Here is a 57479-nt window from a genome sequence, read left to right as displayed (position 1 = left end):
ACTGGCAATTGGAACTGCTTAAAGGTTTCCAACAACGCTAAATTATTTTTTCGCGTTGGGGTTAATAAAACGATGTCTTGGTAACGAATCGGTCGAACTTCTTTTGTTTCTTTGTCTAAAATCGGAAACTCCGTAGCGATTAGTTCTTGAATCTTTTTGGCTACTAAAGCCAGTTCACCGTCCGTTTTATCTTCAAAATGCGGATTATTGTCATCTGCGGTCAAATTAGCAGCTGATTTTTTTTCGTAAATTAAAATTTCGGGGGTGCAATTGGCTGACGGTGTGAAGCTTTTGTTCCCTTGGATTAAAAGGGCATCGCCATCGTAGTCCAGTTGACCGACTTTTTCATTCATTAATTGGCTAAAAATCAAATTGGTAAAGTCAATGACTTCCTTTCGTGAACGGAAATTTTCCTGCAATAAGATGCGAAGCCCATCGGCATTAGGACCTTGATAGTGTTGATACTTATCTAAAAACAAACTGGGTTCAGCCAGACGGAAACCATAAATCGATTGTTTCACATCCCCCACCATAAATAAATTATCGCCGCAAGCCACCGTCTTTAAGAGGGCATCTTGCAGTTGGTTAATATCTTGGTACTCGTCCACCATGACTTCTGCAAAACGTTCTTGATAAAACTGTTGGGCGATTAACTCCTGCGTGGCCGCGTCTGGCGTGTGTAAAATATCATAGGCAAAGTGTTCTAAATCGCCGAAATCTAGCACGCCTAATTGTCTTTTCTTAGCGGCAAAACTTGCCATAAACTCTTGGGTAATGGCCGTTAGTTCTGTGACCAACGATTGCGCTTTTGGCAATAAGTCCCACATCACTTGAGGTGCTTCAGGGAAAAGCATTTGCCACGTGCTTTCCATTTGTTTTCGGATTTCTTTGCGGGCGGCGGTAATTTCTTTACTGGTTTCTTTGAGTTCTGGTTCAGCCTTAGAAACGGCGGTCATCTTGCCAAAGGTAAAACTCGCCACTGCCGCGTATAAGCGGTCTAAGTCGCCACTTTTAGCTGTCGTTAAAACATTTTCAATTCCTTGGGCTTCCAAAAGTAAGGTTTGATGATTTTTTTGTAACCCTGGTGTATCCGTCAGCTGCAACCACTCTTGGTAGGCATGTAAACTGTTGGTCATGGTCTCGACAAATAACGGCAAGAGTTCTGCTTGCAATAAACTTGCGACGCGTTCTTTTTCATAATTCGCCGGTAAGCTAGCTAACCAAGAGAAAGGCTGAGGATGACTGGTGGAAAAATGGGCCAAGTTTAAGACTAATTCTTGTAAGCCATCATCATTGCGGTCGCTGGAAAAATTATTGGTCAATTGATCAAAAAGCGGCGTACCGTAATGAGACTCCCGCACCTCGGCAAAGACTTCTTCTTCCAGCAAAAGGCGCTCTGTTTCATCCGTCAACATGCGAAATTTGGGATCTAAGCCAATTAAATAAGCGTAGCGCTGAATCACCGTCAAACAAAAAGCGTGTAAGGTAGAAATATTAGCTAAAGGCAAAAGACTCAGCTGTTCTAATAAATAGCTCCGCTCCTCATCTTTGGCTAAAGCGAGACTCTCTTTTAAGGCAGCTTCAATCCGCGCTTTCATTTCACTAGCCGCCGCTTCGGTAAAGGTTACGATTAATAAACGATTCACTGGCGTACCGGCTTGGATTTTTTCAATTACCCTTTTGACTAAAACGGTGGTTTTCCCGGAACCGGCAGAAGCCGAAACTAAAATATTTTTTCCCGTTTGATAAATCGCTTGCCACTGGGCATCAGTGAAGCGACTATTGTTGGGCTTTTGTGGAATCGCCATGGTCTTTTTCCTCCTGAATCTGTTTTAATACGTCTTCTTTGGCTAGCTTTTTAATTTCGCGATAGTTATTTTCTGGTAGTAAAACATCAAAGCGACAAATGCTGCGGAATGGGCAATAGGTGCAGGCAATCCGCTCCTTATCGTGATAACTAGGATTCAACGCAATCTTACCGGAAACGATACTCTCGCCAGCCGCTGTCAAGTTTTCCTGATTTTTGGCTAAGAGTAAGGACAATTCATCAGGGGTCACACTTTGCGGGTTATCCACTTTTAATTCTTTGGCCGTTTGGCTAATGGGGTAAATCAAACTCTTGCCGGCAAGGTCTGGCGCTAGCTCCGTTAATAAGTCTGGTTCATTGACTAACAGGCCGCGATACTTATAGGCTTTCAAGCGTTCCAAGTCCACTTGCGGATTCGGCGCTTTAATTTCGGGATTTTTAACATGCAAGTACAAAGCGCCACCGGCTTTAAAGGGCTGAGGAATCTCAGCGTGCCCGGCTTTGACTAATTGTCGCTGTAAATAGCTTTGATTTTCTTCGGCTAAAACTACCCCTAAATAACTCAACATCTGCATCGCCAAGCCGTAATAAGCATCGGCAAAATTAAACTCATGGGCTGAGGATTTATAATCCACCACGGTGAGATAAGGAATTTGGTCCACATAGGTAACATCCACGCGGTCAATAATCCCCCGCAAGTACAAGGACTCACCATTACTCATAGGCAGCTGTAATCCTTTGAGACCATTTTTTTGTAGCGCATCAAAACGCCACTCGGTGGATAAACTACGGGCATGGGTTTGGCCTTGCTGTTGATTCATAGCCTGGACTAACTGGGTTAAAATCGCCACCAACTTGTCCTTAATAAAGAGCATCCGAGCACTACGGTTAAAAATTTGATAGTGCTTTTCTTGTAAAACTAAGTCTAGGGTTTCCCGTAAAAATTGTTGCAACTGGCTAGCTGTTAGTTCCGCGAGATTTTTTTCCTGTTGCCACAAAATTTTAAATAAAGTGTCTAAGGCTTCATGGAAAAATTCGCCAGTTACTTGGGGATTCAAGGCTAAGGTTTCCCGCTCTTTTAAACGCAAGCCATAATTTAAGAAATACTGATACTGACAATCGTAGAAACTTTCCATTTTGGAAACCGAAGCGACAATTTTTTCCCCATAGAGTTCCGTAGCTAGCGCTGGCGTTAAAGCTTGGGGAATATTTTTCCGTAGCAGTTGTTCTTCTAAACGGCTAAAGGTTAACGCTAAAGGACTATGACGCAAAAGTTGCGGCACTGTTTGCCAGAAAGGATGAAGAACTTGCTCTTGACTTAAGCGCCATAAAGCCGGGTACTCCCGTAATAATTGGCGATAGTTCCCTAAACGTCCCAAAGTCTGCTGGTCACTTTCCGCCCCCCTTACCCCTTGCCATAAACCGAGAGGCAATTTAAATAAATTTTGCAAACGCAAAATCAAAGGAGAGAAATGGGTGGTCCCTTTTTCTTGTTGTAAGGCAAAACTAGCGTATAAATAATCTGCCCCACTCAATAAAAACTGGTGGAAGCGAAAATTTTCCTTTTGATTTTCTTTACGACTATCAAAACGTAGAGGTCTACCTTCTTGTAACTCTTGTTTAATCGTCTGGCGCTCTTCATCGGTCAATAAGGTTTTATTGAGAATTTTTTGCGGCAAGTTATCTTCGCTTAATCCTAAGCCGAAGATAACTTTATTCGCATTAGGCAACACATTTTCAAAAATTTCAATTTGCACTTGATCTAAGGTTTGGGGAATTTGTTCGTAGGTAATCGTTTCTAAGCCCACAGCCATATTCTCTTGAAAAGAACTTAAAGAAACGTCGGCTTCACCATAAATCGTGACGTAATCTTCCAACAACTGACAAAAAGCCTGCCACGTTTGTTGATGGACCTTAGCTAAAGATAAGTCGCCGGCATCCAGGGCCTCTTTTCGGAATTGTTGCAGTTGATTTTTTACACCACTGGTTACTAAAAAATCCAGCAGCGCTAGCGCTTGTTCCCGTCCATTGCGCGCTTTTTTCAAGGCCTGTTGCAAGGGTTGGAGTTGACCTGCTAATGCTTCCCGCAACCCATTACTAAAGTCGGCTAAATCTTGTTCTTTTTGATAACGCGGATCAGCTAGTAAACCCGCCGAATCAGCTTGTGGCAAGCTCAGCAACTCCCATGGACCTTGAGTAAAGTCCCGGCCAGTAAAACCATTTTTCAATAAAATATTTTCAAAAATATCGACTTGTTGACGGAAAGATAGCTCATGAAAAGGCAATTCTTCTTTAATGGTTAACGGCAAAAGCTCCGTCTTTAATAAGCGCAAAACATCATGAGTCCGATAATTTCGTTGCAACACGGCAAATAAACTCTGCAAAAATTCCACGAAGGGATGATCTTTCATGGTGCGACTGAGGGCTAAGTTATAAGGAATTTCGTTCAAGGCAAAGACTCGCGGTAACAGTTCTTGATACTTTGCGGTATCTCTGACGTACACTGTAAAATCTTGGTAACGATATTTTTTTTGCCGAATTAAACGTTGGATGGTCTTGGCCACCCCCACAACTTCCTCATAAGGATTGGCTGCTTGATACAACTGGAAATATTCTTCCACGTTAGGATCCGCTTTGGGAGTTGGTGTCTGAGTAAACGTCTCCCGAAAAGTTGCCGCCAGTTTTTCACCTGGCGTGAAGGCTTGAGGCGTACCTAAAGATTGCACCGTATAAGGCACGTCATTTTGCTGACAAAACGCTAATAAGGAATCACGATCCATTTTCTGCCAGTCAAACATTTCCAAACTATCGCTAGGGTAAGGCGCATCCAATAAAATAGGGGCGTCACTTAATAAAATCTGGTGCAAGAGTTGTTGCTCCTCTAGATTAAATTGTTCAAAGCCATAAAAAACAAAACCCGTTTGTTGCGGCGGATTCTCCATAAAATATTGCGTCAAAGCTTGTAGGACACTGGTTTCCCGAAAAGAAAATTTAGCTAGCTCTTGGCAGTAGGCTTCATAAAGCAATTGAAATTCTTTTAACTTTTCAAAACTAGCGCCCGACAACTGCTGAAGTTGCCGCATTTGTTCGGCACTATTGGCACAGTAAACGCCTTGTTGAAACTCTTGGAATAATTGTTGTAGTTGTTCCACAAAGCCTCGACCTTGCGCTTGCGTTTTCAAAAGTACCAATTGCTCTAGATTGTCCTGCAAGACCTTTTGAATCAACAAAGGTTGGGCGGTTTCGCTAAAAACTTTAGCCCCGAAGTAGGCGGTATTTTTTAAAAAGTACCACGCCAAACGCGAAAAGCTAAAAGTCTGGAGCTGCGTTGTCGCTATCGTCTCCCTAGTCGTTAACTGACCCAACTCTTTTAAGATCGCTACTTCTTCAGAAAATTTAATATGGTTGGGAACCACCACGAAAATATTCGTTACTTTACCTTGCTGTTGCCACTTCTCAGCCAACTGCAAAAGTACTCGGCGATGATTTGTTTTTAAACCATCTGTCAGCACAGTAAGACTCATGAAGTACCCTCCTTAATAATGCTCATGTCTTAGCTTCTATTTTAGCATTTTTCCGCGAAAAAAACTTTTGTAAGCAAATAATTTTACTTACTTTTTGTCAGCAAGTATACTAGTTAAGTAATCAAAAAACAAAAGGTGGTAATTGCTCATGTCTGCACAAAAATTTTTAGAAAACTTACGCTTACGTCGTTCCATTTATGCTTTAGGTCGGGACGTTGAAATGCCTAAAGAAGAAATTATTGATTTAATCCAAGACGTTGTGAAAGAAAGTCCAACAGCCTTCAATTCTCAAACCCAACGTGTCGTAACATTGTTTGGTCCTGCTCACGAAAAATTATGGGACTTAACCGCCGAAGCTTTAAAACCTTTAACGCCAGCTGAAGCTTACCCGAATACTTTAAAGAAAATCCAAGGTTTTAAAAATAGTTTAGGAACTGTATTATTCTTCGAAGATCAAAGCGTAGTGAAAGGTTTGCAAGAACAATTCTCTTTGTATGCCGATAACTTCCCAGTGTGGAGTGAACAAGCTTCTGGTTTAACAACTGAAAATGTTTGGGTCGCTCTTTCCATCGCCGGCCTTGGCGCTAACTTACAACATTACAATCCAGTGATTGATGATGCCGTAGCTAAAGAATGGAATATTCCAGCTGATTGGAAGTTACGTAGCCAATTAGTCTTTGGTTCCGTTGAAAGCCCAGCACAAGCGAAAGAATATATCGACGATGCCGATCGTTTTAAAGTTTTCGGTGCCTAAGATCTTAAAAAATGTTGAAGAGTAAAACGACAAAACAGGGTGAGCAAGTTTTCTCCACTTGCTCACCCTGTTTTTGTTTTTTATTCCTCTTCAGAAATGAAATCGTCATAACGTACGACTACTTTGGCCGCCTTCTCTACTACCGAGACGTTATCCTCTTTGGAATGGCTTTTTACGTATAACACGCTACAGCGTTCCATCTTCGCGATAACTTCGCCAACGATTGAATCTTTCAGTCCAATTGCATTACATAGATAGCGTTTTCCTATTTCAATATTTTCCATTTTCATCGGCGGTACCTCCTTTGTCTTTTTGCAAAGTTATTATAACATGATTAGCAAAAAAATAATAGGTACCGTTTACATTATGTTTGTTTTTTATTTAAAATTTCATAATCACAAATAGTTCAACTTTTTCTTAAAAACCAGTACAATGAGAACAAGGAGGAATGACGATGGAAAACTTTATGAATCAACTACGGAAATATCAATGGTTACAAGCATTAGTCTACATGTTAGTGGGAATCTTTTTACTCATTCGTCCCATGGCCTTTTTTAAAGGGGTCACTTATCTGATTGGTGGCTACTTTATTGTAATGGGACTAATTGGCATCTTTCAGCGCCCACAAGATACCACAGCAGCTCGGCGCGTCAGTGCTAGTGAGGTCATCATGATTATCATTGGCTTGTGTATTATTCTTTTCACTGGCACGTTAATTTCATTGGTGAACGTCTTGTTTGGGATTTTTATTTTAGCCAATGGTATCAGTAAGCTCTTGAGTGGTCTAGATTTGCGCAAACAAGTCATCAATGCTGGTATGTCCCTCATTATCTATGGTGTCCTCTTGGTCATCGTCGGACTTGTCATTATCATTAATCCCTTCAGCACCTTGCTCTTCTTATTCCAAATGATTGGCTTGGTGTTACTGTTAATGGGAATTTTTGATTTAGTAGGCTACTTCGGTTTTAAAAAATATTTCTAAAAAAGTAAAAGAGGAGCACACCAATCACGGTGTGTTCCTCTTTTAGTTACGGATTAAAAATCTGGATACTCATCTTCAGGTTTATCTTGATAAAAAGATTTATTTTTAAAGAAGAAAGCAAAAATTCCTGTTTGGTGAGTCGTTGCTAAAGTCCCGGTAGGTAAAACGGTTAGGATAAAGAGGACTAAAGAATAGACAGCCGGCAGTGGATTAATGATTAAGTCGGCGCTAAAGTTACCGTTGGCCAGCATCGTCGTGGTCGTCGCATTGTTCACAAAAATATTGATGACCAAATAAATCAGGAACAAAGTTAATTGGGCGCGCCCTCGTAGACCAGCATCCCGCAAACGGCGAACCGTTAAGGCAATGTTGGGCACAATTAAGGCCAACGCTACCAAGCCAGCAATGATGATAGGCACAATCATACTAAAAACTAAACTACTCAATTGATCCGTTTGTGCGCTACTTAAGTTCGCACCATTTTGAATATCATCTAAAGGAATAATTTCTAGCACCTTTCTAAGGGTGTTTAATAAAAAAACAACGAAAAAAATAATTCCTAACACGCCGAGGATAAGTCGCATCCACCAGTAACCAGCTCGCGTGCTCCGACCTTTAAAATCAACATACCCCCTAAAAAAATCTTTGATAGCTTGTAAAAAACTTACTTGCCCTGGACGTTCTTCAATTTTTCCCATAAGATACCTTCTTTCATTTTTAAACTTGTACCCATTGTAAACTGTTTTTCATAAAAAAAATAGTAAAAACCTACAAATAATCCTTTAAAATTTGCGGATGTTCGTAAGTTTTTACTAATATTATTTAATTACTCTTGTTCTGAAATGACAGCTTGCGGATCATTCAATACGGTACGATCTAAGTCGTGCACGCGAACGCTCGTTAAGATGCCTGCTACCATACTCCCTGAAACGTTAGTAGCGGTCCGGGCCATATCAATCAATGGTTCAACAGAAATAACTAAACCAACGATCGCGATAGGCAAATTTAACGCTCCTAAAACGATTAAAGAAGCAAAGGTGGCTCCGCCACCGACGCCGGCAACTCCGAAAGAACTAATCGTGACAATAGCTAATAGCATCAAAATAAATTGTGGGGTAAAAATATCAATTCCAGCCGTTGGTGCAACGATTGTCGCTAACATGGCTGGATAAACGCCTGCACAGCCGTTTTGCCCGATAGATAAACCAAAACTTGCAGAGAAGTTGGCTGTTGCGTCATCTACACCCAATGCTTCCGTTTGCGTTTTAATATTTAAAGGCAGTGCGCCTGCTGAAGAACGAGAAGTAAAAGCAAAACTCAAAACAGGAAAAGCTTTTTTAAAGTATTTAATTGGCGAAACCCGTACGCTGATTAATAGCAAGGAATGCACCAATAAAACAACGATTAAAGCGGCATAAGAAGCGATCACAAACTTTCCAAGGTCGACGATAGCTTGGTAGTCACTGGTGGCTAACACGTTAGTCATCAAAGCGAAAACGCCAAAAGGAGTCAACCGTAACACTAAGGTAGTAATCCGCATCACGATTTTATAAAGACTATCCATTAAATCAGCAAAGAATTGTCCTTCTTTCGGTGATTTCCGTTTCACACCTAGATACGCTACACCAACGAAAGCGGCAAAAATGACTACCCCAATCGTACTAGTAGAACGCGTTCCAGCAAAGTCGGCAAAAACATTTTTCGGAATAAAAGATAAGAGCTGTTCAGGAATCGAAAAATTTTGCACGGATTCTTGTTTCGTCGCTAATTCAGCAATCCGCGCCGTTTCGGCGGTTCCTTTCGTGAAAGTAGCACCGTTTAACCCAAAAACTAAAGTGGATAGGTAACCAATAAATGCGGCTACGGCTGTTGTACCTAATAAAGAGATCAACACTGTCGAAGAAATTTTTCCAAGTTTTTCCGTCACCTTAAGCCGAGTAAACGCACTAACGATGGACACAAAAACTAGCGGAATAACTAACATTTGCAAGAAGTAAATATAACCGCTCCCCACAATGCCAATCCACGTCATACTGGTGGCAACATTCTCACTTGCAGCCCCCAAGGCTACGTGTAAGATTACCCCAAAAACAATCCCCGCTCCTAAACCGATAAAGACCCGTTTAGAAAACGAGACGTGACGCTTTTGTAAAAAACCAAGCCCCACGAGGCCAGCGACAAAAAACGCCAGCACAACTAATACAACCCATAAATCCATTTGCAAATCCTCCATTACTCATTTTTTAGTCATCAGAAGAGTAAAGGTCTCCCATGGTATTACTACTACCATCCTGCTTACCATAAAAATAACCAGTGATTCAGTTATTCTAACAAAACATCTGTAATAACGCGAGGGATATGCTTATTGGAAGAGCTTGATAAACGCGCTCAACTTATGAGTATTAAGATGGAACGACTGAAAATTTGCTTTTTAATTTTTATGTCGTTACGGATTAATACCGAATAAGTTAGTTTATCAAGCTCGACAACAAAAGAAGAACTTTTTCAACTTGGATAGAAGAGATGTAATATGCTATAAGGTGCGGAAGATTGCTCCACCATCAGCCCTTTTTATTTTCCAGCAGATAGCGCTCATTCATGACAAAGAAACGCAGCGCAAGGACAACAAGTAAAGCCGAAAGTACTACGTCCTCAATAGAAATATTGCTAACCTTAAGAACTGGCGCAATAAGTAACGTTAAACTACTCAAAAAATTCGTTCTTCCTTGCTTAATTTGCTATCATATGAAAAACTAAAAAAATTCATTTGTATTATGGCTTTTTGCTTCAGATAACACCATAAAATAATTGCAACCATCAACGCAACGATTACGACGATTATGGCTATTGAAAAATGATTCTTCAGTTGACGTAAAGAACAAGCCACCAGCAATAACAAACTATACAAGCCAATTAACCCATTCCGCCGTTGGTCTTTTTTATTTTTCATAAAGCACCCTCTCTCCATTTTTTTATACGTTTTCTTATATGATAAGCTTAATTTAAAAATAATTTTCTACAATATCAAATCGCTAAACATTAAAAATATTTTTCTATGAAAAACAAAAAAAGCCCTATCTCTCTTCAACGAAAGATAGGACTCTAGTTCGCTTATTAAGCTTCTTGCGCTACAGGGTAAACACTAACTTGTTTTTTGTCGCGGCCTTTACGTTCGAAACGAACAACGCCTTCAACTTTAGCAAATAAAGTGTCATCGCCACCGATACCGACATTAGCTCCAGGGAAGATTTTAGTTCCCCGTTGACGATAAAGGATAGATCCACCAGAAACAGTTTGACCATCGGCAGCTTTCGCACCTAAACGTTTAGATTGGGAATCACGACCGTTGGCTGTAGAACCGCCCCCTTTTTTGTGGGCGAAGAATTGTAGATTCATTTGTAACATCATGAGTTTGACCTCCTCTACTGATTGATTGTTTTAATTTCAAGATACTCTGCGTTTTCGGAAGCTACGGATTGTAGTCCCAAAAGCAAATTTTCTAGAAGGATTTGCGAAATCGTTAGCTGTTCGCCGTTCATGTCATCGGCTAGTGTCATGGCTAAGTGACCACCTTGATCATTATCCATCACAACAGCTGGTTCAAAACCGGCTAAGGCTTCAATCCCATTCACCGTAGAAATTGCTAAAGCAGAAACTGCGGCGCAAACAATGTCACTCCCGTATGGAGCACTATCGGCGTGGCCAGTGAGGACAAATTGACTAATATGGCCTTCTTCATCACGTTGAAAGGTTCCTCGGATCATTGTTAACCTTCTTTCTAATTGCAATTAAGCGTTGATGGCATCGATGACAACTTTAGTATAAGGTTGACGATGACCTTGCTTACGGTGAGAGTGTTTTTTAGGTTTGTATTGGAAAGTAACAACTTTCTTTTGTTTACCTTGTTTTTCAACAGTACCAGTGACAGTTGCTCCTTCAACGAATGGAGTCCCTACTTTAGTAGCTTCGCCACCGACTAAAATCACTTCATCAAAAGTAACTTTGTCTCCTGCTGCAGCATCTAATTTTTCAATGTAGATTGCTTGACCAGCTTCAACTTTTAATTGTTTACCACCTGTTTTAATAATCGCGTACATGTAACGCACCTCCTTTAATTGACTTAGACTCGCCTAGACAAGTGCCCAAAGGTCTTAAAACTTGTTTCGAGCGGTTGTAGCTTGTGCGCTTTACACAATCACAACAAGAGTATCATAACAAAAAAAGATAGTATCGTCAACTGGTATTGGAAGAGCTCGTTAAACCCGCTCGACAATCAGAAGAGCGCACTTCCCCGCACCGTCAAAAAATAAAACTGGTGGTAGTGCCTTCGATATGGGATTTACAAATCATCGTTTCAAAAACAGCAATCACCGCTTCTTGGTGATTTAATTGGCGCTGATAGTCGGTTAAGAATTCTGCGTCTTCTAGCGTATAAATGCGCAGGGAAAACTTCCCTTTAAAGAGCAAACTTTGATGCGTTGCTTCATTAAAACAGCAAACTGCCCCTTTAGCTTCCCGCAAAATATTTTCCACCGTTTCACCAGTTGCGTTTAAATAAAATTCCATCCGCTGAATTCCTCTTTTATTTAATGGCGTGGAAACGGCAATCGTGGTGGGAAAACCTCTTGTATCCATCGTGGAGATTAAAAAGACATCACTAGTGTCCATTAGGTGGTGAATTTGTTGATAAAGAGCCATATCTTCACCTACTTTGTTTTTTTCATTATAGGTTTTCTACAGCCATTAGTAAACTCCTTATTCTCAAGTCACAAAAAAATTCGCAAAACGTTACCAATTGGTAATAGTTTGCGAATTTTTGTCTTATTGAGTTAAGCCAGCAGCAATTTGTTCCAAGTTCCATTTCATCATGGCGTAGTAGCTATCCCCTTGCGCCCCTGCTTCGGCAACGGAATCGGTATAAAGTTTAGCAAAGATGGGAATGCCGGTGTCTTTGGCCACTGACTTCATGGGGCGATCGTCTACACTGCTTTCTACAAAAAGAGCGGGTACTTGAGTTGTCCGTAATTGCTGCACCAAATTTTTAATCTGGTCTGGCGTCCCTTCTTCCTCTGTATTAATTTCCCAAATATAAGCAGAAGGAATGTCGTAAGCCTTGGAAAAATATTTAAAGCACCCTTCCGACGTGACGATTAATTTTTTATTGCTGGGAATATTAGCAAATTTCTCCTTGGCTTCTGTATCTAGTTGGGCTAATTTAGCTGTGTAGTCAGCCAACTGTTCTTGGTAATAAGGCGCATTGGCGGGATCTTTAGCGCTAAGTTGTTTTTCAATATTTTGGGCGTAAAGAATCCCATTTTCTAAATTTAGCCATGCGTGGGGATCTTCTTTTCCCTCTTCTCCTTTGCCTTCTAGATAAATGACTTCAACCCCTGCACTCACTGGAAAAACTTCCTGTCCTTCTGTTTTTTTGGCATTGGCAATCAATTTCATAAACCAACTGGCGCCACCATTTTCTAAATTAATCCCGTTAAATAAAACTAAATCAGCACGAGAAACTTTTTTCACATCTACCGGCAGTGGTTCGTACTCGTGGGGATCTTTCCCTACCGGTACAATACTGTGCAGCTCAATCTTATCGCCGGCAATATTTTTTGTAATGTCGGCAATAATGGAATTCGTCGCCACCACTTGTAATTTATCGTTATCGTTTGAACTTTCTTTACTTTCGCTTATGCTACAGCCACTTAGCGTTAGTAAAAAGAATAAAACAAAGGGTACCCATAATTTTTTCATCTACTTCATCTTCTTCCAGAGATTTTGTTTTGGTGCAAAAAGAAAACTCACAGCAAAAATAGTTGCGGCCGTTAAGACGATACAAGAACCCACTGCAATATTAAAATGGTAACCAAGTACTAGCCCTAAAAAGGAGGCTAGTGCCCCAAGAAATCCCGACAAAATTACCATGGTTTTCAAACTTTTAGCATAAAGATACGCAGTTGCGGCTGGTGTAATCAAAAGGGCGACAATTAAAATCGTTCCCACACTTTGCATCGCCGTCACCGCCACTAACGTAATTAAAATCATCAAGAGGTAATGGTAAAAATTTACTTTCATCCCCAACGCTTTAGCCATCAAAGGATCAAAGGACGTCAGCAACAACTCTTTGAAAAATAAAAAGATGACTAAAAGTACGATGAAGGAAATGCCGATGGTTAACCATTTATCAAAATCTTGGACGGCTAAAATATTTCCAAATAAAATATGGAACAAATCGGTGGAACTATTGGCCACTCCGATTAAAATGACCCCTAGCGCCAGAAAAGAACTAAAGGTAATCCCAATGGCCGTATCACCTTTAATGACACTATTATTTTTGATAAAGGTGATAATCACCGAAGCTAACACGCCAAAAACAGTCGCTCCTAAAAAATAATTGAAACCGAAAATATAAGACAGCGCCACCCCTGGTAATACGGCATGGGAAATCGCGTCTCCCATTAAAGACATTCCCCGTAAGATAATGAAACAGCCGACAACGCCTGCCACCAATCCAATTACTAGGGCGGTAATTAACGCGTTTTGGAGAAAATGAAATTCTTTTAACCCGTCAATAAATTCCGTCAAGATATTCACTTGGCAGCACCTCCTTTAAAAATTAAGTTGGCGCCGTATGCTTTTGCTAAATGTTCTTCAGTAGCCACTGCTGCCGTAGCGCCAAAAGCAATCACCGTCTTATTCAGCAATAAAATGTGATCAAAGTAAGTCGTCAACTTGCTCAAGTCGTGATGAACGATGAGAATCGTCTTCCCTAAAGCCTTCAGCTGACGCAAAATATTCATGATGGTTTGCTCACTCACTAAATCAATCCCGACAAAAGGTTCATCCAAAAAAATATAATCCGCTTCTTGTACTAGACAGCGGGCAATCAGCACCCGTTGAAATTGTCCACCAGACAGCTCGCTAATTTGCCGTTGACTAAAGTCTGTCATTTCTACTTGTGCTAAAGCTTTATCTACCCGTTGCCAGTTCTTTTTTTGTAGACGATGAAACAAACCCAACTGTGGATAAAGTCCTAAGGCGACGCACTCTCTCACCGTAATGGGAAAAGTATAATCGATACTACTTTTTTGCTCCACGTAGGCAATTTTTTTCAATTTTTCCCTAGCTGGCTTACAGTCGATGGTTATTGTGCCGCCAGCTGGTACAATCTGCAAAATACTTTTTAACAGTGTCGACTTACCAGCGCCATTGGGTCCAATAATACCGGTAATTGTGGGACCCGCTAGCTGAAAATTTACATTATCTAAAACCCGTTCACGTTCGTAAGTGGTATGCACTTTTTGACATGCAATCATAATTTGCTCCTTCTATTTTTAGGTTACCCTAAACTTTTTATATTTTTAGGGTAACCTAAAAATATTCAGACGTCAAGTCCTCACCAACTATTTCTCAGAAAGTCCAGCAGAAGTATGTCTTTTAGGAGGACTGAACATTGTCAAATCCGTTACTATCAGGTATGCTTAGCAAGAGAAAGCGAATGAGAAGTCGAGGCAAAAGCATGAGCCAACATCAAGAGGATTATTTAAAAATTATGTATGAGTTCGGTGACTCGCAAAAATTAATTGCGAATAAATATATCGCCGAAAAGTTAAAGATTGCGCCAGCTTCCGTCACTGAGATGATCAATAAACTAGCCGAAGAAGGTCTGGTGGAATACGTTCCTTACCAAGGCTCTCGCCTCAGCACTAAAGGGCGCACAATTGCTACGAACTTGTATCAGAGTCACGAGCTTTGGGAATATTTTTTAGTCACCCACCTAGACTATCAAAAAGAACAAGCCCACGTCTTAGCTGAAGAATTAGAACATGTCTCCCCTCAAGATTTATTACGTCGTCTAGATTCTTTTTTAAAGAAAATCGAAAACAAAGAATAAACCAAACCCCCGCTATCCTCATTTGCGTTTGAGGACGGCAGGGGTTTTGTCGTTGGTACAGCAAAAACTAAAAAAATTTATTAGCTAATTTTATTCTTTCTGCTAATGAATTAGACTTTTATTTCATGTCAACTCTTACTTGCATTTGCTTTCCAAATCAAAAAAACAGCCCTCACATCCTCAGATGTAAGAGCTGTTCTCAAAAGAGTAGCGAGATTACTTAACAGTAACGCCAGCGCCAACTTCTTCTAATTTAGCTTTGATTTCTTCAGCTTCTTCTTTAGCAATGCCTTCTTTAACAGCAGCAGGAGCGCCATCAACTAAAGCTTTAGCTTCTTTCAAGCCTAAACCAGTGATTTCACGAACTACTTTGATAACTTTAACTTTAGATTCGCCAGCGCTTGTTAATTCAACTGTGAATTCAGTTTGTTCTTCAGCAGCAGCAGCAGGGCCAGCAGCAGCAGCAACAGGAGCTGCAGCGGATACGCCAAATTCTTCTTCGATAGCTTTAACTAAAGAGCTTAATTCTAAAATAGTTGCGTCTTTTAATTCAGCAACGATGTTTTCAATGTTCAATGCCATTTTAAATTTCCTCCAATTAGGGTTTTTGTTTTGTTTTAAATTAGGATGCTAACTTTAAGCTGCTTCTTCTTCTTTTTTGTCGGCAACTGCTTTGACAGCGTAGGCCACGTTGCGGACTGGAGCTTGAAGAACAGATAAAAGCATAGATAGTAAACCTTCGCGGCTTGGTAATTTTGCCAAAGCATTAATTTCTTCGACAGAAGCTACTTTGCCTTCGATTACGCCACCTTTGATTTCTAAAGCTTTAGCTTTAGAAGCAAATTCGTCGATGATTTTAGCTGGTGCTACAACGTCTTCATTTGAAAAGGCGATAGCAGTTGGTCCAGTAAAGACTTCGTCTAAACCTTCTAACCCAGCAGCTTTAGCGGCACGAGATAAAATGGAGTTTTTGATAACTTTCATTTCAACGCCTGCTTCACGTAATTGTTTACGTAATTCAGTCACTTCGGCTACAGTTAAACCACGGTAGTCTGCGATAACGACAGATGCTGCGTCGTTAAATTTTGCAGTTACTTCTTCAACGATGGATTGTTTTTTTGCGATTGCTGCTTCACTCACGATATTTCACCTCCTAGATTTGATGGTGGAATTTTTCCAATAAAAAAACTCCATGCCACCTAGACATAGAGGGACCCATTGATATTCAAAGGTTGTCCTCGGTAGGAAATTAAGACTTGCGTCACCTACTGTCTTAGGTACGATTAAAAAGAATTCTTAACCTTGTCTACTGTACCATAGGCGGTAAACAAGGTCAAGAAAAATTTTATTTCGTTAAAAATTAGAAGCTTGCTTGATCAACATGTACACCAGGACCAAAAGTAGTCGTTACGGTGATATTTTTCATGTATTGACCTTTAGCAGTAGCTGGTTTAGCTTTCAATAAAGTGTCATGAATTGTTTTGAAGTTTTCTACTAATTTAGCATCTTCAAAAGAAACTTTACCGATTGGCACATGGATGTTCCCAGCTTTGTCAACGCGGTAAGTTACTTTACCAGCTTTTACTTCGTTAACAGCTTTGGTTACGTCCATCGTAACAGTACCTGTTTTAGGGTTTGGCATTAAGCCTTTAGGTCCTAAGACCCGACCTAAACGACCGACAGAAGCCATCATATCAGGGGTTGCTACGACAACGTCGAAGCCAAACCAACCGTCTTGAATTTTAGCAACCATGTCGTCATCGCCAACGAAATCAGCACCAGCAGCTTCAGCTTCTTTTGCTTTTTCCCCTTTAGCGAATACTAAAACAGTTTGTGTTTTACCAGTTCCGTTAGGTAGTACAACAGCCCCACGAATTTGTTGGTCTGCTTTTTTAGGGTCAACGCTTAAACGATAAGCAACTTCAACAGTTGCGTCGAATTTAGCGATGTTTGTTTCTTTAGCTAAAGCTACCGCTTCTTCAACAGAGTAAGCTTTCGTAGCGTCAACTTTTTTTAATGCATCTTGTAATTTTTTGCTCTTTTTAGCCATTATGTTTCCTCCTTGATGTGGTTTTAACGGTTACCCTCCCACGGCTTACATGTTATCCATGTAATGAACTGAGAAGCGTACCTCTGAGTGTCTTGTGCTTATTCAGCGACAGTGATACCCATGCTTCTTGCAGTTCCTTCCACCATACGCATAGCGGCTTCTACATCAGCAGCGTTTAAATCTTCTAACTTAGTTGTTGCGATTTCACGAACTTGATCTTTCGTAACAGTTGCAACTTTTTTTGTATTAGGTTCGCCAGAACCCTTTTCGATTTTAGCAGCTTTCTTTAAAAGAACAGCAGCTGGTGGAGTTTTAGTAACGAAGGTGAATGAACGGTCTTCGTATACGGAGATGACTACTGGAATAATCATCCCTGCTTGGTCAGCTGTGCGGGCGTTGAATTCTTTTGTGAAGCCCATGATGTTCACACCTGCTTGACCTAATGCAGGACCTACTGGGGGAGCTGGAGTTGCTTTTCCGGCAGGAATTTGCAATTTAACGATTTTTTCTACTTTTTTTGCCACGAGACATACCTCCTTGAGTCCGTGATGTGGTTGAATGGAGATTCAAATTTCTCCTCCCACTGTCTGTAAACAGACAAATAAGCGTGTACTGACGCACACCTAAGTTAGTATACCGAAGCTGACTGAAAAAAGCAAGAACTCCACTTAAAATTTTAATTTAAAAAACTGTTGTGACCCTAGGATATCGCCTTTTTTCTCCATCTGGGATGTGCTAAAATCGAAGTATCTTCTAATATAAAAAGGTGGGATAAGCGTGAATCCTCGTTTTCATAGTGTCTTTGATATTATCGGCCCCGTGATGGTGGGACCAAGTAGTTCACACACCGCTGGCGCGTGCCGCATTGGTAAAGTGGTCCGCAGTATTTTTGGTGAACAACCCGACAGTGTCGATATTTATTTATATGAATCTTTTGCCAAAACCTATCGCGGACATGGTACGGATATTGCTCTAGTGGGTGGTCTACTAGGGATGGAGCCTGATGACAGTCGTTTAGCCGATAGTTTGAAACTCGCTCATGAAGCTCAGATGGAAGTCTTGTTCGTGCCAACGAAAGAAAAAGCAGAGCATCCGAATCAAGTAAAAATGATTCTAACGAAAGGCGACCGTAAAATGAGTGTCACTGGTCTTTCCATTGGCGGTGGGAATATTCAAATTTCTGAACTCAACGGTTTTAAGCTTTCCTTGTCTTACGGGGTGCCTACGATTGTAACTGTGCACCAAGATATGCCAGGCATTGTCGCCAAAGCTACGCAAATCTTATCTGAGGCGGGAGTCAATATCGGAACCATGACGGTGACCCGTGAAGCTAAAGGTGAAAAAGCCATCATGATTATGGAAATAGATGAACGTGACGTTGCCCCATGTATCGCTGAGATTACGGCCCTACCTGACGTCTTCAGCGTTAACTTCTTCTATTAATAAGGGGGATTTCTAATGATTTTAACGATTAAAGAATTAATCGATGAAAGTAAAAACTACGCCAGCGTCGCTGATTTAATGATTGCTCAGGAAATGGAATATTCTGGTGCGAGTCGCGAAAAAATCCGGGCAGCAATGCACCGCAATCTAGAGGTGATGCGTTCTTCTGTGGCAGAAGGCATCGCTGGTGTGAAATCCGTCACGGGTTTAACTGGCGGTGATGCCAAACGTTTAAATGACTACCTAGCCAGTGGTAAATTTTTAAGCGGCGATTTAATTTTACAAGCAGTCCGCAATGCCATTGCCACCAACGAGGTTAACGCCAAAATGGGCTTGATTTGCGCTACACCTACTGCCGGCAGCGCTGGCGTCTTAGCCGGTGTGTTAGTCGCTGTTGAAAAACGCCTAGGCTTAACTGACGAACAAGCGGTGGATTTTCTCTTTACCGCTGGCGCCTTTGGCTTAGTCATCGCCAATAACGCTTCGATTTCTGGCGCTGAAGGCGGTTGCCAAGCTGAAGTAGGTTCAGCTGCCGCAATGGCTGCTGCCGCCACGGTCTTAGCGGCGGGCGGTACGGTGGAAGCTGCTAGTCACGCTCTAGCCATCACCATTAAAAATATGCTAGGCTTAATTTGCGATCCGGTGGCGGGTCTAGTGGAAGTCCCTTGCGTGAAACGTAACGCTTTAGGCTCTTCCCAAGCTTTGATTTCTGCGGATATGGCCTTAGCCGGTATTCAAAGCGTGATTCCTCCTGATGAAGTGATTGAAGCCATGCACAAAGTCGGCCAAGTGATGCCATCGATCTTTAAAGAAACCGCTGAAGGTGGTTTGGCTGCCACCCCTACCGCTCTTGGTATCACCCGCAAACTTGGTTTTGCCGATTAAATATTGTAAGCAAATAAATACTGCTCTCTTGCCTAGCAAGAGGGCTTTTTTCATATTTTGTAAAAGATAGGTCTGCCACTGTTGTCGCTGCACTAAAGTCCACAGCCGAAAAACTTCCCGTTTGGTAAAATAATGTTGAAAACGCGCCAATAAATAGCGAGACCAAAAAGAAAAAACACCTTGCGCTAACTGGGCAAAATAAAGTTTGCGCAAAGCTTTTCGACAGAGCACTTGCGGTGCGCTTCCTTCTAAATCTTGGCGAATCAGTAACATGGCATTTTCTTTTAAGAGACGTTCTCCTTGGTGATCTTCCCCGTAGCGCTGTAAAATTCTTTTTTCAATCGTCGGATAACGTAAACTAAAAAATTGTTTTGCGGTTAAGTGGGTCGTTAGCATCAGAGTGGCCTCCCTTTTTTCTGGTCACTAAGGTATACGAAAAAAACAAGAAAAATGTTCTAGCACAAAATAAAAAAGTTGTCAGCGCCAAAAATTTTTGACGCTGACAACTTTTTTACAACCACAAGCGTAAGACAGCTAGGGAAATAATCCCCACCGCGACAATGAACAACAAACTTTTCGTGACCACTGCACTAATGATTGTGGGCACCGACGCTAACAAGTTTTCCCAATTGACTTGGGGGAAGTGGCCTAATTGTTGTGTGAATAAACTGTTGAACCATAAAGCCGACATAATCACGATGGGGACAAAACCTAGGTACTCCACTACGCCTTTAGGCAAGTCGAATTTTTTTAACAAGACAAAAGGTAAAGCTCGTGACAACCAAGTTGCTAAGCTACAGCCGACGATGGTCAAAATAATAAAATTAAAAGAAGGCATGTTTCATCATCACTCCAAATCCGCAGCCAATTAAGGTCACCGCTAAAATTAAAAGATTACTAGGAATAAAAATTAAACCAAAATAGGTGCACACTAAAGTAAAAGCAATCACTACTAGCTGTAAACTACGCTTCAAGGAACGATCCGCGATAAATTGCAAATACAACAAGCCAATGAACATCGCCACCAACGCAAAGTCTAAGCCAAACTTTTCGGGATTCGTAATGAAATTTCCCAAAAGAGCCCCCACCAAAGTTGAAACGATCCACGTCAAATAAGAAATCACATTCGCTGTATTCATCCAGCGAAAATTTAGTTGCCGCTCAGTATAATTTAACTTATTCATACTTAAGGCAAAACTTTCATCCGTTAAGAGGGTACCAATCATGATATTTTTTAGGACACTTTGCTTTTTAAAATACGGCGCTAATGTCATACTCATTAAAATCATGCGAGAGTTGACTAAAAATGTCGACAAGACAATGGACAAAATCGGACTGTAAGCTGCCAACATACTGACGGTAATAAATTGCGCCGACCCAGCATAAATAAAAATCGACATTAACGTAATCACTAATGGGCTAAAACCCGCGGCCTTTCCCACGATACCAAAAGCCAAACCAATTCCAATATAGCCAAAAACGGTAGGCAGTGTATCCTTCACCCCTGCCGTCAAATCCAAATCACTATTCACAGACTTCATTCCTTACTCTACTAAAAAAACTTCAGCAGTTAACTTTCAGAAAATTCTAGCTTTTTTCAGATGGTTTGTCAAATTTTTTCTGGAGAAATTTTCTCAGAACAGTTTGTTACCTATTGGTTAACTTTTGCTAGGAAAAGTTAACAGCTGCGCCATTGCTTAAAGGGTCCACAAGCTTTACACTTAAAGCAAAGGAAGTGATAAGATGAATTTGCGTTTAGGACGCGTCCTCCAAGAAAAACGCCGCGAAAAGCAAATTACCCAACAAGAGCTGGCTAATTTTATGAATGTCACTAAGACTTCTGTTTCCAAGTGGGAAAATGATCAGAGTTATCCTGACATTACCTTACTCCCCTTGCTGGCGGCTTACTTTGACATGACGATTGATGACTTATTGAATTACGAACCGCAACTTTCCCAAGAAGAGATTCAACACCTCTACACTTCCCTTCAACATACTTTAAAAGAACGTTCCGGGGCGGAAGCATGGGCCACGTTGCAGCGCTTAACAAAACGCTATTATTCCTGTTACCCTTTGATTTTGCAGCTGGGAAATTTTATTTTGAATCATTTTGATTTATTTCCTGGTGCCGATGCGTCAACAAAAAAAGCCCAATACATTCCGCAAGCCTTGGACTTATTCCAACACGTCACCAAAAATGCTAGCGCCGCTGATCTTTTAGTCGAAGCCGAAAAAATGCAAGCCTATTGTCTCTTAGTCTTAGGGCGACCTGATGAGGTGCTAAAAATTTTAGGTCACTACACGCCACCAGCGATTCCACCAGATTCCTTAATTGCAGGTGCTTACCAATTAAAAGGAGAACTTCCAGCCGCTCAACAAGTCTTGCAAAGTAGTTTGTTTCAAAACGCGGTGCTCCTCTTAAGCAGTCTGACGAATTATTTACAAATTTTAGGTGAGCATCCTTCGAAGTTTCTCGTGACTTATGAAAAAGGTTTACAGCATCTCACAACTTTCCAGCTAGCAACTTGTAATCCTGCTGCCACTTTAAACTTTTATTTAGCTGGTGCCCATGGCTTTAGCTTGCAACAAGATGCAGCGCACACTTTAACTGCTTTAGGCGCTGCCGTCACCCTGCTAGAAAAAAATAAGGAGTTGAAAATTTGCGGCGATGAGTATTTCGACCAACTTACCCCTTGGCTCGAACACGTGGTACGCAGCGGCGAAATTCCGCGGGAAAGTAGTCAAGTCTTCACTTTCGTCAAACAATTTATATTAACCAATCCCCAATTAGCTTTTTTAGCGCACCATGAAACATTTATCCCCATCCAACAACGGGCTCAAGCCCTAACTTTAAAGGAGGAATCAGCATGAACAACACGCAATTTTTCTTTGATAATCTACCCCTTTTTATTCCCATTATTATTTTAGAAGTCGCTTTAATGCTCACTGCGCTGGTTAGCGTTTTAAAAAGTAAAACTTTCCGCTTGGGCAGTAAACCCATCTGGATTATTGTGGTGGTTCTTTTACAAATCATCGGCCCAGTGATTTACTTCGCCTTTGGTCGTGAGGAACGAGCATGAACCTGTTAGAACTGAAAAACGTCAGTAAAAATTTTGGCGCAAAAAAAGTGCTGACGGATGTCAATTTAATCATCCCGCAAGGTAGTCTCTACGGCTTTGTAGGAAAAAACGGGGCCGGCAAAACCACCACCATGAAATTAATTTTAGGCTTAGAAAAATTAAGTGGGGGCACCATTACGGTGTGCGGTGAAGAAGTTCGTTTTGGTGCCACCAAAACCAATCGCTTTACTGGCTATTTGCCCGATGTCCCCACCTTTTACGGGTATTTGTCAGCCTATGAATATTTAGACTTAGTGGGGGAAATTGCCGGTCTCAATAAGACGCAACGAAAAATTAAAATTAATGAGATGCTAGCTAAAGTGGGCCTGCCTAACAATCGGCAAAAAATCAAAGGCTATTCCCGCGGTATGAAACAACGTTTAGGCATTGCCCAAGCGCTACTTTCAGAACCACCACTATTGATTTGCGACGAGCCGACTTCGGCCCTTGATCCGAGCGGCCGTCAAGAATTTTTAGACCTTTTAGCTAGTTTAAAAGGCAGCACCACGATTTTATTTTCCACTCATATTTTGACGGATGTAGAACGGGTTTGTGACCACGTAGCTATTTTAAATGAAGGGAAAATCGTGGTGGAAGACCAACTGGAGGCTTTAAAAGAACGCTACGCTAAACCGCAACTGGCCTTAACCGTTGCTGCCGCTGAAATTGCGGCCTTGACCGCTATTTTGCAACATTTACAACAAGCCGGTGAACTGACTACTTTTACTTGGCAAGAAGGCACAGTCTACGTAACTTTTGATGGCACCGCTAGCCGTATCACTCAAGCTCTGATGAAAGAACTCGTCGCTGCCAACGTCACGCCGCACCGACTGGAACAAGTGGAGCCCACCTTGGAACAAGTTTTCTTGGAGGTGACCAAATGAAATATTTTTATGCCTTTACGAAAAAAGAATTTTTGGAAAGCTGGCGCACTAAACGAATTTTGCTCTTAGCTTGTATCTTTGTCCTTTTCGGCGTGATGAATCCATTAGTAGCCAAAATTACCCCTGAACTTTTACGTTCAACCTTGGGAGAACAAGCTGCAGCAGCCTTCCCTGATCCCACTTCACTAGATTCTTGGCAACAATTTTATAAAAATATTAACCAACTAGGCATTTATTTGTTAGCAATTTTATTTAGTGGTTGCCTCAGTGGCGAAGTTAAAGCCGGCCAACTAGTGCCCCTCGTCACGAAAGGCTTGCCACGCCCAGTGATTCTCATCAGTAAATTCACCGTGATGCTGGTACTTTGGTTAAGTTGCAACCTTCTTTCCTTTGGCATCACAGCAGCTTACACCGCTTATTATTTTCCCGACAACTTGAGTCCAAACATTTGGCAGGCCCTTTTACCACTGCTGTTCTTTGGCCTTTTCTTATTAAGTTTAATTTTACTCAGTTCCGCTTTAGCTCGCAGTAACTACGAGAGTCTCTTTATCACGATTGGCGGCATGGCGGTCCTCTACCTCCTCAGTCTTTGGCCAAAAAGTGCTGATTTTAGTCCCCTTAGTCTGATTAATGAAAATCTTGCTATTTTGCAGCGACAAAGCTCCCTCGCCGATTTAAAATGGATTTTTTTAGTAACCTTGGGCTGTAGCCTGATTTTCTTTTATGGCGCGATTCGCGTCTTTAATCAAAAAAAATTGTAAAAAATGATGCAGCTACCCGACGATTCCTTTCGTCAGTAGCTGCATCATTTTTTTATTCGTTTTCTTCTTGTTGGATCTCTCGCAACATTTTTTCCATCTGGGGAGTTAAAGCCACGTCAGCTAGTAAATCAGGGCGACGTAAATACGTCCGCCGCAAAGATTCTTGTAACTGCCAGTCGGCAATTAATTGATGGTTGCCACTGCGCAAAATTTCTGGCACTTCCATCCCTTTAAACGCTGGTGGCCGCGTGTATTGTGGGTGTTCCAATAAGCCATTAGAGTAAGAATCACCAGTAGCGGAAGATTCGTTTCCTAAAACATCTGGTAATAAACGCACTGTGGCATCAATCATCACCATCGCGCCTAATTCACCGCCAGTTAACACGTAATCTCCTAAAGAAACTTCGTCAGTCACTAAGGTCCGAATCCGTTCATCGTATCCTTCATAATGCCCACAAATAAAGACCAAGTGCTCTTCTTGTGCAAATTCTGCCGCTAACTTTTGATTAAAAGGTTGGCCAGCGGGATCTAGTAAAATAATCCGTTTCTTGGTTGCGGGACTCTCGTTTTGAATCGCCTGCAAGTTGTCATAGATGGGCTGCACTTTTAAAAGCATCCCAGCGCCACCGCCGTATGGATAGTCGTCCACCGTTTTATGCTTATTATCGGAATACTCCCGGAAGTTGGAAACATTTAACGTCAGCTTGCCTTTTTCCTGCGCTTTGCCGATGATGGACTCCCCCATGGGACCGGCAAACATGTTGGGAAAAAGCGTTAGGACATCAATCCTCATCCAACAATCCCTCCATCATTTCAATGTTCACCACACCTTTTTCTAAATCAATGCCTTTCACCACATCATCAATGTAAGGCAAATACCACTCTTTTTTCCCCGGTGCTTTCACTACCCATACATCATTGGCACCAGTTGCTAAAATTTCGGTGACTTCCCCTAATTCTCGCTGAGTTTCATCCACCACTTTTAAGCCAATAATTTCATGATAGTAAAACTCATCTTCGTACAATTCATCATTCAGGTCCGCCACATCGACTTTCAACGTGCCCCCTTTATATTTTTCCACATCATTAATGGAAGGATGATCGACAAAAGTTAACAGCTGAAAATTTTTGTGGAGACGATGACTTTTCACCACTAAAGGAATCGGCTGGGGCTGTCTTTCCATAAATAAGTACAACGTGTTGCCTGCAGCAAAGCGCGCATCCGGAAAGTCTGTTTGAGAAATAACCCGTACCTCGCCTTTAATCCCTTGCGTATTTACTAATTTACCTACATTTAAGTATTCCGTCACGATTTTTCCTCACTTTTTTCGTTTGCCTTCAGTCTAGCAGATTTTAAGAAAAGAAAAAAGACTTTCCAGAAAAAGCCCCAGAAAATCTCCCGCATTTCAGCCACTTGCTTTTCAAAATTACCCTTGCTATAATTCAGGTGTAGGGAAAAGGTACTGGATATACCTCTTCCAATATCTACATGGCAATGACCAGTCGCGACTCTAAAGATTACTCTTTAGGGTCTTTTTTTAGTTCGTGGGCGATTTCAATCATCAACTTAATGATGATTAAAATTTGCCAAATGCTTTCTAGCATTTTTGAACCTTTCCCGCTTCCTGGCGATTCTGTCATTGGCATGTCTAGCTCGTCTCCCTAGAAATTTCGGCAATAAGTGAGTCCAACATAAAAATTGAAAAGCAAATTTTCAGTTGGCCTCCGCTTATTGCTCAATTTCTGACCAAGGGAGTCGAGCTTTTCAAATAACCTCCTTTAGCACCAACTTTTCTAGAATTCGTTGATTGTTGCTTCGGGGTGACCAAAGTCCATGTGAACTACACCTGAACGATAGCAAAGACGTCATTTTGTCCTCTTACAAAGAAGATACGCAAAAGATTCTGAAATGCACTCTATTAAATAATTTTTAGGTAGATTAACTTTAGCAAAATTGCTTATCTTAAAATAATTAAAAGCCCATCAACCTCCCTAGAAGTTAATCGGCTTTTTGTGTTGCTATCCTTTATCGGCAATAAGCTAAACGAATGCGGCCATTGCCTTTTGTCAAACATGTTTGCAAAATAACTTGTTCACCTAAACTTTCATGGTACGCCAAGCCATCCACAAGTTCTTGACCTTCTGAACTATCTGGATACATCAGTCCATCTGCTCCTTGTGTCATGGCTAAATCGTAGATGCGATAGACGTGATATGTATATGGTGTGCCGGCTGCATCCGTCACAATCACAGTACTCCCCACGCTAATATTTTGTACGACAGCAAATGCACCTGGATTATGGCCAATAAAATGAGTAAAGTCGCCATCATCTCCCTTAAAAGAGGCACCATAATAAGAAGATGCAACGCCGTTAGGGTTTCCATTAATAATTGCCATGCCGCTACTTGTGCCGCCATTCGCGTAGTAAATTTCTTGCCCTCCTACATAAATCCGATTTGCGTGATAAGTAGTGGTAGTATCTTTGGGCTTCTGTCCCGTTTCCACAGCATCTGTTGTTCCCTCTTGGCTAGTCACTGCAGACGAGGTGGTTGCAGAAGTTGACAAACGAGTTGCTGGGGGCGCAATAGTCAGTAGTGCTCTTTTTTCAACTTCGTGACCGGCATCATCGCTAACCACATAAATTAACTCTTGCTGGCCACTTTTGTTAAAGTCCGGTTTCACTTTCAAGACCACTCGCTGCGTAAGCTCTCCTGTTTCTAAATCCTCAGCGCTAACGCCGGCCATCAAATCAATTTTTTCACCATAAGCTGCTTGAAAACTTGTCGGTACCGTCAACGTTGGAGGAGTGATGTCTTTTACTTCCACCTTGACAACTTGATAACGAGTTGTCTGCCTTTTCTCATCTTCTGTTTTTACAATATATTCATGGGTCCCCAATTGTTGCTTATTAAACTCGCGCGTTAAAGAGCAAGTTAACTTTTCTCCCGTAGCACTATAGCCGGTATAAGTCGTTAAAGGAAAATCAGCCCCATAGTTAAGAGCCAATACTTTCGGCCCTTTAATCGTCGGCCGCGCTTGTTCTATTTTAAGCATTGCATCACGATGGATTGCCTGTTGCAACGCCCATAGTTCGTCAGAAATTAGTATCAACTTATCAATTTTTCGCGTAAAAGGCGGAATCTCTACAGCCTGAAATAAACGGTACTCAGTATGTAGCACCTTCCCATAAACCGTCATCGTGTCTAGCTGTAAAATAAAAAAGGTCAGCCCCAATAGACCCCATTTCCGCCAGATCTTCACCCCACACTTTCCCATGCCCCATGCCCTTTCTTGCATTTATCTGGCTAGTTACAATTTATCAAAAACTTTCCATCCATAGCCTTATCCAAATTGTACACAAGTGTTTTTTTATTGTATAGCCTATTTCTCAAGATATTTCCATAAGTTTGCGGCTGTGCTGAAATATTTCTATTCTTTTTTCTTTAAGACACCCCAAAGACCTTTAAGAACAAAAAAACTCCACCACCTAAACTAAAAAGTTTAAGTAGTGGAATTTTTTATTATTTACCATCAAGAATATTTAAACGAACTTTTTTAGGACCTTTCACTCTGACGCTATAAACAATCGTCCGAATTGCTTTAGCAACACGACCTTGCTTACCAATGACGCGACCGATATCTTCAGGATTTACCGTGAGATTGTACTCAAGAAATTCTTCAGATTCTGTCACTGTCAAAGCGATGTCTTCCGGATATGAAACTAATGGACGGACGATAGTTAAGACCAAGTCTTGGACATCTGTCATCATTTCTCACCTATCCTTATTTCGTGTATTTTGCTTCGTGATGTTTTTGCATAATTCCAGCTTTGGAAAGAATGTTACGAACAGTATCAGAAGGTTGCGCACCTTGAGATAACCAGTTTAAGATTTCAGCTTCTTCCAATTTAACTTCTGCTGGGTCTTTTAATGGGTTGTAAGTACCAACTGTTTCGATGAAACGGCCATCACGAGGAGAGCGAGAATCAGCAACAACAATACGGTAGAAAGGAGCTTTCTTTGAACCCATGCGTTTTAAACGAATTTTAACTGCCATTTATATGACACCTCCATATCTTATTCACAATGAGTAGTGTACCAAAGTTTTTTTACCCTGTAAAGCTTTTTTTCTTTACAGTAATGAAAAGCTTTTGAACCTTGGGCAACTCTAGAAAAATAAGACAGAAGATGAACAAATTGTTTTTCAAATTTGTTTCAGCTTTTGGCTTATTTTTTTTAGAGTTAGGTTCAAAAGCTAGACAATACGAAAAGCTTTTTCAACGCCCAAAACAAAAAGGAGTACCCAACGTCAACAGTTAGTCAACGTCAGGCACCACTAAGCGATCTTCCAGCTAATCAGCTAGTTTTTATTTTTTCTTTTTCTTCTTTTTCTTTTGGGTCTTTTTCATCATGGACTTCATAGCCATTTTCGAAAGTTTGCCTTTGACGCCTGTACCAAACATTTGCTCCATGCCTGGCATGTCGAAATTGCCTTTAGTCATTTGCTGCATCATTTTTTTCGACTCGTTAAATTGCTTAATCATGCGGTTCACTTCCACCACACTGTTGCCGGAACCGGCAGCAATCCGACGACGACGCGACGGATTTAAAATATCAGGATTGGCTCGTTCTTCTGGTGTCATGGAAAAGACAATGGCTTTTTTCCGTTCCACATCTTTTGGATCGACTTTGATGTTTTCAATGCCAGGCATTTGGTTCATGCCGGGAATCATCTTCATCAAATCTTCCAAAGGTCCCATCCCCATTACTTGATCTAACTGTTCAATAAAGTCGTTGAAGTCAAAGGAGTTTTCTTGCATTTTTTGTGCCAGGTCGGCGGCTTTTTTCTCGTCGTAATCTTGTTGCGCTTTTTCAATTAACGTCAACAAGTCCCCCATCCCTAAAATCCGGGAAGACATCCGGTCTGGATAGAAAATTTCTAGGTCAGTAAGTTTTTCCCCCGTCCCTGAAAATTTAATTGGTTTACCGGTAACGGCGCGAATGGAAAGGGCGGCCCCACCACGGGTATCCCCGTCTAATTTCGTCAAGACAACCCCAGTGATATCCAATTGTTCATTGAAGCTTTGAGCCACGTTGACGGCATCTTGCCCCGTCATGGCATCTACCACTAAGAGAATTTCATTCGGTTGCGCTAAAGTTTTAATTTGTTGCAACTCATCCATTAAGGTTTCATCAATATGTAAACGACCCGCCGTATCGATAATGACGTAATCATTTTTTTGTTGATGAGCTAAGGCAAGTCCTTCTTCCACGATTTTAACGGGGGAAACGTCGGTACCCATATCAAAAACAGGAACGTTTAATTGTTCGCCAATCACTTTCAACTGATCAATAGCGGCTGGTCGATAAACGTCACCGGCAATCATCAAGGGACGCGCATTTTCATTTTTCTTTAAATAGTTAGCAAGTTTACCGGCAAAAGTTGTTTTACCAGCCCCTTGTAACCCCACCATCATGACCACAGTGGGAATCTTAGGATTTTTATTCAGGAGAACTGCTTCGCTCCCTAAAGTAGCGGTTAATTCTTCATCAACAATTTTGACGATTTGTTGAGCTGGAGATAAGCTTTCTAACACTTCTACCCCGACTGCCCGCGCACTAACGCGTTTGGTAAAATCTTTCACCACTTGGTAGTTAACGTCGGCTTCTAAGAGGGCTAGCCGAATCTCCCGCATCATTTCTTTGACGTCTGCTTCGGAAACTTTTCCTTTGCGGCGGAGTTTCCCCATCGCATCTTGCAGGCGTTTTGTTAAACTTTCAAAAGCCATTCTTTACTTCCTCTCTTTACTATTCTTCTTCTAAATCCTCAAAGCGATGAAGGTATAAGGATAACATTTCATCTTGGGGATATTCTTTTGCTACATAGTTTTTTAACTCATTTAAAAGTTCCATCCGCATCACGTAATCGGAAAAAAGATGGAGTTTTTTTTCGTAATCTTCTAAGAGCTTCCCAGACCGTTTAATATTATCATAAACTGCCTGCCGACTCACGCCATATTCTTCAGCAATCTCTCCTAAAGAATAGTCATCCGCATAATAAAGCTCCATGTAATTCATTTGTTTTTCCGTCAATAAGGTAGCGTAAAATTCAAATAAACCATTCATGCGATTTGTTTTTTCAATCTCCAGCGGTGTCCCCTCCTTTTGCGGAATTCTTTCCCTAGTATACCATGATTTCCTAGGAAAAATAAAAACGCCGAGAAAAAAATTCTCGACGAAAAGTTTCTAATAGCATGCTCCCGTTAAAATAAAATGATTATCCACCATCCGATACGTGCTAGTAACTTGCAATTGCTTCTGAACTTTACCTTGACGCACCGTCACCGTTGCCAAACACTCATAAACTCCAGCATGAATCTGCGTCACCGCCTCAGAATTAACCGTCAATATTTTTCCGTAGGTGGTGAAAAATTCATCATGTGCCAACAAGTCTTTGACATCTAATCGTTTTAAATCTGCTTGTTGTTGGAGGGACAATTCAGCTGGAATATCTGAAAGGGGTGTTGCCTCGGCTAACAAAGTCTCATCCTTAACTTCAGGAATTATCGTTTCGGGGTTGCCCATGGGAGTAGCCGGACCAGTGGAGCGCCAAACGTAAATCAAAATCAAACAACTGAAGATTACTAGACCATACAACACTGTACGCACTGAAGTTTTCATAGCACTGCCCCCTTTTTCATGACCGTAAACGCTCTTTGGAGTAGTTTAGCACACTAAAAAAAAAATGAGATTAAATTTTCACCAAAATCTTTTTAAACCTCGTAGATATTTTCTTCATAGAAGAACATTTATAGATAAAACCACGAAAGGCAACGCTGCTGACTGCAACGTTGCCTTTCATTGGGAATTTGGATTTGGTATGCTTATACTATAGCTAGATATTCTTAAGGAAACGTGAAAAATTTTTAAGTATACAGCTAAACTCTCAAGAGTTTTCACCTTTTCCTGCAGTAGTTGTTAGAATATTTTTACCTTTAGTAAAAAGTTGGTATACTAGTGGAGTAAAGAAAGGATTTTGCTGATGAAAATAACTAAAATTGTCACTGGCTCGGCTGCCGAAAACTGCTATTTGATTTGCGGTGACCAAGAATTATTAATCGTCGATCCCGGAGCGGACTTTGCAAACTTACAAGCTGCAATTACCGCACTCCCGCAAAAACCAAAAGCGATTCTCTTGACCCACACCCACTACGATCATATTGGAGCTTTAGATGAGATGCGTGCCACCTATGACATTCCCGCTTACGTCTCAGCCTTGGAAGCCCCTTGGTTGCAAGAACCACAACTTAATTTATCGGGATTAACAGGACGCCCATTTACTTGTGAAGTAGTGGAAAATTATTTAGCGCCAGGTCCTGTCACTTTAGGAGAATTTACCTTTGAAGTGCGGGCGACACCGGGACACTCTGCTGGCTCCTTAAGTTTTATTTTTCCCGAATTTGCCGTAGTGGGAGACACGCTCTTTCATGGTAGCATCGGGCGGACGGACTTTCCCACAGGTGACTATCAAACTTTGTTAACCAGTATTCAAGAACAACTCTTAACTTTGCCGCCAGACCTACCCCTTTATCCCGGCCACGGTCCAGAAACGACGGGCGCTTTTGAAAAACAAACCAATCCCTTTTTAGGAGGTCGCTTATGAGTAATGAAACCAACACGCCACAAGTCGTAGCTTTCTGGCAAAAATTTATCGCTGAAAATAATTTACCGGCAAACTTGTCCTATAGTGCATGGTCTTTTGGCAATGATTCCCAAATGGCCGATGACTTATTGGCGTTGGTGTTAGCCAACAAGAAACACGCTACTTCTTCTTATTATGATTTATACGTGGTAAGCGGTGAGGCTCTCCCACAAGAAGATCAGTATAATGTTCTCTTAGATGGAGCCGGTGTTGCCAAAGCGATTATTAAAAATCGTTTTGTGGAATTTTTACCTTTTAGCCAAGTCACTAAAGCCCACGCTTACTTAGAAGGGGAAGGAAATCAAACACTAGAGTATTGGCGCAACGTTCATCGTCCCTTCTTTATGGAGGAAGCAAACCAATTTGGTTTAAATTTTGCGGAATCTTCCTTAGTGGTGGTGGAAATTTTCGATTTAGTCTATGTAGCAGCATAGAACAAGTCAAAAAAACTGAAGTCCGCCGACTTCAGTTTTTTAATACTATGACAAATGGAAAATCATCCTCACTTGTAGTGTAGCACCTTTCCTGAGGTCTGACAAAAAAAGACGCTTGTTGTTTATTTTCCCTTGGGCTCTGCAAAAAAAGACTACACCTTGGTAAATTCCGAATGTTTTTCAAATCTTTCCACCGTAAAACCTTCTTTCCATGTGCGAAATAAAAAATTCCGGCGTATAATAGGTATATTCTAATTAAATGGAGGAAAAGCGATGACTGAATTTAAACATTTTTATCAATTTTTTCAACCAGAGCATTATGATCTTTATTTAGACATAAATCGCGCAACAAAAATAATTGCTGGGGTTACCACCATTAAAGGGGTAGCGAAACAAGCGAAGATTTCTTTGCATCAAAAAGATTTAGCTGTCACCAAAGTAAGTGCTAACGGTATCGACGTGCCTTTCACTTTGGAAAAAGCAACCGATGCTTTACACATTGAATTAGCAACAGCAGGTACCGTAGAATTAAGTGTCACTTACACTGCACCTCTAACCGATACCATGATGGGCATTTACCCGTCTTATTACGAAGTAGCCGGCGTGAAAAAACAGTTGATCGGCACGCAGTTTGAAACAAATTCTGCTCGCCAAGCTTTCCCCGGCATTGACGAACCGGAAGCCAAAGCGACTTTTGCTTTAGCGCTTAAATTTGACGAACACGATGGCGAAACAATTTTAGCTAACATGCCTGAAAATCGTTGCGTTGATGGCGTCCACTACTTTGATACCACAGTAAAAATGTCCACTTATCTCGTGGCTTTTGGCTTTGGAGAATTACAAAGCAAACTGACTACTACTAAAAGTGGTGTAAAAGTTGGCGTCTTTGGGACTTACGCTCATCAAGCCAAAGAATTAGATTTTGCCTTAGACATTGCCAAACGCTCCATCGAATTTTATGAAGACTTTTTCCAAACCCCTTATCCCCTTCCTCACTCTTGGCAATTAGGCTTACCAGACTTTTCCGCTGGCGCTATGGAAAACTGGGGCTTGATTACGTATCGAGAAGCTTACCTTTTATTGGATGCTGACAACAGTAGCTTAGCCACCAAACGGCGGGTTGCTACCGTCATCGCCCATGAAGTTGCTCACCAATGGTTTGGGGATTTGGTGACGATGAAATGGTGGGATGACTTATGGTTAAATGAAAGTTTTGCCAACATGATGGAATACGTCGCTGTCGATGCTTTGGAACCCGACTTTAAAATTTGGGAAGAATTCCAAACTTCTGACGTGCCAGCGGCTTTACAACGGGACGCTACTGATGGTGTCCAAGCAGTCCACGTCGCCGTAGAAGATCCCGCTGAAGTCGATGCTCTCTTTGATGGCGCGATTGTTTACGCTAAAGGTGCTCGGATGTTAGTGATGGTCCGCGCCTTGATTGGCGATGAGGCTTTACGAACCGGACTTAAAAATTACTTTGCTAAACATCAATACGGTAACGCCACTGGTGCTGACTTATGGCAAGCATTAGGCGCTGCTTCAGGTTTAGAATTAAAAGCCATTATGGACTCTTGGTTGGAACAACCAGGTTATCCTGTCGTCACCGCTAGTGTCAAAGACGGCCAGCTGACTTTAAGCCAACAACAATTCTTTGTGGGGGACGGCAAAGAAATTGGTCGCATGTGGCAAATTCCTTTAAATAGTAATTATTCCGTAGCACCAACCATTATGGCGGAAAAAGAAATTACTTTAGGCAATTACGCTACCTTACGTCAAGAAAGCGGCGAACCTTTCCGTTTAAATGTGGGCAATAACTCCCACTTTATCGTGAAGTATGATGAAACACTACTAGCTGATATTTTAGCCGATGTCACTGACTTCGATGCCATTACCCAACTGCAACTGTTACAAGACTTGCGCTTATTGGCTGAAGGAGAACAACTTTCCTTTAGCGACTTAGTGCCATTGTTACCGCGTTTTGCTGATAGTTCCGCTGCGGTCGTTAGCCTGGCTTTGTATCGCATCGCCAACAGCTTGAAACGCTTCGTTACCCCAGAAACGGCTGAAGAAACAGCCCTGAAAACTTTCTTTAACCAATTAAGTGGAGAGCAATTCACCCGTCTTGGTTTAACTCCCAAAGCTGGCGAAGCAAACGACGACCAATTTGTGCGGCAAAACGTGATTAGTGCTGCCTTGTACGCTGAAAATACAGCCGCAATTGACGCCGCTCATGAATTGTTTACCCAATACGCAGATCAATTAGTGAACTTAGACGCTTCAATCCGGCCTTTAGTTCTAGTAAACGAAATGAAAAATTTTGGTACACCAGCCCTTTTCCAAGCGTTTTTCGCTAGCTATCCCAATACGGCTGATGCTAGCTTAAAATCAGCGTTAGGTTCCGCTTTAACGCAAACTAAAGACGATGCCTTACTAGATGAAGTCATCGCCAAGTTTAAAGATGCTAGTGCCATCAAGCCGCAAGATTTACGAGGCTGGTATTACAATACGTTGTCCAATCCCCACGGCGAACAAAAAGCTTGGGACTGGCTCCGCACCAATTGGGAATGGTTGGAAGAGACAGTGGGTGGCGATATGTCCTTCACCAGTTACATCACGGTGACAGCGGCTGTCTTCAAAACACCAGAACGCCTCTTAGAGTTCAAAGCTTTCTTTGAACCAAAATTAACCACCCCTGGTTTAGGTCGGGAAATTACGATGGGCATCAAAGTGATTGAAAGTCGCGTGAACTTAATCACTAAAGAAAAAGCTGCCGTCAATGCGGCCATTGCCAAAGCTATTACTGAATAAATCAGCGCATGAAAAATGGTGTACCAGAAACAATTTCTGGCACACCCTTTTTGTTTACTTATTAAAAATTTTAGGACCTTTCCGCATATTTTTGCGGTCATTTTTCGGCGTGGCCATTTTTTTAGAACGACCGCCCCCAGCTCTTTTTTCATCGATTAATGCTTGCATTTTTTCTTTGGCATTTTTTTCCATAGGTACCGCCTTTATTTTAATTTGTCTAAAGCGTTTTGCGGAATGGAACCTTCTTCCACGGTGTTAGGACCTTCTACAATTCTCTTTTTGCTAATGGTCGCTTTAATGTAACTACCTGGAGTTAAAGGTTCAGGATTATCACCAGAAACTTCCACTGGAAAGTCTAAAGTTTCGCCGTCTTCATTGGCCCAAGTAATGTCATATTTATAACTGTAGCTACCACTGACTTCTTTTCCTTGATTATCTACCGTTACTTCTTTAGCGGGAACTTCTTCAGGCACGATGGCGTAGTACTCTTCCCCTTTATAGGTATCTTGATAATATTGGCAACCTGATAAACCTACTAAGCCAAGGACTAATAAAAGGCCGGCTAAAATAACTTTTTTCTTCATTTTTAAATTCCTCCTTATTTTTCCATAACAACCCACATTTTACTGGGCTTGTGGGTATTTGACAACTAAAAATACTACTATCACGTAAATATTAAAAAGTTTTTATACTTTTCCGGCTTTCTGCCAAAAGCGCTGTAACCCTTCTGTTAGTCCTTGCGGATTGTGGGCAACACCAATTTGCCATTCGTCTGGTAAAAATTTGCGGTACTGAAAACGAGTAAAGCGTTGATCCAATAACAGAACTACCCCGTAATCTTCCGGCGTCCGAATCACCCGACCCGCTGCTTGGAACACTTTGTTTAGGCCCGGCAACTGGTAAGCGTATTGAAAACCTTGCTGATTTTTCTCTTGGTAATAGTCTTTTTCCAGCTCTAATAAAGGATTGATTTGCGGTAAGCCCACGCCGACAATGGCCGCACCAATTAAACGTTGGCCGACTAAATCCACTCCTTCTGAAAAAATCCCCCCCAGTAAGACAAAACCTAGCGTGGTCTGCAGACTATCGGCGACAAAATGAGCCAGAAATTCCTCCCGCGCTCCTTCGTCCATCTCCCGCTCTTGCAAATAGATGGCACACTTATGAGGCGTCTGTTGAAAAGCTTGGTGGATTTCGTTTAAGAAACTGTAGGAAGGCGCAAAAATAAAATAGTTGCCAGGACGGGCGTCAATCATGGCGGAAATAGCAGTGATAATCTTCGTTAAATTTTCCGTGCGCTTGTGGTACGTCGTGTCGATATAATTGGCCACAATGACTTGTTGATGACTTTTCTCAAAAGGCGACGACAAGGCGTAATGCACCGCTGTTTGTTGCGCTCCCAGCCGCTCTTCATAATACTGAATTGGACTAAAGGTGGCGGAAAATAATAAAGAATCGTAACAATCTTCATGGCGCTTAGCTAAAAATTCTGCTGGATCTAGACACACTTGGCTGACGATAAAATCAGCCCCTTGCTGTTGAAAGGTCGTCACAAATTTTTCGTTGTAATGTTCCGCAATTACTAGATAGGCATGAACTTCAAAGGTCCACTGCCGCAATTCTTCCTGGTGGGCAAATTCATTTTCTGCTAGCCAAGGACGTAAAGTCTCCAATAAATTGACGAGACTCAGGTTAAATTCTTCTAGCGCCTCTGTTTGTTGCGTAAATTCTGCTGTAAATTTATCTTGATAATCTTCCAAAAAGTGCCGCGCTTTTAAAAATTGGCGGCGCCCTTTTTGCGTCAAGGCATCTTTACTCTTGACCTCTTTAAACCACTTGTGGGCCTGCTGCAACTGCCACAAGCTCAAGTGCTTCGTGTACATCTCCTTGGCGCGATTCACCAAGTTATGGGCTTCATCCACTAAAAGGAGCGGTCCTCGATCTTTAGGAATCTCTTCAAAAAAGCGGCGCAAATAAACTAACGGATCATAGACATAATTGTAATCACAAATAATCGCTTGGCAAAAAAGACTAATGTCTAACGAAAATTCAAAAGGACACAATTGATGCTTCGCGGCATATTCTTCAATTACCGGCCGGGTCATAAAATCTTCGTGACTTAAAATATCCATTAAGCCCCCATTGACCCGATCGTAATAGCCTTTTGCTAGGGGACAATTTTGCATACAACCGTCTTGTTGGGGGCAAATTTTATCTTTTGCTGTTAAGGTAACGGTTTTTAGTCGTAAGCCTCCGACTCCTAAAGCCGCCAACCCACTTTCCACCACTTGGCGGGTAATCGTCTTGGCCGTTAAATAAAAAAGTTGCGGATACTTTGCCAAGTTTAAACCTTTCACCGCTGGAAACAAAGTGGACATGGTTTTGCCGGTTCCCGTAGGTGCCTGCATAAAAAGTTGGCGTTTGCTGTAAATAGCTTTATAGACGACCCCCATCAACTCCCGCTGCCCTTTGCGATACGCCGGAAAAGGAAAAGTCATTTGCTCAATACTCATTTGTTGTTCTTGCCGCATTGCTGCTACAAAATCAAACCAAATTTTATATTCCGCCATCAGCTCTTGAAAAAAAGTTGTCAGGGCCTCTTTAGTGTAGGTACGGCGCGTACGGCGCACATCTTCTTGTAAGACTTCCACGTAGACTAATTCCACTGTTACCTCTGTTAAATCTTTTTCCAGCATTAAAAAGTAGGCGTAACACATTCCTTGGGCAAAGAAGAGATCCACTTGAGGGGGAGCCAGCTCACTTAAAAGTTCTTCTGAGGTTTTAATTTCTTCCACAACCCATTGGCCCTCTTCTTCCACGAGTCCATCTGCGCGGCCGCGAACCGTGAAGGTGACTCCGGCTAGCTCATACTCGTAAGAAAAGGAGACTTCTTTTTGATAGTTGGGATTTTTCTTTTGCCCTTGCTTTTGTAATTTACGATGTAAGGCACTGCCAGCTTGGGCCGTATGCTGAGAATTTTGGCTCGTTTGTAGGTCACCGCACCTCTTGATAAACTCCACTAATTGCCGTACGGATATTTCTCGACTGAACTCCACTGACACACCCCCTTTTTACTTGCCTTCCTATTATAGTCGAAACTTCCCCGCTACGCAAAAAAGCCTCCCCTTTCCAACTAGGGAAAAGAGAGACTCTTCATGGATTAATTTCCTGGATTGTTCCGGGCTAAACCAAAAGCGTCTAGCATGTCAGCTGATGCATCTTTGTAAGGTGTTGTAACCGTTAACGTCCCTTGAATAATCAAACGCGCAGTTCCCTGATTATCACAGGTAACTAAGGTGACTAAAGATTTTCCCGGCACGTCTTCAATTAATTCCGTTTGATTAGGAGCTACCGTTTCAATAAAGTCGGTTTGATAGGTGTAAATATTAGTTAAGTCTGTTAAATAAATCGGCTCCCCCATTTTTAAATTAAACAGTGGGCTAAAGAGCAAAGACTTGTCAATCATATGGTGACTGGCTAACGGATAGTTCCCCTCCCCCATCTTCTGCTCCGGCTTTAAGGTGGCAGCGCCATACAACAAGTTGTCATCACTGACCCCTTTATAAATGGCTAAATTAATCCCCACAGTCGGTACGGCAATGCCCCCTACGGCATTTTTCGGCGCGCTAGCCAATTGCGCTTTCACCACCGCTTCCGTAGAAACAGCCTCCACTTGATCAAAATCAAAAACCGCCGCTGCTTCCTCGTTGGCTTTCACATCTTCGACAGTCAAAGTGCTGATATCGTAATTGGACATGCGACTAATCAACAAGTCCTTAATTTGATTATTAAAAACCAACGCCAAACCTACCAATAGCAATAACACAATGGCGATATTTACCAACCAGTTACGGAGGCGATGCTTTTTTTCTTTTTTTCTCTTCATAAAAATGCTCCTCGAAAATTTTCTAAAGTGTAGCACACCTTAGTATAAAAAGCCACGATGCTTTCTCGGTGAAGTTTTCCCAACTTTGGGAGACTTTTCTCCTTTATAGACACGGGCACGTTGCAAAAAACTCCCCGCAAGAAGTTCTTCCGGAGAGTTCCAGTCAGTTACTTATTTTTCAGCTTGTAATAAAGCTAATAATTCTTTAGCAACTTCTTGAATATGGGGATTGTGAGAACCCACCACTTCCGTATAAGCGACTAATTCTTTGGCTAATTCAACTTCACGTTCCAAATGACTCACCTCTTCTTCCATATTGTTCCATAAAACAGGCGCGGTGACAACTCTTTTGCTAATTTTTTTCAGTTGACGTAGTGATTAAAGAGTAGCGTTCATCATGTAAGACTAGCGTCCCTTGCTTTTTGTGTAACAGTTGCAAATGGAACTTTCCATCTTTGGCTTTTTTGATTTTTATTTTCAAGCGACCACAATCCCCCACTAAGCGATAACGCCCGCCTTTTAAATCAGGGAAAGCGACTAACCCTTTATCGTCACTAGTTAAAATAATCGGTTCTTGATTGCGGGTGACGTTGCGCTTGCCGTTTTTGGTTTTGATAGCAAACGTTGCCCCGACTACCGACTGATTCTCACTGTCTAATACATAAAATTCCACGGGATAACGTTTCTTCCCAATTGCTAACAAACGCAAGAAGCGCAACAAACCCCAGAGTAATAAGATAAACGCTGCCGCCACACTCACAAGCCAAAAGACTAGCTTATTGCGTTTGGCGGTGGTGACTTTTTTAATCGCTTTTTCCGCTTTTTCTGCCGTATAAGGGATGCGGTGACCAGTGACTAAGAGGCGATGAGTGTTCACCATGTAAGGTGTGCAGGTCATTAAGGTCACGAGGTCGCGCCCTGCTTGGATTCGCAGCGGCTCCGTGTCGGTGGGTTCAATCGTCTGAATCTTTTCCACTTCATAAGCTAAGGTTTCATTGTTAATCTGAACAAAAAATTGATCGCCAATGACGAGTTCTGGCAAGTCGGTGAAAAGCTTAGCTTCCGGTAAACCACGGTGTCCTGACAACACAGCGTGTGTACTCTCGCCACCAGTGGGATAAGAACTCCCCTCCAAAAGCGACAACCCCTTTTGTAAAAAGATTTCCGTCGTCTCATCAAAAATCGGCAAGTTCACATCAATTTTAGGAATACTCAAAATCCCAATCGTGTGCTCTTCATAAAAAGAATTGTTGGCGACATCCGTCTGGGCCACCGCATCCACTGCTGCATTATACGCATCCATCCCTGGAAGAGCCTCTTTTTCCGCCAACTCCTTATTCTTCGCTGTCATCTCGGCTTTCGTTTTAGCCAGTTCCGCTTCATTTTCCTTATTGGCTTGCGTTTGGTAATGAGAGATTAACTCTTGCGCCAAATAATCGTTCAAAGCATCCTGCACAAACGGATAGGCTAACACCCCAACGCCCGTCATTAACAGCAACACCATGAAAATATCTAGCAGCCGAATGCGCCGTTTCCCTTTAGCACTTTTATTCTTTTTTGTCTGTTTCGCTTTTTTCATGAGAGTTGCTCCTCTTCGAACTTTCTTTACGGAAAAAGGACTGTGTCACACGCGACTTTGCCCTTTTCCATAAAACTATTAACCTTCAGTCGTCCGTTTCCGCCGAATGAAATAATACGCTAGCACAACTAGGAATACACTAGCACCATAGAGGAAATAATTTTGCGTCCCTTTTCCACCTGTGGAAGGCAAGTAACCTTTGGCTGGCGTCTTTTTGTCGTATTTCAGGAAGGTGAAATTACCGTCCTTGTTTTGGATGATGGTGTCGTAATTTACTGCCGTACTTTCGGCAGTAAACTCATTTACCGCACCACTTACTGCATCATTTTCTGAGCGTGGTTTAATTTCCCCTTCACTCGTAAATTCAAAATAATACTTAGCATTCGTAACTTCATAACCAGTTGGTGCTGTGGTTTCTTCAATCACGTAAGAATGACCATATTCCAAAGTATAATCGCCAGTGAAATCATCAGTTTTTTTCGTAGTAGTATCGGTAATCGTAAATGCCATCGCCTTAAGCGCATCTTCATCAATCTCTTCTGGATTCGTGATGATTCCTTCTGGTGCTTCAGGAGCATCAGGTAAGCCAAGTTTTTGGAGATTGATTGTCCTTGGCACTTTTTCATCGTAAATCTGGAAAACAAAAGCAGTATTAGATGTTAATGCGTTAGATACACCTGGTACGACCTTATCTACATAATTATTCGTTACGGTATCTTCAGTATATTGTGTGATGTTTCCTTCATTATCTATAGAAAAAGTAAATTCAATCTCTGTTTTAGCTATATAGCTAACATCAGCTTGCTTTTCAATAATTGTATATTTCTCTCCTGTTTTAAGAGGTAATGGTTCTTTCCCTGTTCCCCGATAAATTTCCGTTCCTTCATTATTTAGGATTGAGAAGATAAAATTATCTCTTATACCGGGTTCTTCTACTTGTGCTCCTGTATTAGCATCATATTTATCTATTTCCAAAGAAATCGGCTGCGAAGTAGCTTTATCATGCTTATAAAAAATTAGATTTCCCTTTTTATCTTGCTGAATACTATCTAGATTGGAATGAATAGTATCTCCTTGAGCATTGTTATCACTGGTAGAGATTGTTCCATCCGACTCTAAAGTAAATCCAAATTGAACAATAGAATAATCGGTAACACCTAATGTGTCTGTAATCAGATAACCCGACGGAGCAGCAGTTTCTTGAATCGTAATCGATCCTGCATTTTTAGGAATATCCCATGTTCCATCTGCATTTTGCACAATTGTACCTACAGCAGTCACTATAGATATTTTCATTCCTTTATCAAAAGGATTGGTAACTTCATTTTCGGCAATGTCCACTTGTTCAAGGGTAGCTTTATCTTTGTTCTTAGCAAATTCCTCTTTGGCTAACCCTAATTCTTCAAGTGTACTCATTACTTTATTGTAGTCGTACTTCTTGACAGTTAGCTTAATCGTATCTGTAATAGGAATATCATATTTTGCAAAAACTAGTGTACCATCTTCATCTACATAAAAATCATCAGAATAGTATCCGTCTGTTTTGGCTCTTTGTGCTATCCAATCACTAGTTTTTAAGTTCTGGACCTCTTTCTTGTCTACCGTTATTTTTCCGTTTTCATCAATAGAAAAATTTCTTTCACTTACTTCAAGTAAATAACCATCTGGAGCTGAAGTTTCACTGATTGTATATTCACCAGCTGCTAAATCAGAAATTTTAAATTCATTGCTACTGCCTAGGTTTGTTTTTGTTCCATCTTGGTCTGTGAGGGTAAAACTCATGTTAGTTGTTGTGTCTAGCTTCTCGCCTGTATCTGCGTCATACTTCACAACTCGAAATTCTTGGGTAGTCGTAACTGGTTCATCAGGGACAGTAGGACTAGCATATCCACCCCAGTTCCAACGAAAGGCGCTACCTCCTTCTGTAGTAACGTTCCTAGCAATTAAATTACCATAAGTATTTGTTCCAATCCCTATTGAACCGCCGGGAACTAGTGTTGCACCTATCCACAGTCCTCTAATAGTCAACTTACCAGAAAATACTGTAGGATTAGCACTCATTGAATTATTTACAAACGTCCAAAGTATCGGATTAGTATTTTTTAAGTATCCCGTGGCTTCACTAGAAGAGGTAATTGAGTTACCCTTAGAATCAACTAATTTAACCTGTATTTGAGTATCTATATTTTCTTTTCCGGTTGTGTCCACCACGAAAATGACGTGAGGAGAGATTTTCCCGCTATCGTCTACATTTAAACCTTTCACGGTAATCGGTGTAGACGACCCAATTAACTCATCAGCACTTAAATGAACAAAAATAGTTTGATTTTTATCTGTAACTTTTGAAACATCGACATATCTATTATTTTGATCTACTTTAGATGTACCCTTAAACCCGTTAATCTCAACCTCATCTTTATCCGTCGTAAAGATATCATTATTACTTTTATCTGAAAAATTGCTACTTAAATAACTTGCTAATGTTAAACTTTTGTCTTCTTCAGCATTAAGAACTTGTTTTACTTCGTCAGTAGACGTTACGGGCATCACTTTTGTTCCGAGATATGGAATATCCTTTGACTCAAGAAAAGTGTTTTCTTTAGATAAGCTATCCAAAGACAAGGTGACATTGCCTAATTTAAACTTATTTTCCTCTAACTGCAAAGTGTTATCTGCTCCAAACATAACCTTGTCATCTTTAGCTTTAAATGCAGATGCATTAATATCGGTTACTTTACCAATATAATAATGATCTCGAATTACAAATTCTTCTCCATTTTCTTTTTTCCCTACAGTCTCGTCTGTCCCAAACGTATTTTTTGCAGTAAGCTCATCCGCAGCAATGTTGCCATTCACAGTATTTGCTACCGTTACTTTTTCACCAAACAAAGTAAAAAATTGAGCAACACCTAAAAACGAATTTTCAACATAGCCCGTTTTATGGTCATACATATCTTCGTAGTCTTGTGCAAAAGTTGAATCGGAAATATTCACTCCATCTACATTAGTCGCTGAAAAAACCTGCACCGGTAGAACCGACACCAAGCATAGCAACGCCATAAGACCCGTCACAAATTTTTTCATTAAATTCGACTCCTTTACTGCATAATCCATATTTTTTACGGAAAAATTGCCATTTTATTTTTGTACATTATTCAAGCGAAAACACCACTGGTCGCCCCAATGGTGCATCAATTTTTTGACTGTAAGAAATTATTGTTAGTACATATATCCTATGTTCTGTGGAAATTCCCACAAAAATCTATGTAGAAGCTAGGGAGCAAACTCCCTAGCTCAAATTTTTAAAAATTAAGCTTCCGTTTCTTGACGACGTTTAACGAAGTAGAAACCTACGCCGGCGATTACAGCAGTCCCGACAGCCACAAAAGCAATAATCCCCATGCCACCTGTGTGCGGTAGGACACCTTTAGGTTGGTTGTCAATTATTTTAGTATCAACATCTGGTTCGCCTTCATCTTTTGTTAAATTAACTTTAAATTCTGTGTAAGCATTTGTAGGTAAAACGTAACCTGCTGGTGCTTTTGTTTCTTGCAAGTAGTACGTACCCTGTTTCAAACCTTCAATAGAGTCAGTAGCATCTCCATCTAAGTCAATTAATTTTCCTTCTGAAGTCCCAACATGGGCTTGAACAATCCCGTCTTCATTAGAAACAAGAACAACTTCTTCATAGCCAGTTAACTCAACTAGTTTACCTTCAGCGTCTTTTTCATCGGACCAGGCATAATTGTAACCTTTAGAGTCTAAGTTTACTTTTAAAATACTATCTGAGTTATCGTTCTTAGTAATTCTAAATTCAGCGCCTTGTAAAGGAGCTTTAGTATTGACATCTTCTTTAGTGAACTTGAAGTTTCCAAAGTTAAGTTCATTTTCAATAACGATGGTATTTTTATTAGCTTCATGCTTAGCTTCAGTCTTATTGCCTGGTGTACCGTAGTCATATCCAGAAACTTCATAAGTGATGCCGGCATCATTGTTAGCAAGTTTGCCATTTTCAATCGTAAAAGTAAGAGGAGATTGATTCTTAGCAACTTGATAACCATCAGGAGCATCAGTTTCATTTAAAGTATATGTTCCGTCTAATAAACCAGAAACTTCAATCGTACCTTCAGTTCCTTTTGTTTCTACTAAAGGATTTTCCCCACCATTAGCTGCTTCAGCTTCAGCTTCGGTACCATATAAAGCAACACCAGTATTATCATCGTTACCAACGTAAAATTCATTTATATGCTTGTTGTCTTTAGGTCCAGTAACTTGAATAGTGAATTGAGCTCCCTTCAAACCATCAGCTGCATCATCAAAGTTCCCAACTTTTTTTAAAGTTACGGTACTTTGTCCAATTACATTTTTAGGATATAAGTGGATATCTGTATTAATTTCACCGGGAATAGTTGAATTTGCAATGTTAAAATTAGTGTATACAGGTAAAGCTAAAACTAAATTAGCTGCTGGTTCAACCCCATCCTGAGGTGTTTCAACAAACATATAAACCGCATCAACTTCGCGAGATTCATTTGCAATAGTAATCGTTTCTTTTGCAGCTAAATCAGAAAAGACAGCTAGTCCACCATTTTTAGTGGTAACTGTAGCTTCAGATTTTTTACCACTAACGTCCGTTTTTGCTACAGCTTCTGCAGCAACACTAGCTGCATCTGATTCAGAACCATCATTAGTATATACCTTCCAATATTCTTGTGTTACATCGTAAACATTAAACTCGACACCATTCAATGGTTCACCAGGGAAACCATTGATGACTTCACCTGTATTAGTAATATCCTTCTCAAGTGCTTTATCCATTCTTACTTTATGCAATGTAACCTTCACTTTATCCGTGTCTTCAGCCGCACTAACACTCTTCACATTTCCTAACCCTAAAGCTAGTGGTAACAACATTACGGCGGTTCCTAACAGTGCCCAAACTTTACTTTTTGTCTTTGCTTTCATTGTGGTTCCTCCTAAAAGTTTTAAAACTAATTTTTAGCATCTTTATTCTTGTTTCTTTTATAGAGTACAAAAAGCAATACTCCACTAATTAACGCTAAACCAATCCAATGCAGATTGTTTTTGATGGCTTCACCGGTTTGTGGTAAAAAGCCAGTTGGTGGTACGCCAGCATGTGGTCGTGTCGGTTTTACTTGGTTGACAACGTCTAGTGCTGCCGCTTCTTTTTCAGAACTAGTAGCGTTCACTTTAAAAGCCACTGTCGTGTCACTTAGCACGTAGCCATCCGGCGCTTCAACTTCTTCCAACTGGTAAGTGCCGTAAGCTAAATCATAAATGGCAAAGCTCCCATCAGCCGCTGAAGTTAAGGTGAATAAGTTTTCTTTTTGGTAATTGTCAGCTACTTGACTGACTGTCACCCAAGAATCGGCAGTGGTACTACGCTGTAAATATTCACCTGCGGCATTTTTCACAACGAACTTGGCGCCAGCGAGCTTTTTCGTTTTGTCTGCTGTATCGACTTTAACAAATTGTTTGCTGCCTGTTTTTACTTGAACTTCATGATGAAGTTTTGGATGATTGCCAGGTGTCACCGTTACATCATTTTCAATCGTGCTATTTTTAGTTACTTGGTTAAAAATCATCGCGTAAGTAACTTTGATTTCTTTCCCCACGTAGTTGTTTAACACTTGCGGATCAAACGCCAGTGAAAAACCGTGTTCTGAAATATCTTGTGCAGTGATAGCTTCATTCACAGCTTGACCGTCAATGGTTACTTTCAGACTATCCGCCACCATACTCAACGGGCTTTCTGCATTATCTTCCACCGTGTAATTCGTGTATTCCCACACATCCACCGGAATTTCGGTCGTGATGGTAAAAGGAATCGTCTCACCTAACTCAACATCTGTTTTGTCAGCAGAAATTTCCTTCTCCAACTTCGGCGTGGTGTACGCTAACTGTTCGTTTTTCGGATAAAGAGCAACCTCCCTTAGTGCATGGTCACTTGTGTCATAAATCGGCAAGACTGCAACCAACGGTGTCGCCTTTTCCGCCACGATATTTTCCGGGGCTGCCGTTTCGATAAAACTGTAAACCGCATCGCGATTCTTGTTATCCTTGCCCTGCAAGGTAAAACCCACAATCCCTTTTTCACCGTCTACCGTTGTGGTAATCCGCTCATCGAGCTTACTTCCCGCCGCACTGCCTTGGCTAGCCAAAACATCTTGAGCTTCAGCCATCGTTTTACCAGCAGCTCGCAACGTGTAGTACGCATCCGACACATCATAGACTGCGAAAGTAACATCATTCAACCCTTCATATTGATCCGTTAAGAAAGGATTGCTTAAGCCATCATTTTGAATTTCAGTTGGCACGTCACCATTTTCAAATAGTAACTTATGGAGTGTGAAAGTCACTTGAGTTTCTTCAGCAGAAACTGCCGTGTGCCCTACATTCGTGCAGAAGATAAATCCCAACAAAACACTCATAAAGGCAAAAAGTATTTTTTTGAACTTCATTCGACCCTCCCCATTTCTTTCTTTGATACAAAATTTTATTTCCTTTACCCAAAAAGAAAGAACGACTTGAAGCACTGATTCATTCTTGAAAAAAATCCATCAGTACAGTTGCGTGCTTATTATATGCGCTTTCTTTCTGGAAGTAAAGTATTTTACATTTTATTTTCAAAAGTTTTTATTTTTTTAAGCACCCTTTATGCCGTTGACGCAAAAGCGTTTTGTCAATTTACAAAGGCTATTTTTGAAAATACGGTTTGCAAAACATATAGTTTATACTTGTCCGAACCAGCTACATTATAGGTTCGTTTTTTATCCTTCTGTTACTTTTTTCTTAAAGAAAAAGTAACAAGTCGTCATTGTGATGATAGACAAACCAACAGCAACATCGTTGGTTGCAGGGAGTGGTCTTCAAATTTAACTACACCATCTTTAACAGAAACTGCGTTAACTATTGGACTAGCTTTTCCACTTAATATAACCTTTAGAGGAGCTTTGTTAGCATTCACATAAGTTTTTACGAAAGGAAGATTGTAAGCATTGCTGTTATAGAAAAAGTATTTATCACCGACATAAGATAAGCCGCAATTTCCAGAAGTTTTTTTAATATTCAGAGCAACTCTTCTTTAATTTTTAGCGCAAAAAAAGCCCTCATCTCCTACCTGAAAAGTAAGAAATGAGGGCTTTTTCTGTGCTGTTTTTACTTGTCTAATTGTTCTTTAATTTCTTCAGCGGTTTCTTCCACTTGGTCTTTCACTTTAAACGCTGCATCTTCCGCTTTATCGGCGACGTGATCGGCTTTGACACTTACTTCGTCTTTTTTCGCTTTAGCCACATCACCTAAAGAGTCAGCCGCATCCTCTAAGGAACCTTCTTTACCAGCTAAAACATCTTTAGCGTCCGCTTTTAAGTCGGCAACTTCTTTATCGGTTTTCGCTTCAGCCACGACCTCTTTTACTTGGTCTTTGGCATCTTTCACTGTGTCCTTAGCATCGGCGAAGCTGTCTTTGGCTTCAATGACAATGTCTTCAGCTGCATCGGCTGCGTCGTCTTTCAAATCTTCTGCGGATGCTTTAAAACGGCTAGCTAAGTCTTGATGGGTTTCATGCAGCGGTGCATAGATGTCAATGTCTTCTCCTAGGTCGTCTGCAAAATCGGAACCGTAGTCGGCAACATTATCTTTAAAGTCTTCAGCGTTTTGTTTTAAATCTTGCGCCTTTTCTTTGGCAATCTTGGTTAATTCACTGCCTTTTTCAATTGCGATATCTTTATAGTCTTTCGCTTTATCCAGCAAATCGTCTTTGCGTTCAGCCAATTCCTTTTGCAATTCTTTGCCAGATTTTGGTGCTAAAAGCACAGCGGCCGCAGCAGCTGCTGTTGCGCCAATGATTGCTCCTAATAAAAATCCACCTTTTTTACTCATACAGTTTCCTCCTCATTTTTTGCGACACTACTTTTGTTGGGACGAATCAATTTAAATGCAGTTTTACCAACTTTGGAAACGACAGCTGCCTTCCCTGTTGTCTTGGTGAAACCAGAAACTTTAGAGACCATGTTACGAGATGATTGATTCAAGTCAGAAACACTTTGACTTAGATCAGCGACAGCCGTAAATAATGGATCAATGGTGGCAACTTTTCCATTCACATCTGTTAGCAGCTCGTTACTGCGTACTAATAAACCTTCTACTTGCCGCGATAAAATGTCCACATCTTTCGTCACCACAGTAATGGTGGTTTTGGTCTCCTCGATGGTTTGGTTAATCTTGTCGGCAGTTTTCATAAATTTTAAAACAAGTAAAATCAAAAAGATCACTAAGGCGGCAAACGCCACCGCAGCGATAATCGCTGCAATTCCTCCTCCTGACATCTAAAAAACGACAACTCCTCTCTTGATAACTATCTAGTTTTAGCATACCAAACTTGTTTTAAAAGAACAAATTATTCCCACAAAAAAATACCAACCACCAAAAAAATTATTTTCTTGGCGGTTGGTATTTTTTATTTTTCAGTTTTAGGTGCTTGTGGTTGGTCTTGTGCTTCCAACTCATGCCCTAAGTTAATGATGTATTCTTTCAAATTATCTTTGACTTCAGGGTGTTTCAAGCCGTACTCGATACTTGTCTTCATAAAGCCGAACTTGTCCCCCACATCATAACGTTTACCGGTAAATTGATGAGCAAAGACTCGTTGTGTCTTATTTAACCGGTCAATAGCATCCGTTAATTGGATTTCATTACCCGCACCTGGCGCTTGCGTTTCCAAGACTTGGAAAATTTCTGGCGTGAGTAAGTAGCGGCCGATGATGGCTAGGTCACTTGGTGCTTTCTCTGGTTTTGGTTTTTCGACGAAGTCTTTCACGTTGTAAAGACCTGGTTCCACTTCTTCGCCAGGATTGATGATACCGTACTTGGAGGTGTCTTCATGGGGCACTTTCATGACAGCGATGGTGGAAGCGTGGGTTGTTTCGTAGTCGTCCATCAGTTGGCGCGTCAAAGGAATCTCGTCTTCCATTAAGTCGTCTCCTAGCATGACGATAAAAGGTTCATCGCCAATAAAGGCTTTAGCTTGTAAAACGGCATGGCCCAAGCCGCGGGGATGAGATTGACGAATGAAGTGTAAGTTGACGTCCGTCGTTTCTTCCACTAATTTTAACAATTCTGTTTTGCCTTTTTCTTTTAAATTAGCTTCTAACTCGTAATTGGCATCAAAGTGATCTTCAATGGGACGTTTAGCTTTCCCTGTGACGATTAAAATATCTTCAATCCCTGATTTTAAAGCTTCCTCCACAATAAATTGAATGGTGGGTTTATCTACAATGGGTAGCATTTCTTTAGCCATAGCTTTGGTGGCTGGTAAAAAACGTGTACCTAGACCAGCGGCCGGAATGACTGCTTTCCTTACTTTTACCAAAATTCTCCAGCTCCTCTTATTCTAATTCGGCGCGACCGTCCCGCAACATTAAAGCGCGGGTAGCTTCTTTGACGTCGGCACCGTCATACAACACGTGATAAATGGTTTCTGTAATCGGCATTTCTACTTTCAATTGGCGGGATAATTCGTAAGCCGCTTTGGTGGTAGCTACCCCTTCAATAATCATGCCCATTTTGTCTTCCACTTCTTTTAAAGGGACGCCTTGACCTAGTTGGTAACCAGCGCGCCAGTTTCTAGAATGGCGTGACGTGCCAGTGACGATTAAATCACCAACCCCACTTAAACCGATAAAAGTTAAAGGATTTGCCCCTAAAGCGACACCTAGGCGGGAAATCTCCGCTAGCCCTCGTGTCATGATGGCGGCTTTGGCATTATCGCCAAAACTTAACCCGGCCACGGCACCTGCCCCTAAAGCGATAATATTTTTCAAAGCGGCGCCTAATTCTACGCCAATAACATCATCATTGGTGTAAATGCGGAAGTAGTCATTCATGAAGAGTTGTTGGACAAACTTGGCGGCGGCTTCATCTTTACTGGCGGCTGTAATCGTAGTTAAATCGTGCACCGCCACTTCCTCAGCGTGGCTGGGACCAGATAAGACGACGATTGGTCCGCGTTTTTCTTGCGGCAACTCTTCTTCTAAAATCACCGAAATGCGCTTATGAGTATCTTGTTCTAGTCCTTTACTAGCGTGAATAATCACGGGCTTTCCAGAGATGACCGCAGCTACTTGGCGAGCCACAATGCGGATAGCTTTAGTAGGGATAACGAATAAAATCGCGTCCACGTCAGCCAAAGCCACCTGTAAATCCGTTGTCGCCACAATGCTTTCAGGAATTTTTAAATCAGGTAAGTAGTGACGATTCGTGTGATAATGTTGAATCTCGTTAATTTGCGCCGGATCATTGCCCCAAAGGCGAACATCATGACCATTTTCGGCTAATACTTGGCTTAAGGCTGTTCCCCAAGAACCGGGGCCTAAAACAGCAATCTTTTTCAAAGGCTTAACCTTCTTTCACTTATTTTGTCCGTACATAGCGGGGGAGTTGTGGATAAAGCTTCCGCCGCACAATAATCAAGGCAATCGCGCCAAAAAATAGCAGCAAGGACAATGCTTGGGAAACGCGAATCACGCCGAAGACATAAAGGGAGTCCGTCCGCAACCCTTCTACAAAGAAACGACCAAAGCTATACCAAATAATATAGCTTAAGAAAACTTCCCCTTGTTTGAATACTTTTTCCGTATGTCGCAAATAAATAATTAAGAAAAAGCCTAAGACATTCCAGGCACTTTCATAAAGGAATGTTGGCGTGCGATAAATGCCATCAATATACATATTATCAATGATAAAAGTAGGCAAGTGCAGCTTTTCTAAAAAGCTACGAGTCGTATCGGGGCCATAAGCTTCATGGTTCATAAAGTTGCCCCAACGACCGATTGCTTGCGCTAACATCACAGAAGGTCCCGCCACATCCAGAAACGTCCAAAAGTTAATAAAATGGTAACGGCAGAAAACATACAACGTGATGGCACCGGCAATTAACGCACCATAGATGGCTAACCCACCATTCCAAATGGCAAAAATTTCTAAAGGATGCTTCAAATAATATGGCAGTTCAAAAAGGACGTAATACAAACGGGCGCCGATAATGGAAAGGGGTAGCCCCCACAACATAAAGTCCACTACGTCGTCGTCTTTTAGCCCGACTTTGACGCCTTCTTTGGTACTAAGATAAATCGCTAATAAAATCCCTGTCACAATAATAATGGCGTACCAGTGAATCTCGAGGCCACCTAAGCGCAGGGCAATGGGATCAACTTGCAAAAACAAAATTTTCCACCTACTCCTTTGAATTTTCGTGAATCAATTGGGTCAAGCGATCTTCAAAGGTTTTCGTCGCATCAAAGCCCATGGAGCGCGCCCGATAATTCATGGCGGCGACTTCAATAATAATCGCCACGTTCCGACCAGTTTTCACCGGAATTTTGATTTGCGGTACATCGACGTTGCCAATATTGATTAAGTTTTCATCAGAACCAAGGCGATCATAGCGTTTATCTTTCGACCATTGTTCCAAGTAAACGACTAATTGCACTTCCATGGAATCCCGCACCGCACTAGCTCCAAACAGGCTCATAACATCAATAATGCCGATACCGCGAATTTCAATTAAGTGTTTTAAAATTTTCGGTGGTTCGCCAATGAGGGTCAATTCATCTTGTTGGTAAACGTCCACCCGATCATCGGCAATGAGACGGTGACCACGTTTGACTAGTTCTAACGCGGTTTCACTTTTCCCAATCCCACTGTCCCCTTGAATCAGCACACCGAGGCCATAAACGTCCACTAATACACCGTGAATGCTAGTCCGTTGTGCTAAATGTCCTTCAAGGTAACTGGAAACGACCCCTAATAAACGGGAAGTTGCTAACTTGGAACTTAAGACGGCGATATCGGCTTCTTGACACGCTTGAATTAATTCTTCGGGAATCTCTAAGCCCCGCGAAATAATGAAAGCCGGCGTTTCTTTGGAACACATTTTCCGCATAACGACTAAACGTTCTTCCGGTAACATTTTTTCTGCAAAGGTAATTTCTTTTTTTCCTAACATTTGTAAACGGTCATTGGAGTAATACGTAAAATAACCGGTTAATTCTAAGCCTGGTCTGGAAATATCGCTGGTGGCGATCTGGCGCTCTAAACTAGCTTCCGAGCCAGAGACAACTTTTAAAGGTAAGTGCTCTACGAGATCGCGAATGCGTACTGTTTCGCTCATTTATCTTCCTCCACAATAGATTTAAAACAAGTCTATTTTACCATGGAATAAGCGCTTTTCCTAGGTACTTAAAAAAACAGCGGCTAATTTTGCGAAAATTTAATGGCCGGCCGGCTTTTTGTTGATGCTAGTTTTTTTCAGGACCAAAATATGCTACACTCCCATTAAATGAGGTGGAAAAATGCAAACAACTTTTGAAGTCATTGTGGTGGGGTCAGGTCCCGCTGGCATGATGGCGGCGCTTGCGGCAAGCCAAGCTGGCGCTTCCGTGCTTTTACTAGAAAAAAAGAAACGAGGCGGCCAAAAATTATTATTAACTGGCGGCACTCGTTGTAACTTAACCAATCGCAAAGAAATTCCCGAAATCATCGCCAACATCCCTGGCAATGGTAAATTTTTATACAGCGCCTTAACCCAATTTGGTCCAGAAGCCATTGTAGATTTTTTTGAAAGCCACGGTCTGCCTTTAAAAGAAGAAGATCACGGACGGATTTTCCCCGAAGATGACCGTGCCAAAAGCGTTTTAGCTTGTCTGCAACAAGCATTGGCCGACGCCAACGTCACTACGCGCCAAAATATTACCGTAGAAAAAATTTTACACAACGAAACGCAAATTTTAGGCGTGCGCACCGACTTAGGGGACTTTGCCACTCCGGCGGTGATTATCGCAACTGGCGGTAAAAGTCATCCGGAAACAGGCTCAGATGGCACCGGCTATCAACTCGTGGCAAAATTAGGCCACACTATTACCGAACTAAAAGCCGCCGAAGCTCCCCTTTATCTGGTGGACTCCTTTATTCAAGAGCGCACTCTCCAAGGCTTATCTTTGCAAGAAATCAATTTGAAAGTGTTGAACCCTAAAGGTCGCGTCATGGCTAGTCACACGGACGATATTATTTTCACCCACGTTGGACTTTCCGGCCCAGCGGCGTTGCGGTGCTCAACGTTTGTCAACAAACTCCTGTTAAAGGAAACACCAGTAACCATCGCTCTAGACTGCTTCCCTACCCGCAGTGTGGCTGAACTACAAGCACAACTACGAGAACTTGCCGCCAACTCCAAAAAGCTTTTACACAACGCGTGGCAAAATATTTTACCTGAACGCTTGCTAGTTTTCTTTTTGACAAAACTAGGCTTAATGGCAACCACTGCTGCTCAACTTCAACCTAAGGACTTACTGGCCTTTTGCCAACTGGTGAAAAACTTTCCCCTTCACGCCACGGGTACTTTTCCTTTGGCGAAAGCTTTTGTCACCCAAGGCGGTGTCGCCTTAAAAGAAGTTCAACCAAAAGATTTACAAAGTAAACTTTACGCTGGCCTCTTTTTTGCCGGCGAAGTGCTAGACGTTAACGGCTATACAGGCGGCTATAACTTGACCGCCGCCTTTGCCACTGGCTATGTGGCCGGCAGTCAGGCAGCTTTACTTTCATAACAAAAAAAGCCATACGAGTTGCGTATGACTAACTAGTGGTGATTCTATCATTCCACATCCACCTCTTCCGCTGCTTCTTTTTTCATTCTGGCAAAATAACTATTTAAATCTTCGTCATGGATTAAATTGCTGTTGGCAATTAGTTTATCAGTTTCTGTAAATGCCGCTGAAGTATCTACTGTCGGTTGAAAAATAGCAGTGTTCATCCTGTCTTCAGCAAACATTTCATCAGCACTTTGCCTTAAGTCATCATTACTACGGGTAGTTGCCATCAAAATCACTCTCCTCTGCTAATCAAATTGTAGCACAAACAAAAAATTCGGCTCACCTTTTCAGTTGAACCGAATTTTTTTGTTAGCTTAATTTTACGGCTGTTCCGCTACAAGTTACCATGAGCATACCGTTATCCGAGCCTAAGACTTCGTAGTCCATCTTCATGCCCACAACAGCATCAGCACCTAGACCTTCAGCACGACTGGCCATCTCTTGTAACGCTTCTTCCCGAGCTCGTAATAATTCGTCTTCGTACCCTTTGGAACGACCACCAAAGACGTTACGCAAACCGGCACCTAAATCTTTAAAGACGTTAATTCCGGTAATCACTTCTCCAAAGACAATACCTTGGTAAGCGGTGATTTGTCGATTTTCAATCGTATTCGTTGTCGTAATAATCATTTACTTCACTCCTTTTCTTTTTATTATACCCTTTCAGGAAAAATCTTGCGCTTTTTAAGCAACAAAAAATCCCCCAGAATTTTCTGAGGGAAATTTTCGTTTAATATTTCTGAACGTTGTGGTCCGAGATAATCATGTTGACAATTGACATGAGAATGGAAGCGAAGATGGCCCAACCGAAGCTGGAAAAGCCAAAGCTGCTGCTGCCTAAGACCGCTGAGGTTAAGGTGAGCATGAAGCCGTTCACTACCAAACTAAACAATCCAAAGGTGACTAAAGTCAAAGGTAGGGAAAGAATCACCAAGACAGGTTTCACCAGCATATTTAAAAATGAGAGGATGAAACTAGCAATTACTGCCGCCACCCAGCTGGATACGTGGATATGGCTAGGAAAAACAACTGCTAAAGCCATAAATGTTAAAGTATTCAGCACTAACCTTTGGAAATACGTCATTAAAAGTCACTCCAATTCTCGTCATCATCATCGTCTTGCACTTTTTTCGCTTCTGGCCGTTTAGGCTCGTCGTTACCAGTGAAGTACGGATGACCTTCTTCATGTTTGGGTTGATTTTGTTGATAGTAGTAACGGGGGCGATTATTTGACGCTTTCGGCATCAGGATTGCAAGGACGATGTAGAGTAAGACTGGCGAACCCCAGCCTAGGAAAAAAACTACCATATAAATGACCCGCACAATGGTGGGATCAATATTAAGGTACTCCGCAATCCCAGCTAAAGTCCCCGTCAAAACTTGGTTGCTACTCGATTTTGTTAAACGTTTTGACATGTTACTTCCTCCTTTAGTGGGTTATTGTTGGTCAGTATCTTTCAAATAGATGGCTCCAGTCGTGGTGTTGGCTTGGACAGTCGCAATATTTTCAGCTGCTACCCGACGAAATTCTAAGTAAGAGCTAAGTTTGCCACCGCCAAAGTTTTCCCCTTTGCTGTTGACGCCACCGTTACGTTCCCGGATAATTTCCAAATCACTTAAACGATTGTGGACTTTACCAAGAGAGGTGGAAACTTTACCTTCTAAACCAAGACTGACTGGCAAGGCTAATTTCACATCGCCATTCACAGAGCTGGCTTGTAGGCTCTTCAACCCATTGTCGATTAAAGTTCCACGAATATCACCATTGACTAGCGAAGCATTTACACTGGTAATCGCCGTTTGTTTGAAGGTAATATCACCGTTGACAGATTCTACAGACAGGTCTAACAAAGTCCCGCCGGCAACTTCAATGTCGCCATTCACACCGTGCACTTCTAACATGCTGGCGTTGATGTTGTCAAAAGTCACATCGCCATTTGTCGATTTTGCGTAAACATCTTTAGCCGTTAAGGTTTCGATATCCACATCACCATTTAAAAGCTTGATAGAAACATGATCGTAGGTGCGCATTGGCAAGTAGAAAACGAGATCTGCTTTAACCCGTTTGTTAGGGATTTGGAAGGAAATCATTTCATCATCCACATCAATTTGCGATTTTTCTAAAAAGGCAGCTAATGGTGTTTCACTATCCATTTTACCATACAATTTAATGTTGGCTTCGACTTTTAAATCTTGCGTATTACTTTCTTTAAAAGTCACGCTCCCGTTGGCTAACTTCACATCAATGAGGGAAGCAGCTACTTCTGGGTAATTAAAAGTGTGTTGGAATTTAGTTGAGGCCATGCCAGGAACTTTAATGTTAACGTCTTTCCAGTCCACGTTGTCATTAACGGCAACCGCAATGCTGGATAATGTTTTCTTTAAGAAGCTCCCAAATTGGTTGCCCGCTTCGGTTACTTTGTCAGATGCTTTTTCAAAAGTATCTTGCGCTTGGTTTTTCCAATCATCAGGAATCTCAAATTTTTGCGTAACTTTTTCTTTTGTATTTTGGAAACGTTGCTTGTTGATGGCTTTTAATTCTTGTTCTAACTCTTTTTGTTCACCAAGCAACTTGTCTTCTTCCAATTGTAAATCTTCAATGGCTTGCACCACTTCTTTTAATTCAGCTTCTTTGGATTCCGTTAAGGTCCCCAATTCTTCCATCGTGTCATACACTTGTTTGGCTTCAGCTTTGGCTTTCAAATCAGCTTGAACTTGGGCTAACTTTTCATTGACTTCGTCTAAGTTGGCCGATGCTTGGTTCGCTTTTTCGGCTAACTCAGCAAGTTCTGCTTCTAAGCGCGCTTTTGCTTCCGCTTTTTCGGCATCTTTGGCAGCTTTAGCAGCGGCTTCAGCTTCTTTGGCAGCCGTCACATCTTCTTCAGCAACTTTTTCGGTATATTTCGTCGCGTCTTTTTCGGTGGAAACTTCTTCAGCGGCTTTCGCTAATTGTTGGGCATCTTTTTCTTGAGCCATACTCTCTAAGAGAACTAAGGCTTCTTCGGTGGAGAGGACACCTTTTTTCACTAGTTCTAAAATTCTTTCACGATCTTGCATATAAATTGCCTCCTTTGAGCAATGAGTAACGTAGTATCTTTCTACATGTTTATTATGCCTTGGATTGGCAATTTTGTCATAGGACTTAAGTCCGAACTTTTTCTCAAACTAAAGGGAGGAGTTTTTCTCAGCCTTACGAAAGAAAAGGTCGAAAAATTTAAAAGGGTCTATGATATCTGGTGTTGTTACACAGAAATGTGTAGGAACACCAATATTTTTTTACACAAAAAGACATCTGGT

General features: G+C 41.4%; 62 protein-coding genes and 2 other annotated features (1 of these 64 running past the window's edge). Of the genes, 13 read left to right on the top strand and 49 right to left on the bottom strand.

Annotated elements, in window-relative coordinates; genetic code table 11:
• Positions 1-1808: the beginning of a helicase-exonuclease AddAB subunit AddA gene (addA, locus tag FFM57_RS04230; protein WP_137599276.1), read on the bottom strand. Its footprint begins 1852 nt before the window's first position; 1808 of the gene's 3660 nt are visible here — the first part of the coding sequence; its start codon is at positions 1806-1808; its stop codon lies beyond the left edge, outside the window.
• Positions 1780-5331: a PD-(D/E)XK nuclease family protein gene (locus FFM57_RS04225; RefSeq protein ID WP_137599275.1), complete on the bottom strand. Its 3552-nt coding sequence runs from the start codon at positions 5329-5331 to the stop codon at positions 1780-1782. Before FFM57_RS04225 ends, addA begins: the two co-directional genes overlap by 29 nt.
• A gap of 148 nt (positions 5332-5479) precedes the next feature.
• Here FFM57_RS04225 and FFM57_RS04220 point away from each other — a divergent pair, with 148 nt between their 5' ends.
• Positions 5480-6085 carry a nitroreductase family protein gene (locus FFM57_RS04220; protein WP_137599274.1) on the top strand — a complete coding sequence of 202 codons (606 nt, stop codon included), beginning with the start codon at positions 5480-5482 and terminating at the stop codon, positions 6083-6085.
• Positions 6086-6165: 80 nt separating this feature from the next.
• Here FFM57_RS04220 and FFM57_RS04215 read toward each other — a convergent pair whose 3' ends face one another.
• Positions 6166-6375 (bottom strand): hypothetical protein, encoded by a 210-nt coding sequence (locus tag FFM57_RS04215; RefSeq protein WP_137599273.1) that lies wholly within the window; start codon positions 6373-6375, stop codon positions 6166-6168.
• Positions 6376-6539: 164 nt separating this feature from the next.
• Here FFM57_RS04215 and FFM57_RS04210 point away from each other — a divergent pair, with 164 nt between their 5' ends.
• Positions 6540-7067, top strand: coding sequence for a DUF308 domain-containing protein (locus tag FFM57_RS04210; protein WP_170999889.1), 528 nt, complete (start codon positions 6540-6542; stop codon positions 7065-7067).
• A 53-nt stretch (positions 7068-7120) separates the two neighbouring features.
• On the opposite strand, the gene FFM57_RS04205 is transcribed toward FFM57_RS04210, so the two are convergent.
• The 11 genes from FFM57_RS04205 to FFM57_RS04160 all read right to left on the bottom strand — a co-directional run bounded on the left by FFM57_RS04205 (position 7121) and on the right by FFM57_RS04160 (position 14383).
• Entirely contained in the window at positions 7121-7765 is a 645-nt protein-coding gene (locus FFM57_RS04205; RefSeq protein ID WP_137599271.1) for a DUF805 domain-containing protein, read from the bottom strand.
• A 128-nt stretch (positions 7766-7893) separates the two neighbouring features.
• A complete protein-coding gene (locus FFM57_RS04200) occupies positions 7894-9285 on the bottom strand; it encodes an L-cystine transporter (protein WP_137599270.1) in 1392 nt (463 codons plus the stop codon).
• A gap of 343 nt (positions 9286-9628) precedes the next feature.
• The gene (locus FFM57_RS09840) at positions 9629-9778 is read right to left on the bottom strand and encodes a hypothetical protein (RefSeq protein ID WP_170999887.1); all 150 of its coding nucleotides are present in this window, start codon (positions 9776-9778) and stop codon (positions 9629-9631) included.
• The gene (locus FFM57_RS04195) at positions 9775-10017 is read right to left on the bottom strand and encodes a hypothetical protein (protein WP_137599269.1); all 243 of its coding nucleotides are present in this window, start codon (positions 10015-10017) and stop codon (positions 9775-9777) included. Before FFM57_RS04195 ends, FFM57_RS09840 begins: the two co-directional genes overlap by 4 nt.
• Before the next feature lie 164 nt (positions 10018-10181).
• Positions 10182-10475 carry a 50S ribosomal protein L27 gene (gene rpmA / locus FFM57_RS04190; protein ID WP_137599268.1) on the bottom strand — a complete coding sequence of 98 codons (294 nt, stop codon included), beginning with the start codon at positions 10473-10475 and terminating at the stop codon, positions 10182-10184.
• 14 nt (positions 10476-10489) lie between these two features.
• A complete protein-coding gene (locus FFM57_RS04185) occupies positions 10490-10831 on the bottom strand; it encodes a ribosomal-processing cysteine protease Prp (RefSeq protein ID WP_137599267.1) in 342 nt (113 codons plus the stop codon).
• Positions 10832-10855: 24 nt separating this feature from the next.
• Positions 10856-11164, bottom strand: a complete 309-nt coding sequence (gene rplU / locus FFM57_RS04180) for a 50S ribosomal protein L21 (RefSeq protein ID WP_137599266.1) — start codon at positions 11162-11164, stop codon at positions 10856-10858.
• 15 nt (positions 11165-11179) lie between these two features.
• Positions 11180-11250: a sequence feature (ribosomal protein L21 leader region), on the bottom strand.
• A gap of 116 nt (positions 11251-11366) precedes the next feature.
• Entirely contained in the window at positions 11367-11765 is a 399-nt protein-coding gene (locus tag FFM57_RS04175; protein ID WP_137599265.1) for a hypothetical protein, read from the bottom strand.
• A gap of 123 nt (positions 11766-11888) precedes the next feature.
• Positions 11889-12821 carry a metal ABC transporter substrate-binding protein gene (locus FFM57_RS04170; RefSeq protein ID WP_137599264.1) on the bottom strand — a complete coding sequence of 311 codons (933 nt, stop codon included), beginning with the start codon at positions 12819-12821 and terminating at the stop codon, positions 11889-11891.
• On the bottom strand, positions 12822-13655 hold the full coding sequence (locus FFM57_RS04165; protein WP_137599289.1) for a metal ABC transporter permease: 834 nt from the start codon (positions 13653-13655) through the stop codon (positions 12822-12824).
• 2 nt (positions 13656-13657) lie between these two features.
• Entirely contained in the window at positions 13658-14383 is a 726-nt protein-coding gene (locus FFM57_RS04160; protein ID WP_137599263.1) for a metal ABC transporter ATP-binding protein, read from the bottom strand.
• Positions 14384-14586: 203 nt separating this feature from the next.
• Here FFM57_RS04160 and FFM57_RS04155 point away from each other — a divergent pair, with 203 nt between their 5' ends.
• Entirely contained in the window at positions 14587-14961 is a 375-nt protein-coding gene (locus FFM57_RS04155) for a metal-dependent transcriptional regulator (protein ID WP_170999885.1), read from the top strand.
• A 216-nt stretch (positions 14962-15177) separates the two neighbouring features.
• Here the strand turns inward: FFM57_RS04155 and rplL are convergent, their stop codons facing one another.
• The 4 genes from rplL to rplK all read right to left on the bottom strand — a co-directional run bounded on the left by rplL (position 15178) and on the right by rplK (position 17535).
• Positions 15178-15543: a 50S ribosomal protein L7/L12 gene (rplL, locus tag FFM57_RS04150; RefSeq protein ID WP_137599261.1), complete on the bottom strand. Its 366-nt coding sequence runs from the start codon at positions 15541-15543 to the stop codon at positions 15178-15180.
• A 54-nt stretch (positions 15544-15597) separates the two neighbouring features.
• Positions 15598-16101: a 50S ribosomal protein L10 gene (rplJ, locus tag FFM57_RS04145; RefSeq protein ID WP_137599260.1), complete on the bottom strand. Its 504-nt coding sequence runs from the start codon at positions 16099-16101 to the stop codon at positions 15598-15600.
• Positions 16102-16133: 32 nt separating this feature from the next.
• Positions 16134-16257, bottom strand: a sequence feature (ribosomal protein L10 leader region).
• A 64-nt stretch (positions 16258-16321) separates the two neighbouring features.
• A complete protein-coding gene (gene rplA / locus FFM57_RS04140) occupies positions 16322-17011 on the bottom strand; it encodes a 50S ribosomal protein L1 (protein ID WP_137599259.1) in 690 nt (229 codons plus the stop codon).
• A gap of 98 nt (positions 17012-17109) precedes the next feature.
• Complete coding sequence (gene rplK / locus FFM57_RS04135) at positions 17110-17535, bottom strand: 50S ribosomal protein L11 (protein WP_137599258.1); 426 nt, start codon at positions 17533-17535, stop codon at positions 17110-17112.
• Positions 17536-17788: 253 nt separating this feature from the next.
• On the opposite strand from rplK, the gene sdaAB reads away from it, so the two are divergent.
• Together sdaAB and sdaAA are read left to right on the top strand one after the other, a co-directional pair.
• Positions 17789-18454: an L-serine ammonia-lyase, iron-sulfur-dependent subunit beta gene (gene sdaAB, locus FFM57_RS04130; protein ID WP_137599257.1), complete on the top strand. Its 666-nt coding sequence runs from the start codon at positions 17789-17791 to the stop codon at positions 18452-18454.
• A 15-nt stretch (positions 18455-18469) separates the two neighbouring features.
• Positions 18470-19339 carry an L-serine ammonia-lyase, iron-sulfur-dependent, subunit alpha gene (gene sdaAA, locus FFM57_RS04125; protein WP_137599256.1) on the top strand — a complete coding sequence of 290 codons (870 nt, stop codon included), beginning with the start codon at positions 18470-18472 and terminating at the stop codon, positions 19337-19339.
• 511 nt (positions 19340-19850) lie between these two features.
• Here sdaAA and FFM57_RS04120 read toward each other — a convergent pair.
• Positions 19851-20177 carry an AzlD domain-containing protein gene (locus FFM57_RS04120; protein WP_137599255.1) on the bottom strand — a complete coding sequence of 109 codons (327 nt, stop codon included), beginning with the start codon at positions 20175-20177 and terminating at the stop codon, positions 19851-19853.
• Positions 20164-20880 carry an AzlC family ABC transporter permease gene (locus FFM57_RS04115; protein ID WP_371851238.1) on the bottom strand — a complete coding sequence of 239 codons (717 nt, stop codon included), beginning with the start codon at positions 20878-20880 and terminating at the stop codon, positions 20164-20166. Before FFM57_RS04115 ends, FFM57_RS04120 begins: the two co-directional genes overlap by 14 nt.
• A 202-nt stretch (positions 20881-21082) precedes the next feature.
• Between FFM57_RS04115 and FFM57_RS04110 the strand changes: the two genes are divergently transcribed.
• From FFM57_RS04110 to FFM57_RS04095, 4 genes are read left to right on the top strand one after another with little or no spacing between them, the layout of a single operon-like run.
• The gene (locus FFM57_RS04110) at positions 21083-22210 is read left to right on the top strand and encodes a helix-turn-helix transcriptional regulator (RefSeq protein ID WP_137599253.1); all 1128 of its coding nucleotides are present in this window, start codon (positions 21083-21085) and stop codon (positions 22208-22210) included.
• The gene (locus tag FFM57_RS04105; RefSeq protein WP_137599252.1) at positions 22207-22419 is read left to right on the top strand and encodes a PLD nuclease N-terminal domain-containing protein; all 213 of its coding nucleotides are present in this window, start codon (positions 22207-22209) and stop codon (positions 22417-22419) included. Before FFM57_RS04110 ends, FFM57_RS04105 begins: the two co-directional genes overlap by 4 nt.
• The gene (locus tag FFM57_RS04100; RefSeq protein WP_137599251.1) at positions 22416-23342 is read left to right on the top strand and encodes an ABC transporter ATP-binding protein; all 927 of its coding nucleotides are present in this window, start codon (positions 22416-22418) and stop codon (positions 23340-23342) included. The genes FFM57_RS04105 and FFM57_RS04100 overlap by 4 nt, the downstream gene beginning before the upstream one ends.
• Positions 23339-24103 (top strand): ABC transporter permease subunit, encoded by a 765-nt coding sequence (locus FFM57_RS04095; RefSeq protein ID WP_137599250.1) that lies wholly within the window; start codon positions 23339-23341, stop codon positions 24101-24103. Before FFM57_RS04100 ends, FFM57_RS04095 begins: the two co-directional genes overlap by 4 nt.
• 52 nt (positions 24104-24155) lie before the next feature.
• Here FFM57_RS04095 and trmD read toward each other — a convergent pair whose 3' ends face one another.
• The 9 genes from trmD to FFM57_RS04055 form a co-directional block, all read right to left on the bottom strand.
• Positions 24156-24896 carry a tRNA (guanosine(37)-N1)-methyltransferase TrmD gene (gene trmD / locus FFM57_RS04090; RefSeq protein WP_137599249.1) on the bottom strand — a complete coding sequence of 247 codons (741 nt, stop codon included), beginning with the start codon at positions 24894-24896 and terminating at the stop codon, positions 24156-24158.
• On the bottom strand, positions 24886-25413 hold the full coding sequence (gene rimM, locus FFM57_RS04085) for a ribosome maturation factor RimM (protein WP_137599248.1): 528 nt from the start codon (positions 25411-25413) through the stop codon (positions 24886-24888). Before rimM ends, trmD begins: the two co-directional genes overlap by 11 nt.
• A gap of 208 nt (positions 25414-25621) precedes the next feature.
• On the bottom strand, positions 25622-25750 hold the full coding sequence (locus tag FFM57_RS10020) for a hypothetical protein (RefSeq protein ID WP_281275730.1): 129 nt from the start codon (positions 25748-25750) through the stop codon (positions 25622-25624).
• A gap of 379 nt (positions 25751-26129) precedes the next feature.
• Complete coding sequence (locus FFM57_RS04080; protein WP_170999883.1) at positions 26130-27365, bottom strand: sortase family protein; 1236 nt, start codon at positions 27363-27365, stop codon at positions 26130-26132.
• 260 nt (positions 27366-27625) lie between these two features.
• Positions 27626-27871, bottom strand: coding sequence for a KH domain-containing protein (locus FFM57_RS04075; protein WP_137599288.1), 246 nt, complete (start codon positions 27869-27871; stop codon positions 27626-27628).
• Positions 27872-27887: 16 nt separating this feature from the next.
• A complete protein-coding gene (gene rpsP / locus FFM57_RS04070; protein ID WP_137599246.1) occupies positions 27888-28160 on the bottom strand; it encodes a 30S ribosomal protein S16 in 273 nt (90 codons plus the stop codon).
• Positions 28161-28470: 310 nt separating this feature from the next.
• The gene (gene ffh / locus FFM57_RS04065) at positions 28471-29892 is read right to left on the bottom strand and encodes a signal recognition particle protein (RefSeq protein ID WP_137599245.1); all 1422 of its coding nucleotides are present in this window, start codon (positions 29890-29892) and stop codon (positions 28471-28473) included.
• 19 nt (positions 29893-29911) lie between these two features.
• Positions 29912-30253 (bottom strand): putative DNA-binding protein, encoded by a 342-nt coding sequence (locus FFM57_RS04060; protein ID WP_137599244.1) that lies wholly within the window; start codon positions 30251-30253, stop codon positions 29912-29914.
• A 96-nt stretch (positions 30254-30349) separates the two neighbouring features.
• Positions 30350-30784, bottom strand: a complete 435-nt coding sequence (locus FFM57_RS04055; protein WP_137599243.1) for a hypothetical protein — start codon at positions 30782-30784, stop codon at positions 30350-30352.
• Between the two features lie 361 nt (positions 30785-31145).
• Between FFM57_RS04055 and FFM57_RS04050 the strand changes: the two genes are divergently transcribed.
• The 3 genes from FFM57_RS04050 (at position 31146) to FFM57_RS04040 (ending at position 35050) form a co-directional block, all read left to right on the top strand.
• Positions 31146-31766 (top strand): MBL fold metallo-hydrolase, encoded by a 621-nt coding sequence (locus FFM57_RS04050; protein ID WP_137599242.1) that lies wholly within the window; start codon positions 31146-31148, stop codon positions 31764-31766.
• Entirely contained in the window at positions 31763-32239 is a 477-nt protein-coding gene (locus tag FFM57_RS04045; RefSeq protein WP_137599241.1) for an ASCH domain-containing protein, read from the top strand. Before FFM57_RS04050 ends, FFM57_RS04045 begins: the two co-directional genes overlap by 4 nt.
• A 273-nt stretch (positions 32240-32512) precedes the next feature.
• Entirely contained in the window at positions 32513-35050 is a 2538-nt protein-coding gene (locus FFM57_RS04040) for a M1 family metallopeptidase (RefSeq protein WP_137599240.1), read from the top strand.
• A 54-nt stretch (positions 35051-35104) separates the two neighbouring features.
• On the opposite strand, the gene FFM57_RS09835 is transcribed toward FFM57_RS04040, so the two are convergent.
• From FFM57_RS09835 to hprK, 15 genes are all read right to left on the bottom strand, one after another.
• Positions 35105-35242: a hypothetical protein gene (locus FFM57_RS09835; protein WP_170999882.1), complete on the bottom strand. Its 138-nt coding sequence runs from the start codon at positions 35240-35242 to the stop codon at positions 35105-35107.
• An 11-nt stretch (positions 35243-35253) separates the two neighbouring features.
• Positions 35254-35634, bottom strand: coding sequence for a YxeA family protein (locus FFM57_RS04035; RefSeq protein WP_137599239.1), 381 nt, complete (start codon positions 35632-35634; stop codon positions 35254-35256).
• A 102-nt stretch (positions 35635-35736) separates the two neighbouring features.
• On the bottom strand, positions 35737-38106 hold the full coding sequence (locus FFM57_RS04030; protein ID WP_170999881.1) for an ATP-dependent DNA helicase: 2370 nt from the start codon (positions 38104-38106) through the stop codon (positions 35737-35739).
• Positions 38107-38210: 104 nt separating this feature from the next.
• Positions 38211-38936, bottom strand: coding sequence for a class A sortase (locus FFM57_RS04025; protein WP_137599237.1), 726 nt, complete (start codon positions 38934-38936; stop codon positions 38211-38213).
• A gap of 171 nt (positions 38937-39107) precedes the next feature.
• A complete protein-coding gene (locus FFM57_RS10015; protein ID WP_281275729.1) occupies positions 39108-39230 on the bottom strand; it encodes a hypothetical protein in 123 nt (40 codons plus the stop codon).
• Between the two features lie 58 nt (positions 39231-39288).
• On the bottom strand, positions 39289-40515 hold the full coding sequence (locus FFM57_RS04020; protein ID WP_137599236.1) for a class C sortase: 1227 nt from the start codon (positions 40513-40515) through the stop codon (positions 39289-39291).
• Positions 40516-40593: 78 nt separating this feature from the next.
• A complete protein-coding gene (locus FFM57_RS04015) occupies positions 40594-43599 on the bottom strand; it encodes a prealbumin-like fold domain-containing protein (protein ID WP_170999880.1) in 3006 nt (1001 codons plus the stop codon).
• Positions 43600-43824: 225 nt separating this feature from the next.
• Positions 43825-45480 (bottom strand): SpaH/EbpB family LPXTG-anchored major pilin, encoded by a 1656-nt coding sequence (locus FFM57_RS04010; protein ID WP_137599234.1) that lies wholly within the window; start codon positions 45478-45480, stop codon positions 43825-43827.
• 26 nt (positions 45481-45506) lie between these two features.
• Entirely contained in the window at positions 45507-46997 is a 1491-nt protein-coding gene (locus tag FFM57_RS04005) for a SpaH/EbpB family LPXTG-anchored major pilin (protein WP_137599233.1), read from the bottom strand.
• A 697-nt stretch (positions 46998-47694) separates the two neighbouring features.
• Complete coding sequence (locus tag FFM57_RS04000) at positions 47695-48417, bottom strand: YtxH domain-containing protein (RefSeq protein ID WP_137599232.1); 723 nt, start codon at positions 48415-48417, stop codon at positions 47695-47697.
• Complete coding sequence (locus FFM57_RS03995) at positions 48414-48863, bottom strand: DUF948 domain-containing protein (RefSeq protein ID WP_137599231.1); 450 nt, start codon at positions 48861-48863, stop codon at positions 48414-48416. The genes FFM57_RS04000 and FFM57_RS03995 overlap by 4 nt, the downstream gene beginning before the upstream one ends.
• Positions 48864-48994: 131 nt before the next feature.
• Positions 48995-49906 carry a UTP--glucose-1-phosphate uridylyltransferase GalU gene (gene galU, locus FFM57_RS03990; protein ID WP_137599230.1) on the bottom strand — a complete coding sequence of 304 codons (912 nt, stop codon included), beginning with the start codon at positions 49904-49906 and terminating at the stop codon, positions 48995-48997.
• Between the two features lie 16 nt (positions 49907-49922).
• Positions 49923-50927 carry an NAD(P)H-dependent glycerol-3-phosphate dehydrogenase gene (locus FFM57_RS03985; protein WP_137599229.1) on the bottom strand — a complete coding sequence of 335 codons (1005 nt, stop codon included), beginning with the start codon at positions 50925-50927 and terminating at the stop codon, positions 49923-49925.
• A 19-nt stretch (positions 50928-50946) separates the two neighbouring features.
• Positions 50947-51759 carry a prolipoprotein diacylglyceryl transferase gene (lgt, locus tag FFM57_RS03980; RefSeq protein WP_137599228.1) on the bottom strand — a complete coding sequence of 271 codons (813 nt, stop codon included), beginning with the start codon at positions 51757-51759 and terminating at the stop codon, positions 50947-50949.
• Positions 51760-51769: 10 nt separating this feature from the next.
• Positions 51770-52705: an HPr(Ser) kinase/phosphatase gene (hprK, locus tag FFM57_RS03975; protein WP_137599227.1), complete on the bottom strand. Its 936-nt coding sequence runs from the start codon at positions 52703-52705 to the stop codon at positions 51770-51772.
• A 181-nt stretch (positions 52706-52886) separates the two neighbouring features.
• Between hprK and FFM57_RS03970 the strand changes: the two genes are divergently transcribed.
• Entirely contained in the window at positions 52887-54137 is a 1251-nt protein-coding gene (locus FFM57_RS03970) for a BaiN/RdsA family NAD(P)/FAD-dependent oxidoreductase (protein ID WP_137599226.1), read from the top strand.
• A gap of 47 nt (positions 54138-54184) precedes the next feature.
• Here the strand turns inward: FFM57_RS03970 and FFM57_RS03965 are convergent, their stop codons facing one another.
• From FFM57_RS03965 to liaX, 5 genes are all read right to left on the bottom strand, one after another.
• A complete protein-coding gene (locus FFM57_RS03965; RefSeq protein WP_137599225.1) occupies positions 54185-54409 on the bottom strand; it encodes a type II toxin-antitoxin system antitoxin, RelB/DinJ family in 225 nt (74 codons plus the stop codon).
• Positions 54410-54491: 82 nt separating this feature from the next.
• Complete coding sequence (locus FFM57_RS03960; protein WP_137599224.1) at positions 54492-54812, bottom strand: putative heavy metal-binding protein; 321 nt, start codon at positions 54810-54812, stop codon at positions 54492-54494.
• Positions 54813-54912: 100 nt separating this feature from the next.
• Complete coding sequence (locus FFM57_RS03955) at positions 54913-55266, bottom strand: phage holin family protein (RefSeq protein ID WP_137599223.1); 354 nt, start codon at positions 55264-55266, stop codon at positions 54913-54915.
• Positions 55266-55598 (bottom strand): PspC domain-containing protein, encoded by a 333-nt coding sequence (locus FFM57_RS03950; RefSeq protein ID WP_137599222.1) that lies wholly within the window; start codon positions 55596-55598, stop codon positions 55266-55268. The genes FFM57_RS03955 and FFM57_RS03950 overlap by 1 nt, the downstream gene beginning before the upstream one ends.
• Before the next feature lie 21 nt (positions 55599-55619).
• The gene (gene liaX, locus FFM57_RS03945) at positions 55620-57239 is read right to left on the bottom strand and encodes a daptomycin-sensing surface protein LiaX (RefSeq protein WP_137599221.1); all 1620 of its coding nucleotides are present in this window, start codon (positions 57237-57239) and stop codon (positions 55620-55622) included.
• Between the last annotated feature and the right edge of the window lie 240 nt (positions 57240-57479).

This window comes from Enterococcus nangangensis (assembly GCF_005405245.1).
Lineage (GTDB): Bacteria > Bacillota > Bacilli > Lactobacillales > Enterococcaceae > Enterococcus_J > Enterococcus_J nangangensis.
This window is presented reverse-complemented; position numbering and strand designations above follow the sequence as displayed.

Coding starts and splice junctions, on each gene's coding strand:
- FFM57_RS04225 (WP_137599275.1), bottom strand. CDS start 5,331: ATGAGTCTTACTGTGCTGACAGATGGTTTAAAAACAAATCATCGCCGA.
- FFM57_RS04220 (WP_137599274.1), top strand. CDS start 5,480: ATGTCTGCACAAAAATTTTTAGAAAACTTACGCTTACGTCGTTCCATT.
- FFM57_RS04215 (WP_137599273.1), bottom strand. CDS start 6,375: ATGAAAATGGAAAATATTGAAATAGGAAAACGCTATCTATGTAATGCA.
- FFM57_RS04210 (WP_170999889.1), top strand. CDS start 6,540: ATGGAAAACTTTATGAATCAACTACGGAAATATCAATGGTTACAAGCA.
- FFM57_RS04205 (WP_137599271.1), bottom strand. CDS start 7,765: ATGGGAAAAATTGAAGAACGTCCAGGGCAAGTAAGTTTTTTACAAGCT.
- FFM57_RS04200 (WP_137599270.1), bottom strand. CDS start 9,285: ATGGATTTATGGGTTGTATTAGTTGTGCTGGCGTTTTTTGTCGCTGGC.
- FFM57_RS04195 (WP_137599269.1), bottom strand. CDS start 10,017: ATGAAAAATAAAAAAGACCAACGGCGGAATGGGTTAATTGGCTTGTAT.
- rpmA (WP_137599268.1), bottom strand. CDS start 10,475: ATGATGTTACAAATGAATCTACAATTCTTCGCCCACAAAAAAGGGGGC.
- FFM57_RS04185 (WP_137599267.1), bottom strand. CDS start 10,831: ATGATCCGAGGAACCTTTCAACGTGATGAAGAAGGCCATATTAGTCAA.
- rplU (WP_137599266.1), bottom strand. CDS start 11,164: ATGTACGCGATTATTAAAACAGGTGGTAAACAATTAAAAGTTGAAGCT.
- FFM57_RS04175 (WP_137599265.1), bottom strand. CDS start 11,765: ATGGCTCTTTATCAACAAATTCACCACCTAATGGACACTAGTGATGTC.
- FFM57_RS04170 (WP_137599264.1), bottom strand. CDS start 12,821: ATGAAAAAATTATGGGTACCCTTTGTTTTATTCTTTTTACTAACGCTA.
- FFM57_RS04160 (WP_137599263.1), bottom strand. CDS start 14,383: ATGATTGCATGTCAAAAAGTGCATACCACTTACGAACGTGAACGGGTT.
- FFM57_RS04155 (WP_170999885.1), top strand. CDS start 14,587: ATGAGCCAACATCAAGAGGATTATTTAAAAATTATGTATGAGTTCGGT.
- rplL (WP_137599261.1), bottom strand. CDS start 15,543: ATGGCATTGAACATTGAAAACATCGTTGCTGAATTAAAAGACGCAACT.
- rplA (WP_137599259.1), bottom strand. CDS start 17,011: ATGGCTAAAAAGAGCAAAAAATTACAAGATGCATTAAAAAAAGTTGAC.
- sdaAA (WP_137599256.1), top strand. CDS start 18,470: ATGATTTTAACGATTAAAGAATTAATCGATGAAAGTAAAAACTACGCC.
- FFM57_RS04120 (WP_137599255.1), bottom strand. CDS start 20,177: ATGCCTTCTTTTAATTTTATTATTTTGACCATCGTCGGCTGTAGCTTA.
- FFM57_RS04115 (WP_371851238.1), bottom strand. CDS start 20,880: ATGAAGTCTGTGAATAGTGATTTGGATTTGACGGCAGGGGTGAAGGAT.
- FFM57_RS04110 (WP_137599253.1), top strand. CDS start 21,083: ATGAATTTGCGTTTAGGACGCGTCCTCCAAGAAAAACGCCGCGAAAAG.
- FFM57_RS04105 (WP_137599252.1), top strand. CDS start 22,207: ATGAACAACACGCAATTTTTCTTTGATAATCTACCCCTTTTTATTCCC.
- FFM57_RS04100 (WP_137599251.1), top strand. CDS start 22,416: ATGAACCTGTTAGAACTGAAAAACGTCAGTAAAAATTTTGGCGCAAAA.
- FFM57_RS04095 (WP_137599250.1), top strand. CDS start 23,339: ATGAAATATTTTTATGCCTTTACGAAAAAAGAATTTTTGGAAAGCTGG.
- trmD (WP_137599249.1), bottom strand. CDS start 24,896: ATGAGGATTGATGTCCTAACGCTTTTTCCCAACATGTTTGCCGGTCCC.
- FFM57_RS10020 (WP_281275730.1), bottom strand. CDS start 25,750: ATGCCAATGACAGAATCGCCAGGAAGCGGGAAAGGTTCAAAAATGCTA.
- FFM57_RS04075 (WP_137599288.1), bottom strand. CDS start 27,871: ATGACAGATGTCCAAGACTTGGTCTTAACTATCGTCCGTCCATTAGTT.
- rpsP (WP_137599246.1), bottom strand. CDS start 28,160: ATGGCAGTTAAAATTCGTTTAAAACGCATGGGTTCAAAGAAAGCTCCT.
- ffh (WP_137599245.1), bottom strand. CDS start 29,892: ATGGCTTTTGAAAGTTTAACAAAACGCCTGCAAGATGCGATGGGGAAA.
- FFM57_RS04055 (WP_137599243.1), bottom strand. CDS start 30,784: ATGAAAACTTCAGTGCGTACAGTGTTGTATGGTCTAGTAATCTTCAGT.
- FFM57_RS04050 (WP_137599242.1), top strand. CDS start 31,146: ATGAAAATAACTAAAATTGTCACTGGCTCGGCTGCCGAAAACTGCTAT.
- FFM57_RS04045 (WP_137599241.1), top strand. CDS start 31,763: ATGAGTAATGAAACCAACACGCCACAAGTCGTAGCTTTCTGGCAAAAA.
- FFM57_RS04040 (WP_137599240.1), top strand. CDS start 32,513: ATGACTGAATTTAAACATTTTTATCAATTTTTTCAACCAGAGCATTAT.
- FFM57_RS09835 (WP_170999882.1), bottom strand. CDS start 35,242: ATGGAAAAAAATGCCAAAGAAAAAATGCAAGCATTAATCGATGAAAAA.
- FFM57_RS04035 (WP_137599239.1), bottom strand. CDS start 35,634: ATGAAGAAAAAAGTTATTTTAGCCGGCCTTTTATTAGTCCTTGGCTTA.
- FFM57_RS04025 (WP_137599237.1), bottom strand. CDS start 38,936: ATGAAGAGAAAAAAAGAAAAAAAGCATCGCCTCCGTAACTGGTTGGTA.
- FFM57_RS04020 (WP_137599236.1), bottom strand. CDS start 40,515: ATGAAAAAAGCGAAACAGACAAAAAAGAATAAAAGTGCTAAAGGGAAA.
- FFM57_RS04015 (WP_170999880.1), bottom strand. CDS start 43,599: ATGAAAAAATTTGTGACGGGTCTTATGGCGTTGCTATGCTTGGTGTCG.
- FFM57_RS04010 (WP_137599234.1), bottom strand. CDS start 45,480: ATGAAAGCAAAGACAAAAAGTAAAGTTTGGGCACTGTTAGGAACCGCC.
- FFM57_RS04005 (WP_137599233.1), bottom strand. CDS start 46,997: ATGAAGTTCAAAAAAATACTTTTTGCCTTTATGAGTGTTTTGTTGGGA.
- FFM57_RS04000 (WP_137599232.1), bottom strand. CDS start 48,417: ATGAGTAAAAAAGGTGGATTTTTATTAGGAGCAATCATTGGCGCAACA.
- FFM57_RS03995 (WP_137599231.1), bottom strand. CDS start 48,863: ATGTCAGGAGGAGGAATTGCAGCGATTATCGCTGCGGTGGCGTTTGCC.
- hprK (WP_137599227.1), bottom strand. CDS start 52,705: ATGAGCGAAACAGTACGCATTCGCGATCTCGTAGAGCACTTACCTTTA.
- FFM57_RS03970 (WP_137599226.1), top strand. CDS start 52,887: ATGCAAACAACTTTTGAAGTCATTGTGGTGGGGTCAGGTCCCGCTGGC.
- FFM57_RS03965 (WP_137599225.1), bottom strand. CDS start 54,409: ATGGCAACTACCCGTAGTAATGATGACTTAAGGCAAAGTGCTGATGAA.
- FFM57_RS03960 (WP_137599224.1), bottom strand. CDS start 54,812: ATGATTATTACGACAACGAATACGATTGAAAATCGACAAATCACCGCT.
- FFM57_RS03955 (WP_137599223.1), bottom strand. CDS start 55,266: ATGACGTATTTCCAAAGGTTAGTGCTGAATACTTTAACATTTATGGCT.
- FFM57_RS03950 (WP_137599222.1), bottom strand. CDS start 55,598: ATGTCAAAACGTTTAACAAAATCGAGTAGCAACCAAGTTTTGACGGGG.
- liaX (WP_137599221.1), bottom strand. CDS start 57,239: ATGCAAGATCGTGAAAGAATTTTAGAACTAGTGAAAAAAGGTGTCCTC.